General features: G+C 72.2%; 52 protein-coding genes (1 of these 52 running past the window's edge). 28 read left to right on the top strand and 24 right to left on the bottom strand.

Annotated features, from left to right (window positions below; genetic code table 11):
- A protein-coding gene (locus ACZ63E_RS29855) for a CehA/McbA family metallohydrolase (protein ID WP_465339436.1) crosses the window boundary here: on the bottom strand, nt 1-61 show its 5' end (the start). Its footprint begins 1457 nt before the window's first position; 61 of the gene's 1518 nt are visible here — the first part of the coding sequence; it begins with the start codon at nt 59-61; its stop codon lies beyond the left edge, outside the window.
- A 76-nt stretch (nt 62-137) separates the two neighbouring features.
- Nucleotides 138-464, bottom strand: coding sequence for a hypothetical protein (locus ACZ63E_RS29850; protein ID WP_465339435.1), 327 nt, complete (start codon nt 462-464; stop codon nt 138-140).
- A 92-nt stretch (nt 465-556) separates the two neighbouring features.
- Between ACZ63E_RS29850 and ACZ63E_RS29845 the strand changes: the two genes are divergently transcribed.
- From ACZ63E_RS29845 to ACZ63E_RS29830, 4 genes are all read left to right on the top strand, one after another.
- Entirely contained in the window at nt 557-1882 is a 1326-nt protein-coding gene (locus ACZ63E_RS29845) for a hypothetical protein (RefSeq protein WP_465339434.1), read from the top strand.
- 147 nt (nt 1883-2029) lie between these two features.
- Complete coding sequence (locus tag ACZ63E_RS29840; protein ID WP_465339433.1) at nt 2030-3646, top strand: DUF6345 domain-containing protein; 1617 nt, start codon at nt 2030-2032, stop codon at nt 3644-3646.
- Between the two features lie 189 nt (nt 3647-3835).
- A complete protein-coding gene (locus ACZ63E_RS29835) occupies nt 3836-4075 on the top strand; it encodes a hypothetical protein (protein WP_465339431.1) in 240 nt (79 codons plus the stop codon).
- Nucleotides 4076-4338: 263 nt separating this feature from the next.
- Nucleotides 4339-9810, top strand: a complete 5472-nt coding sequence (locus ACZ63E_RS29830) for an ATP-binding protein (protein WP_465339430.1) — start codon at nt 4339-4341, stop codon at nt 9808-9810.
- 39 nt (nt 9811-9849) lie between these two features.
- Here the strand turns inward: ACZ63E_RS29830 and ACZ63E_RS29825 are convergent, their stop codons facing one another.
- From ACZ63E_RS29825 to folP, 3 genes are all read right to left on the bottom strand, one after another.
- Nucleotides 9850-10350 (bottom strand): DUF6630 family protein, encoded by a 501-nt coding sequence (locus tag ACZ63E_RS29825; RefSeq protein WP_465339429.1) that lies wholly within the window; start codon nt 10348-10350, stop codon nt 9850-9852.
- Nucleotides 10347-11045: a dihydrofolate reductase family protein gene (locus tag ACZ63E_RS29820; RefSeq protein WP_465339471.1), complete on the bottom strand. Its 699-nt coding sequence runs from the start codon at nt 11043-11045 to the stop codon at nt 10347-10349. Before ACZ63E_RS29820 ends, ACZ63E_RS29825 begins: the two co-directional genes overlap by 4 nt.
- A 68-nt stretch (nt 11046-11113) precedes the next feature.
- Nucleotides 11114-11977, bottom strand: coding sequence for a dihydropteroate synthase (gene folP / locus ACZ63E_RS29815; RefSeq protein WP_465339470.1), 864 nt, complete (start codon nt 11975-11977; stop codon nt 11114-11116).
- Nucleotides 11978-12179: 202 nt separating this feature from the next.
- Between folP and ACZ63E_RS29810 the strand changes: the two genes are divergently transcribed.
- Nucleotides 12180-13499 (top strand): M14 family zinc carboxypeptidase, encoded by a 1320-nt coding sequence (locus ACZ63E_RS29810; protein ID WP_465312181.1) that lies wholly within the window; start codon nt 12180-12182, stop codon nt 13497-13499.
- Nucleotide 13500: 1 nt separating this feature from the next.
- Here the strand turns inward: ACZ63E_RS29810 and ACZ63E_RS29805 are convergent, their stop codons facing one another.
- From ACZ63E_RS29805 to ACZ63E_RS29795, 3 genes are all read right to left on the bottom strand, one after another.
- Nucleotides 13501-14532 carry a class I SAM-dependent methyltransferase gene (locus tag ACZ63E_RS29805; RefSeq protein ID WP_465339428.1) on the bottom strand — a complete coding sequence of 344 codons (1032 nt, stop codon included), beginning with the start codon at nt 14530-14532 and terminating at the stop codon, nt 13501-13503.
- Between the two features lie 59 nt (nt 14533-14591).
- A complete protein-coding gene (locus ACZ63E_RS29800) occupies nt 14592-15443 on the bottom strand; it encodes a PadR family transcriptional regulator (protein ID WP_465339426.1) in 852 nt (283 codons plus the stop codon).
- Nucleotides 15444-15699: 256 nt separating this feature from the next.
- A complete protein-coding gene (locus ACZ63E_RS29795) occupies nt 15700-16602 on the bottom strand; it encodes a LysR family transcriptional regulator (RefSeq protein WP_465339425.1) in 903 nt (300 codons plus the stop codon).
- A 71-nt stretch (nt 16603-16673) separates the two neighbouring features.
- On the opposite strand from ACZ63E_RS29795, the gene ACZ63E_RS29790 reads away from it, so the two are divergent.
- Nucleotides 16674-17648: a YeiH family protein gene (locus ACZ63E_RS29790; RefSeq protein ID WP_465339424.1), complete on the top strand. Its 975-nt coding sequence runs from the start codon at nt 16674-16676 to the stop codon at nt 17646-17648.
- Nucleotides 17649-17766: 118 nt separating this feature from the next.
- On the top strand, nt 17767-19263 hold the full coding sequence (locus ACZ63E_RS29785) for a sialidase family protein (RefSeq protein WP_465339422.1): 1497 nt from the start codon (nt 17767-17769) through the stop codon (nt 19261-19263).
- Between the two features lie 85 nt (nt 19264-19348).
- Here ACZ63E_RS29785 and ACZ63E_RS29780 read toward each other — a convergent pair whose 3' ends face one another.
- Nucleotides 19349-19963, bottom strand: a complete 615-nt coding sequence (locus ACZ63E_RS29780) for an MmpS family transport accessory protein (RefSeq protein WP_465339421.1) — start codon at nt 19961-19963, stop codon at nt 19349-19351.
- 169 nt (nt 19964-20132) lie between these two features.
- On the opposite strand from ACZ63E_RS29780, the gene ACZ63E_RS29775 reads away from it, so the two are divergent.
- Genes ACZ63E_RS29775 through ACZ63E_RS29765 form a run of 3 tightly spaced genes read left to right on the top strand, consistent with a single transcriptional unit; the run spans nt 20133 to nt 24010 of the window.
- Nucleotides 20133-21332 (top strand): sensor histidine kinase, encoded by a 1200-nt coding sequence (locus ACZ63E_RS29775; protein ID WP_465339420.1) that lies wholly within the window; start codon nt 20133-20135, stop codon nt 21330-21332.
- 9 nt (nt 21333-21341) lie between these two features.
- Nucleotides 21342-22001, top strand: coding sequence for a response regulator transcription factor (locus ACZ63E_RS29770; RefSeq protein ID WP_465312189.1), 660 nt, complete (start codon nt 21342-21344; stop codon nt 21999-22001).
- 29 nt (nt 22002-22030) lie between these two features.
- A complete protein-coding gene (locus ACZ63E_RS29765; protein WP_465339419.1) occupies nt 22031-24010 on the top strand; it encodes a tetratricopeptide repeat protein in 1980 nt (659 codons plus the stop codon).
- 1 nt (nt 24011) lies between these two features.
- Here the strand turns inward: ACZ63E_RS29765 and ACZ63E_RS29760 are convergent, their stop codons facing one another.
- From ACZ63E_RS29760 to ACZ63E_RS29750, 3 genes are all read right to left on the bottom strand, one after another.
- The gene (locus ACZ63E_RS29760; protein WP_465339418.1) at nt 24012-25307 is read right to left on the bottom strand and encodes an MFS transporter; all 1296 of its coding nucleotides are present in this window, start codon (nt 25305-25307) and stop codon (nt 24012-24014) included.
- A gap of 80 nt (nt 25308-25387) precedes the next feature.
- A complete protein-coding gene (locus ACZ63E_RS29755; protein WP_465312192.1) occupies nt 25388-25894 on the bottom strand; it encodes a flavodoxin domain-containing protein in 507 nt (168 codons plus the stop codon).
- A gap of 94 nt (nt 25895-25988) precedes the next feature.
- On the bottom strand, nt 25989-27134 hold the full coding sequence (locus ACZ63E_RS29750; RefSeq protein WP_465312354.1) for a nitric oxide synthase oxygenase: 1146 nt from the start codon (nt 27132-27134) through the stop codon (nt 25989-25991).
- A gap of 84 nt (nt 27135-27218) precedes the next feature.
- Here ACZ63E_RS29750 and ACZ63E_RS29745 point away from each other — a divergent pair, with 84 nt between their 5' ends.
- The 3 genes from ACZ63E_RS29745 to ACZ63E_RS29735 all read left to right on the top strand — a co-directional run bounded on the left by ACZ63E_RS29745 (nt 27219) and on the right by ACZ63E_RS29735 (nt 28934).
- On the top strand, nt 27219-27575 hold the full coding sequence (locus ACZ63E_RS29745; protein WP_465339417.1) for a hypothetical protein: 357 nt from the start codon (nt 27219-27221) through the stop codon (nt 27573-27575).
- Nucleotides 27572-28594 (top strand): CobW family GTP-binding protein, encoded by a 1023-nt coding sequence (locus tag ACZ63E_RS29740; RefSeq protein ID WP_465339416.1) that lies wholly within the window; start codon nt 27572-27574, stop codon nt 28592-28594. Before ACZ63E_RS29745 ends, ACZ63E_RS29740 begins: the two co-directional genes overlap by 4 nt.
- Nucleotides 28595-28673: 79 nt before the next feature.
- Nucleotides 28674-28934: a hypothetical protein gene (locus ACZ63E_RS29735; RefSeq protein WP_465339415.1), complete on the top strand. Its 261-nt coding sequence runs from the start codon at nt 28674-28676 to the stop codon at nt 28932-28934.
- Here the strand turns inward: ACZ63E_RS29735 and ACZ63E_RS29730 are convergent.
- The 3 genes from ACZ63E_RS29730 to ACZ63E_RS29720 are packed head-to-tail and all read right to left on the bottom strand — an operon-like array spanning nt 28911 to nt 31454.
- A complete protein-coding gene (locus ACZ63E_RS29730; protein WP_465339414.1) occupies nt 28911-29372 on the bottom strand; it encodes a GNAT family N-acetyltransferase in 462 nt (153 codons plus the stop codon). The two genes, ACZ63E_RS29735 and ACZ63E_RS29730, sit on opposite strands and share 24 nt — an antisense overlap.
- A 1-nt stretch (nt 29373) precedes the next feature.
- On the bottom strand, nt 29374-30378 hold the full coding sequence (gene ligD, locus ACZ63E_RS29725) for a non-homologous end-joining DNA ligase (RefSeq protein ID WP_465339413.1): 1005 nt from the start codon (nt 30376-30378) through the stop codon (nt 29374-29376).
- Nucleotides 30375-31454, bottom strand: coding sequence for an ATP-dependent DNA ligase (locus ACZ63E_RS29720; RefSeq protein WP_465339412.1), 1080 nt, complete (start codon nt 31452-31454; stop codon nt 30375-30377). Before ACZ63E_RS29720 ends, ligD begins: the two co-directional genes overlap by 4 nt.
- A gap of 54 nt (nt 31455-31508) precedes the next feature.
- Between ACZ63E_RS29720 and ACZ63E_RS29715 the strand changes: the two genes are divergently transcribed.
- Genes ACZ63E_RS29715 through ACZ63E_RS29705 form a run of 3 tightly spaced genes read left to right on the top strand, consistent with a single transcriptional unit; the run spans nt 31509 to nt 33090 of the window.
- Nucleotides 31509-32015, top strand: coding sequence for a DinB family protein (locus ACZ63E_RS29715; RefSeq protein WP_465339411.1), 507 nt, complete (start codon nt 31509-31511; stop codon nt 32013-32015).
- Nucleotides 32015-32938: a prenyltransferase/squalene oxidase repeat-containing protein gene (locus ACZ63E_RS29710; protein WP_465339410.1), complete on the top strand. Its 924-nt coding sequence runs from the start codon at nt 32015-32017 to the stop codon at nt 32936-32938. The genes ACZ63E_RS29715 and ACZ63E_RS29710 overlap by 1 nt, the downstream gene beginning before the upstream one ends.
- Nucleotides 32923-33090 (top strand): hypothetical protein, encoded by a 168-nt coding sequence (locus ACZ63E_RS29705; protein ID WP_465339409.1) that lies wholly within the window; start codon nt 32923-32925, stop codon nt 33088-33090. The genes ACZ63E_RS29710 and ACZ63E_RS29705 overlap by 16 nt, the downstream gene beginning before the upstream one ends.
- Here the strand turns inward: ACZ63E_RS29705 and ACZ63E_RS29700 are convergent.
- Complete coding sequence (locus ACZ63E_RS29700; protein ID WP_465339408.1) at nt 33087-34247, bottom strand: DUF1015 family protein; 1161 nt, start codon at nt 34245-34247, stop codon at nt 33087-33089. The genes ACZ63E_RS29705 and ACZ63E_RS29700 overlap by 4 nt on opposite strands.
- A 125-nt stretch (nt 34248-34372) precedes the next feature.
- Between ACZ63E_RS29700 and ACZ63E_RS29695 the strand changes: the two genes are divergently transcribed.
- The gene (locus tag ACZ63E_RS29695; RefSeq protein WP_465339407.1) at nt 34373-35890 is read left to right on the top strand and encodes an MDR family MFS transporter; all 1518 of its coding nucleotides are present in this window, start codon (nt 34373-34375) and stop codon (nt 35888-35890) included.
- A 5-nt stretch (nt 35891-35895) separates the two neighbouring features.
- Here the strand turns inward: ACZ63E_RS29695 and ACZ63E_RS29690 are convergent, their stop codons facing one another.
- Both ACZ63E_RS29690 and ACZ63E_RS29685 read right to left on the bottom strand, forming a co-directional pair.
- Nucleotides 35896-36777 carry a TIGR03854 family LLM class F420-dependent oxidoreductase gene (locus tag ACZ63E_RS29690; protein WP_465339406.1) on the bottom strand — a complete coding sequence of 294 codons (882 nt, stop codon included), beginning with the start codon at nt 36775-36777 and terminating at the stop codon, nt 35896-35898.
- Nucleotides 36778-36837: 60 nt separating this feature from the next.
- A complete protein-coding gene (locus ACZ63E_RS29685; protein WP_465312210.1) occupies nt 36838-37275 on the bottom strand; it encodes a MarR family winged helix-turn-helix transcriptional regulator in 438 nt (145 codons plus the stop codon).
- A 70-nt stretch (nt 37276-37345) separates the two neighbouring features.
- Between ACZ63E_RS29685 and ACZ63E_RS29680 the strand changes: the two genes are divergently transcribed.
- The 3 genes from ACZ63E_RS29680 to ACZ63E_RS29670 are packed head-to-tail and all read left to right on the top strand — an operon-like array spanning nt 37346 to nt 39280.
- A complete protein-coding gene (locus ACZ63E_RS29680) occupies nt 37346-37738 on the top strand; it encodes a DUF5313 domain-containing protein (protein WP_465339405.1) in 393 nt (130 codons plus the stop codon).
- 16 nt (nt 37739-37754) lie between these two features.
- Nucleotides 37755-38696 carry an RluA family pseudouridine synthase gene (locus tag ACZ63E_RS29675; protein ID WP_465339404.1) on the top strand — a complete coding sequence of 314 codons (942 nt, stop codon included), beginning with the start codon at nt 37755-37757 and terminating at the stop codon, nt 38694-38696.
- Nucleotides 38693-39280, top strand: coding sequence for a cadmium resistance transporter (locus ACZ63E_RS29670; protein WP_465339403.1), 588 nt, complete (start codon nt 38693-38695; stop codon nt 39278-39280). The genes ACZ63E_RS29675 and ACZ63E_RS29670 overlap by 4 nt, the downstream gene beginning before the upstream one ends.
- A gap of 23 nt (nt 39281-39303) precedes the next feature.
- Here ACZ63E_RS29670 and ACZ63E_RS29665 read toward each other — a convergent pair whose 3' ends face one another.
- Entirely contained in the window at nt 39304-39882 is a 579-nt protein-coding gene (locus tag ACZ63E_RS29665) for a hypothetical protein (protein WP_465339469.1), read from the bottom strand.
- A 239-nt stretch (nt 39883-40121) separates the two neighbouring features.
- On the opposite strand from ACZ63E_RS29665, the gene ACZ63E_RS29660 reads away from it, so the two are divergent.
- From ACZ63E_RS29660 to ACZ63E_RS29650, 3 genes are all read left to right on the top strand, one after another.
- Nucleotides 40122-40697, top strand: coding sequence for a dihydrofolate reductase family protein (locus ACZ63E_RS29660; RefSeq protein WP_465312214.1), 576 nt, complete (start codon nt 40122-40124; stop codon nt 40695-40697).
- 37 nt (nt 40698-40734) lie between these two features.
- A complete protein-coding gene (locus ACZ63E_RS29655; protein ID WP_395922712.1) occupies nt 40735-41361 on the top strand; it encodes an alpha-ketoglutarate-dependent dioxygenase AlkB in 627 nt (208 codons plus the stop codon).
- A gap of 177 nt (nt 41362-41538) precedes the next feature.
- On the top strand, nt 41539-42495 hold the full coding sequence (locus tag ACZ63E_RS29650; protein WP_465339402.1) for a DUF1152 domain-containing protein: 957 nt from the start codon (nt 41539-41541) through the stop codon (nt 42493-42495).
- A gap of 3 nt (nt 42496-42498) precedes the next feature.
- Here the strand turns inward: ACZ63E_RS29650 and ACZ63E_RS29645 are convergent, their stop codons facing one another.
- Both ACZ63E_RS29645 and ACZ63E_RS29640 read right to left on the bottom strand, forming a co-directional pair.
- A complete protein-coding gene (locus ACZ63E_RS29645) occupies nt 42499-43776 on the bottom strand; it encodes a cytochrome P450 (RefSeq protein WP_465339401.1) in 1278 nt (425 codons plus the stop codon).
- 52 nt (nt 43777-43828) lie between these two features.
- Nucleotides 43829-45490 carry a peptide-N4-asparagine amidase gene (locus tag ACZ63E_RS29640; RefSeq protein ID WP_465339400.1) on the bottom strand — a complete coding sequence of 554 codons (1662 nt, stop codon included), beginning with the start codon at nt 45488-45490 and terminating at the stop codon, nt 43829-43831.
- Nucleotides 45491-45601: 111 nt separating this feature from the next.
- Here ACZ63E_RS29640 and ACZ63E_RS29635 point away from each other — a divergent pair, with 111 nt between their 5' ends.
- Nucleotides 45602-48676, top strand: a complete 3075-nt coding sequence (locus tag ACZ63E_RS29635) for an ATP-binding protein (protein WP_465339399.1) — start codon at nt 45602-45604, stop codon at nt 48674-48676.
- Nucleotides 48677-48706: 30 nt separating this feature from the next.
- Nucleotides 48707-49366, top strand: coding sequence for an 8-oxoguanine DNA glycosylase OGG fold protein (locus ACZ63E_RS29630; protein ID WP_465339398.1), 660 nt, complete (start codon nt 48707-48709; stop codon nt 49364-49366).
- Here ACZ63E_RS29630 and ACZ63E_RS29625 read toward each other — a convergent pair.
- Genes ACZ63E_RS29625 through ACZ63E_RS29615 form a run of 3 tightly spaced genes read right to left on the bottom strand, consistent with a single transcriptional unit; the run spans nt 49351 to nt 51718 of the window.
- On the bottom strand, nt 49351-50196 hold the full coding sequence (locus ACZ63E_RS29625) for an ABC transporter permease (RefSeq protein ID WP_465339397.1): 846 nt from the start codon (nt 50194-50196) through the stop codon (nt 49351-49353). The two genes, ACZ63E_RS29630 and ACZ63E_RS29625, sit on opposite strands and share 16 nt — an antisense overlap.
- Nucleotides 50193-51170 (bottom strand): ATP-binding cassette domain-containing protein, encoded by a 978-nt coding sequence (locus ACZ63E_RS29620; protein ID WP_465339396.1) that lies wholly within the window; start codon nt 51168-51170, stop codon nt 50193-50195. The genes ACZ63E_RS29625 and ACZ63E_RS29620 overlap by 4 nt, the downstream gene beginning before the upstream one ends.
- An 11-nt stretch (nt 51171-51181) precedes the next feature.
- The gene (locus ACZ63E_RS29615) at nt 51182-51718 is read right to left on the bottom strand and encodes an NADPH-dependent FMN reductase (protein ID WP_465339395.1); all 537 of its coding nucleotides are present in this window, start codon (nt 51716-51718) and stop codon (nt 51182-51184) included.
- Between the two features lie 112 nt (nt 51719-51830).
- Between ACZ63E_RS29615 and ACZ63E_RS29610 the strand changes: the two genes are divergently transcribed.
- From ACZ63E_RS29610 to ACZ63E_RS29600, 3 genes are all read left to right on the top strand, one after another.
- Nucleotides 51831-52826, top strand: coding sequence for a LacI family DNA-binding transcriptional regulator (locus ACZ63E_RS29610; RefSeq protein ID WP_465339394.1), 996 nt, complete (start codon nt 51831-51833; stop codon nt 52824-52826).
- 6 nt (nt 52827-52832) lie between these two features.
- Complete coding sequence (locus ACZ63E_RS29605; protein ID WP_465339393.1) at nt 52833-54902, top strand: golvesin C-terminal-like domain-containing protein; 2070 nt, start codon at nt 52833-52835, stop codon at nt 54900-54902.
- 69 nt (nt 54903-54971) lie between these two features.
- Nucleotides 54972-56168: an MFS transporter gene (locus tag ACZ63E_RS29600; protein ID WP_465339468.1), complete on the top strand. Its 1197-nt coding sequence runs from the start codon at nt 54972-54974 to the stop codon at nt 56166-56168.
- Nucleotides 56169-56311 lie beyond the last annotated feature (143 nt).

The following is a 56311-nucleotide window of genomic DNA, read 5'->3' as shown; positions in this document are numbered from 1 at the left end:
CGGCCGCCGCGACCCCGCTCGCGCGCAGCAGCGCGCGCCGGCTCAAGTCCCCAGAACTCATGCGTACCTCCGCATCGAAAGACGCCCCGGACGCTAGGGGAGCAACGCGAACGCCGACAAGAACCGGTGGTGAACATTCACCGTCCGGCGCGCTTGGCCAGGATCTTCGCGAGGGCCACGACCGTGACGGCGGCGGCCAGCCCGAGCCGCGTGACGTCGAGGGCGGGCACCCACGCCACGGTGCCGTCCCGCACGACGAACGCCCCGGCGGGCCGGGCGAGCACCCCGAACCCGGCGCCCTCCCGCAGCGGCGCCGCGCCGGTGTCCCCGCCGCCGCCCCCGCCCCCGCCGAACACCGCGGCGGCCGGGATCACGACGGCCCCGTCGCGCTCCACGGGTTCGCCGTAGACCAGTTTCGCGGTGAACAGGTCCCGCGCGTTCGACGCCAGCTGCCCGAGTTTCATGCCGCCATCATGGCGGCAAATCCGGTTGCGGCGCGGCGGAACGTCCGCGATCCTGCGGTGTTCCGCACCGGGCGGGACGTTCGGAGCACACGATGACCCCGTCACTGCGCGGCCTGGCCGCCAACCCGGCGCTGCCCGCGCCCCTGCTGGACCGCCTGGTCACCACGGCGGACGACGACCTGGGCCCGATCCTCGCCCGCCGCGAAGACCTGACCGCGGCCCAGGCGCGGGTCCTGGCCGGGCGCTGCGGCGCGGGTGTCCTGTACCCGCTGCTGGACCGAGGCCTGCTCACCCCGGCCGACGTGTCTTCCGACGACCCCTGGGCCGGGCTCGCGGTGCTCACGCACCCGGACGCGGACCCGGCCTGGTTCGATCGCCTCGCCCGCGACCCCGACCCGGTGATCCGCTGCGAGCTGAGCGCCCGGTTCCCGCTCCCCGAGCCGATCGTGGACCTCTTGGCCGCGGATCCGGACCTCGACGTCGTCACCTCCGTCGCCCGGTGCCAGCCGGTCACCGCCCGCCTGGCCGCCGACTCCCGTCCCGAAGTCCGCCTGGCCCTCGCGGCGAACGAGCAGTCACCCCCGGAACTGCTGCTCAGCCTCCTGCGCGAAGCCGATTCCTGTCGGTGGTCCCCGGTAGCATGGAAACCGGGGGCGGCGCCCGAGAACCTCCACCACACTCTCGCGGGCAACCCGGCCACACCCCCGCACGCCCTCCCCGCCGACGGCGACGACCTCACCCGCTGGAAGCTGGCGTCCCGCACCGACCTCACCGCCGAGGTCTACGCGAAGCTCGCCGAGGACGACCTGCCGGGCGCCCGGCGGGACCTCGCGAGCAACCCTGCCGCCGTGGCGTTCCTGCCGCGGCTGCTCACCCGAGACACCAGCCGCGAGATGAAACGCGCCGCCGCCCTCAACCCGCGGATCCCGCTCCCCCTGCTCACCGAACTCGCGCCCGCGACGAAGATCGGGCTGCTGGTGCCCCGCGTCGCCACCGCGACCGAGGCGGAACTACGCGAACTCGCCGAATCCCCGGCGGCTCAGGTCCGGCGTCTGGCCGCGGCGAGCCCGGACCTGCCACCCGACCTCCTCGACCGCTTCGCCGAAGACCCCGACGCCGGGGTCGCCCGGCTCGTCGCGCTCAACCCGGACCTGACCCCGGCCCAGCTGCGCGCCCTCGCCCGCCACGGGACGACGGTCTCCGCGCGGATCGGGGCGAACCCGCGGTGCCCGGCTGACCTCGCCCGCGCTCTCCTCCCGGGCGCGCCGGTGAAAGCCCTGCGGGTGCTCGCCGGCCACCCGGGCCTGCGCCCGGAGTCCATTGTGGATCTTCTGGGCCACGCGGACGACCGGGTGGTCACCGCCGCCGCTGCCAACCCGGCGCTCCCGGTCGCCGTCATGTCCACTTCGACCGGATAGGCCGGGAAAAACGGAAAAGGTTCACGGAATCGGTGCAGCGCTGAAAAAATTGCGCTGAAGGTGTGGCAAAAAGATGTATCCGGCGGTTTTCCCGGTTTCGGCGGTTAGCGTCACAGCGCTCGAGAAAGCCGGATCCGGGGAGGAACCATGGCACTGCTCAAGAACGGCGCGGTCACCGCACCGCCGGGTGCGCCCGCCGCCGCACACCCACTGACCTCGGGAGATCCCTTCGGGGCCACCGGGGTGACCGCCGAGCGCGGCGCGAACCGGTACGGCGTCTGCTCCATCGAGGACTTCCCGGCCGGAATCAACGACCTCACCTACACCCACGACGACGCGGGCGGTTTCTACAATTACGTCAAGCAGTTCACCGCGCCGAACTTCTGGTACCAGGACGGCGGCGTGCTCTCGTGGATCTACGGCGAGCAGTACGACGACTGGCAGGGCACGTACGGCTTCGACGCGTGTGTCGCCGAGTACCACTCCGGCCACGGCACGATGGACGGCAACGGCGTGTTCTGGATGCCGATGGGCGGCACCTGGGGCGGCACCGCCTGGGCGGGCTCGAACGACATGCGCCTCGGCAACGAGGTCGCGCGCTACCTCTTCTTCTCCACCTGCCTCTCGCTGCGCATCGGCGACGGCAACAGCCCGATCCGCACGTGGGACGCGGCGAACCTCGGGCTGCGGATGATCTTCGGCTTCGAAACGACCAGCGTCGACAACCCGAACTACGGCGCGTTCTTCTTCAGCAAGTGGAACGGCAACGGCCACAAGTTCAGCAAGGCGTGGCTGGACGCGTCGTGGGACATCGACCACCACCAGGCGCCGTCGGCCGTGGCGTGCGGGGCGACGCAGGCCGAGGCACAGGACCGGCTCTGGAACGAGGGCACCTTCAACACCGCCGCCGCGTCCAAGAACTGGTGGTGGTGGACCTGGTACGACGCCGCCAAGAGCATCCGGGCGCCCAAGCTGGAGCTGCCGGCGTCGCCGCAGACGGCCCGGTTCGCGCCGCAGCGGATGTCGACGGCGAAGCTGACCGAGCTGGCCGGGCACTACGGCGTCCGGCTCGGCGGCGGCGAGGCCGAAGCCGCGCTCGGCTCGCACGGGGTCGTGCTGGGCGACGGCCAGGGCGGGCCGCGGCTGACCGTCGACCACCGCGGGGTCCGCGAGATCACCTTCGCCGAGGTGGACGGCACCGGCCGGGACGCGCCGAGCGCCGCCGAAGCGGTCCGGATCGCCCAGGACGCCGTCGAGACGTTCGGCCTGGCCGACCGGGTCGACCTGGTCGCGGACAAGGTGCGCCACCAGTACCACGCGGGCGGCACGGCCTCGGAGGTCGCCGACCCGCGGGTGCGCGAGACGCACGTCGTGTTCACGCAGCTGGTCGACGGCCACCCGGTCGTCACGCCCGGCCTCGGCGAGGTCCGGGTCGGCATCGACGGCGCGGGCACGGTGACCACGATCGTCGACGCCACCCGCGAGGTCGAGCGGCTCACCGAGAGCGCGCCCGCGGCCGCCCGCGGCGAGACCCACCGGCCGTCCACTGTGGACGAGGCGCTGGACGTCCCGCTGCAGCGGCTGCTGCGCCGGCTCTCCGCCGGGGGCCGGGTGCCCGCCGAGGTCCGCACGATCGAGGACTCGACGGCCGTCGGCTACTCGCTGCGCGGGGACGACGGCGCCCAGGTGGCCCGCCGGACCGTCGAGGTGGACTGCGGCGAGGGGCTCGCGAAGCGCTACGTCCTGGAGGCGCCGCTGCGCTGACGCGCCGCACGGGCCCGGGCGGGCCGGCACCTCGTCGGGGGGTGCCGGCCCGCCTCTCGTCCGGCGCGGACGGCGTCGACGGCGTCCGGCACGAATTTTTCGCCCTCCGCGTGTGAACACGGTGTATCCGGGGCATTAACCACGCACACCTGTGTGCCGAGGGGTGTACGTGACCGAGGGGAGACCGCGATGACCTTCGACTTCGTCAGCCGCTGGCTGGGCCGGCACCACGAACGCCCCGGCGTGACCGTCGACCTCTCCTGCGGCGGGCGCGTCACGCTGCAGGAAATCGACGGCAGGCCGGTGCTGGCCGTCACCACCGCGCCCGGTCCGGACGGCCGCTGCAGCGTCGCCGCCGTCCCCCTGTCGGAGGCCGAACGCCGCGAACTCGGCCAGGTCCTCGAGTCCGACGTCCTGCTGGCGTCCTGACACTTCTCCCGACTGGCTGTTTCCCTAGCCGCCGTCACCGTAGGCTGCGCGTGTGCTTTGTGGCATGCCTCGCGAGAAACAGCGTCCCGCCAGTGTGGCGCGGGTCGCTTTTTGTGGGGTTCCCACAACACAACCGCCCCGGCATGCGCCATGCCGGACATTGGTCTACCCGGCGGTAATCCAGCAGGGTGTAGGCAGGTGCAGGCGACGCCCCAGGACAGGTGCGTCGCCTTCTGCGCGTGGGTACTTGGGAGGCTCAGCCGGTGTTCAGTCGTGTCGCCATCGTCAACCGCGGAGAGGCCGCGATGCGGCTCATCCACGCCGTCCGGGATCTGTCGGCGGAAACCGGGACGCGGATCGAGACGGTCGCCCTCTACACCGACGCCGACCGCACGGCCACGTTCGTCCGTGAGGCGGACCTGGCCTACGACCTCGGCCCGGCGTCCGCCCGGCCGTACCTCGACCTCGCCAAGCTGGAGCGGGCGCTCGTCGAGACGAAGGCCGACGCCGCGTGGGTCGGCTGGGGCTTCGTCGCCGAGGATCCGGCCTTCGCCGAGCTGTGCGAGAAGGTCGGTGTCACCTTCGTCGGGCCGAGCGCGGACGCGATGCGCAAGCTCGGCGACAAGATCGGCGCGAAGCTGATCGCCGAAGAGGTCGGCGTGCCGGTCGCGCCGTGGAGCCGCGGCGAGGTCGCCACCCTCGAAGACGCCCTGCGCGCCGGCGACGAGATCGGCTACCCGCTGATGCTCAAGGCCACCGCGGGCGGCGGCGGGCGCGGCATCCGCATGGTCGCCTCCGGCGAGGACCTCGCCGACGCCTACGAGCGCACCAGCCAGGAGGCGCTGCGCGCGTTCGGCTCCGGTGTCGTGTTCCTGGAGCGCCTGGTCACCGGCGCGCGGCACGTCGAGGTCCAGGTGATCTCCGACGGCGCGACGGCGTGGGCGCTCGGCGTCCGCGACTGCTCGGTGCAGCGGCGCAACCAGAAGATCATCGAAGAGTCCGCGTCCCCGGTCCTCGGCCCGGCGCAGACGGCCGAGCTGAAGGCCTCGGCCGAGCGGCTCGCCGTCAAGGTCGGCTACCGCGGCGCCTGCACCGTCGAGTTCCTCTACCACCCGGGCGAGAAGCTGTTCGCCTTCCTCGAGGTCAACACCCGCCTGCAGGTCGAGCACCCGATCACCGAGATCACCACCGGCACCGACCTGGTCAAGCTGCAGCTGCACGTCGCCGGCGGCGGCAAGCTCGAAGGCGACCAGCCGGGCGAGAGCGGCCACGCCGTCGAGGCGCGCCTCAACGCCGAGGACCCCGACCGCGACTTCGCCCCCTCCCCCGGCCGCATCGCGCGGCTGGCGCTGCCCGCCGGCCCCGGCATCCGGGTCGACACCGGCGTCAGCGAAGGCGACACCATCCCCGCCGACTTCGACTCGATGATCGCCAAGATCATCGCCTACGGCCGCGACCGCGACGAGGCGCTCGCCCGCCTCCGCCGCGCGATGGCCGAGACGGTCGTGATCATCGAGGGCGGCGCGACCAACAAGAGCTTCGTGCTCGACCTGCTCGACCAGCCCGAGGTGATCGACGCCAGCGCCGACACCGGCTGGATCGACCGGGTCCGCGCCGAAGGCCGCCTGGTCACCCACCGGCACTCCGCGATCGCGCTCGCCGCGGCCGCCATCGAGGCCTACCAGGACGAGGAAGAGGTCTCCGTCCAGCGGCTGCTGGCCACCGCGCACGGCGGGCGCCCGCAGGTGCAGCACGAGACCGGCCGCCCGCTCGACCTCAAGCTGCGCGGGGTCGGCTACCGCGTGAGCGTGGCCAGGGCCGGGCGCAGCCGGTTCCGCGTCGGCATCTCCGCCGGCGGCTCGGACGTGCACCACGCCGACGTCGAGATCAGCCGGTTCGACGCCCACAGCGGCCAGATCCACGTCAACGGCCGCCGGTTCCGGCTCGTGTCGGCCACCCACGGCCCGATCCACCTCGTCGAGGTCGACGGCGTCACCCACCGCGTCAGCCGCGACGAGGGCGGCGTCGTCCGCTCCCCCGCGCCCGCGCTGGTGGTCGCCACACCGCTGTCCGTCGGCGACGAGGTCGAGGCGAACGCGCCGATCCTCGTGCTGGAGAGCATGAAGATGGAGACGGTGCTGCGCGCGCCGTTCCGCGCCCGGGTCCGCGAGTGCCCGGTGTCGGTCGGCAGCCAGGTGGAGACCGGGGCGCCGCTGATGCGCCTCGAGCCGCTGGCCGATGGCGCCGAGGAAGAGGCCGCCGACAGCGGCGAGACCGTCGAGATCGACCTGCCGGCTGCGCCGCCGGAGGTCTCGGCCGCCGAGCGCGTCGACCGCGGCCGGCAGGACCTGCGGAGCCTGCTGCTCGGCTTCGACGTCGACCCGGCCGAGCGCAAGCGCCTCCTCGTGGCTTACGGGGAAGCCCGGGCCGAGCTGGGCAACCGGCCGGTCGAGGGCGAGCTGGAGCTGCTCACCGTCTTCGCCGACCTGTCCGAGCTGAGCCGCAACACCCCGGGCGGCGAGCTCGACACCGAGCCCGACAGCTCGGTGCACAGCGCCCGCGAGTTCTTCCACAGCTACCTGCAGAGCCTCGACGTCGAGCGCGCCGGGGTCACCGAAGGCTTCCAGGCGAAGCTGCGCCGCGTGCTCGGGCACTACGGTGTCACCGACCTCGACCGCACCCCGGAGCTGGAGGCCGCGGTCTTCCGGATCTTCCTGGCCCAGCAGCGGATGGCGGCCGACATCGCCGTCGTCTCCGAGCTGCTGCGGCAGTGGCTGACCGGGGCGCCGCCGGCGGAGTCGCTCAGCGAGCGCGCCGGCCTGACCCTGGAGCACCTGGTCGAGGCGACGCAGGTGCGGTTCCCCGCGGTGTCCGACCTGGCGCGCGGGGTGGTCTTCCGCTGGTTCGCCCAGCCGCTGCTGCGCCGTCACCGCGCCGAGGTCTACGCCGCCGTCCGCACCGAGCTGCGCTACCTCGACCGGAACCCGGACGCGCCGGACCGCGCCGAGCGGATCCAGGCCATGATCACCGGCTCGGAGCCGCTGGTCCGGCTGATCGGCCAGCGGATCGGCCGCGCGGGCTGCGACCACGCGCCGCTGCTGGAGGTGCTGACCCGCCGCTACTACGGCAACCGGCGGCTCTCCGACGTCGTGGTGCGCGACGTCGCGGGCCACCGCTGGCTGACCGCCCGGCTGAACCGCCCGGACGGCGTGCTGCCGCTGGTCACGACCGCCGTCGACATCGCCGACCTGCCCGCCGCGCTGGGCGCGCTGGGCGAGCTTGCCACCGACGGGGTCGTCGCCGACCTGTACCTGCGCTGGGAGGACCAGCCCGACGCGGACGCGACCGCGGCCCGGCTCGAGGCGCTGCTGGCCGAGCACCCGCTGCCGGCGGAGGTGCACCGGGTCGTCGTCACCGTGGCCGGCACCGGCGGCGCCGTGATGCACCACCACTTCACGTTCCTGCGCGACGGCGCGGGCTTCGCGGAAGACCGGCTGATCCGCGGCCTGCACCCGCAGATCGCGCAGCGGCTGCAGCTGGAGCGGCTGCGCGAGTTCGACCTCACCCGGCTGCCGTCGGCGGACGAGGAGATCTACCTGTTCAAGGCGGCCGCCAAGAGCAACCCGGCCGACGAGCGGCTGATCGCGATGGGCCAGGTCCGCGACCTGACGCCGCTGCGCGAGGCCGACGGCCGGCTGGTCGCGCTGCCCGCGCTCGAGGACGCGGTCACCGCCTGCCTCGACGCGATCCGCAACATCCAGGCGCAGCGGCCGCAGAACAAGCGCTACGACACCAACCGGATCATGATGTACGTCTGGCCGCAGACGGAGCTGACCACCGACGAGCTGAACACGCTCGTCCAGCGCATCCGGCCGACGTCGGTCGGCGCGGGCCTGGAGGAGGTCCAGTTCCTGGGCCGGCGGCGCACCGAGGCGGGCAAGCTGACCGAGCTCGCCGTCCGGATCACCCTCGACCCCGGCAACGGCGCGCGGCTGCACGTCGGGCCGCCGTCGACCGAGCCGGTCCGGCCGCTGGACGAGTACCGCCTGAAGGTGCAGCGCGCGGCGCGGCGGGGCAACGTCTACCCGTACGAGCTGACCGAGCTGCTCGCCGGCCCGGAGGGCTCGTTCGTCGAGCACGACTTCGACGGCACGGCCGAGCTGGTCCCGGTCGACCGGCCGAAGGGCAAGAACACCGCGGCGATCGTCGCCGGCGTCGTCACGACGGTGACCGAGCGGCACCCTGAGGGCGTCACGCGGGTCGTGCTGCTCGGCGACCCGACGAAGTCGCTGGGCGCGCTGTCCGAGCCGGAGTGCTCGCGCGTCATCGCGGCGCTCGACCTGGCCGAGCGGATGCGGGTGCCGCTCGAGTGGTTCGCGCTGTCCTCGGGCGCGCGGATCTCGATGTCCTCGGGCACCGAGAACATGGACTGGGTCGGCGCGGCGCTCAAGCGGATCGTCACGTTCACCCAGGACGGCGGCGAGATCAACATCGTCGTCAACGGGATCAACGTCGGCGCCCAGCCGTACTGGAACGCCGAAGCCACGATGCTCATGCACACCAAGGGCATCCTGGTCATGACGCCGGACTCGGCGATGGTGCTGACCGGCAAGCAGGCGCTGGACTTCTCCGGTGGCGTGTCGGCCGAAGACAACTTCGGCATCGGCGGTTACGACCGCGTGATGGGCCCGAACGGCCAGGCGCAGTACTGGGCGCCGAACCTGCCGGCCGCCCGCGACGTGCTGATGGCCCACTACGACCACACCTACGTCGTGCCGGGCGAGACCGGGCCGCGCAAGACGGCCACCAACGACCCCGCCACCCGCGACGTCTCGTCGTACCCGCACGCGATCGTCGGCAGCGACTTCACGACCGTCGGCGAGATCTTCTCGGCCGAGCACAACCCGGACCGCAAGAAGCCGTTCGACATCCGCACGGTGATGCGCGCGCTGTCCGACCAGGACCTCCCGGTGCTGGAGCGCTGGGCGGGCATGGCCGACGCCGAGACCTCGGCGGTGCAGGACGTGCACATCGGCGGCCGCCCGGTCTGCCTGGTGGGCATCGAGTCGCGTTCGGTGCCGCGCCGCGGCTTCCCGCCCACCGACGGCCCGGACACCTACACCGCGGGCACGCTGTTCCCGCGGTCGTCGAAGAAGACGGCGCGGGCGATCAACGCGGCGTCGGGCAACCGGCCGCTGGTGGTGCTGGCGAACCTGTCCGGGTTCGACGGCTCGCCGGAGTCGCTGCGCAAGCTGCAGCTGGAGTACGGCGCGGAGATCGGCCGGGCGATCGTCAACTTCGAGGGCCCGATCGTGTTCACCGTGATTTCGCGGTACCACGGCGGCGCGTTCGTCGTGTTCTCCAAGACGCTCAACCCGAACATGACGGTGCTGGCGCTGGAAGGCTCGTTCGCCTCGGTGCTGGGTGGCGCGCCCGCGGCGGCGGTGGTGTTCGCCGGCGAGGTGAACAACCGCACGGCGAACGACCCGCGGGTGACCGAGCTGCAGGCGCAGGTCTCGACGGCCGCCGGCGCCGAGCGGGCCGCGCTCAACGCCCGCGTCGCCGAGGTCCAGTCGTCGGTCCGCGCGGAGAAGGTGAACGAAGTGGCCGCGGAGTTCGACCGGGTGCACAGCATCCAGCGCGCGGTCGAGGTCGGTTCGGTGGACGCGATCATCAGCGCGGCCGAGCTGCGGCCGCGGATCATCGAGGCCATCGAGCACGGCCTGAAGCGCTAGGGAGTTCCGGGGCCGGTCACCGCGGTGGCCGGCCCCGGCTCATGCCCCGAGAACGGCGGCTTCGAACCCGGCCGCCGTCGCCAACCCGCCCAGCTCACCGGCCCGCGCAGCCGGCAGCAGGACCAGCGGGTAGCAGTCGGACTCGATGTCGAGGACGGCGAGCGCGGTGCCGTGGCCGGCCAGCCGGTCCCCCGCCGTTTCGAGGAACTCGTATGTCGGCAGGTCCGACTCCGCGAGCCCCGCCCAGGCCTCGTCCGACGGCGGCGCGGACCGCAGGGTCCGCAGGCGGCCGACGATCTCGTCCGCCGCCTCCTTCCAGTCCACCTCGGCCAGCAGGCCGTGGTCGTCGAGCGCGTCCACCAGCGCGATCCAGGCCAGGCCCGGGAACGGCTCGTCGATGCCGCGGTCTTCGAGCCGGTCGGCGTGCTCGGCGACGTAGGCGTCCGGGTCGTCGTGCGCGGCCGCGGCGCGCTCACCGACCTGCGGGAGGTCCGGGGCCAGCAGGGCGGCCACGGCGACCAGGGCGGCACGAGCGCTCATCGGGGCACCAGGTATCGGGTCAGGAGGCTCGCGCCATCGGTCAGGACGGTGGCCAGGTCGAGCTCCACCGGGTCGAAAAGGCCGCCCATCGCGGCCCGGTCGGCCGTGCCGGCCACCAGGAACGGCGCGACGGTCAGCCGGAACTCGTCGACCAGGCCCGCTTCGGCCAGCGACCCGAACAACCGCGGGCCACCTTCGCAGTCGATCCGCCGGAGGCCCCGCTCGGTCAGGGCGGCCACGGCGACGTCGAGCGCCACCGCGTCGTCACCCGCGACGATCACGTCGGCGCCCGCCTCCGCCCAGGCGTCACGCAGGCCACTGGGGGCCCGTTCGCAGGTGATGACGATCGTCGGCACCGCGGCCCGCGTGAGCACCGGCGCGTCCGGCGGCAGGGCGCGGCCCGTGGTGACGACGGCGATCGGCGGGATCGGCTCGAGCCCGTGCCGGCGGCGCCGGTCCGCGGTCTCCGGGTCCGGGTGGACGCCGTCGAACTCCTCGATCACCGCGGTCCCGGCGCCGAGCAGGACCACGTCGGCGAGGTCGCTGCCCAGCTTGAAGACGACCCGGTCGGGCTCGGTGGACAGCGGGCGCGACCGGCCGGCGACCGTGATCGCGCCGTCGGTGCTCGACACGAAGTTGACGACCAGCCACTTCGCGACGTCGGGGAAGCGGTAGAGGGTTTCGAGGTCTTCCATGCCGAGTTCGCGGGTGTGCTCCGGCGGCCAGATCTGGCGGATCGGCGGGATCTGCGGGGCCGGCGGGTTCACAGCCACCGCACGGCGTTCTTGGGCGGGCGGGTGCCCACGATGCTCGCGATCATCTCGGTCACGTGCCGCGTCTCGCGGACCTGGTGCGCCCGGAACATCGCGGCGCCCTGCGCGGCCGCGTGCGCGGTGGCGGCGAGGGTGCCGGTGACGCGGTCGTCCATGCCGACGTCGAGCGTCTCGCCGACCACCCCCTTGTTGGACAGCGCCATCAGCACCGGCCAGCCGGTGGCGACCAGCTTGTCGACGTTCCGCAGGATGGTCAGCGACTGGTAGGTGTTCTTCGAGAAGTCGATGCAGGGGTCGATCATCACGCCCCCGCGCGGCACGCCCTTCGCGACCGCCCGTTCGGCCAGCTCCGTGGTGTCCTGCACGACCGACGCGACGACGTCGTCGTACTGCGGCTTCACCGGGTCGGTGCGCGGGTCGAGGCCGTCGACGTGCGCGCAGATGTAGCCGGCGCCGTGCTCGGCCGCGACGTCGAGGATCTCCGGCTCGTAGGCGGCCCAGTTGTCGTTGATCAGGTCGGCGCCGGCCCGGCACACCGCGTCGGCGACCTCGGCGCGGTAGGTGTCGACGCTGATGACGACGTCCGGGAAGTGCTCGCGGGCCCACTCGACGGTCGGGACCACCCGGGCGATCTCCTCGGCGACGGTGACCTCGGGGCCCGGGCTGGCCGGCACGCCGCCGATGTCGATCACCGCGGCGCCGTCCTCGAGCGCCTTGCGGATGGCGGCGTGCGCACGCTCCTCCAGGTACGTCACCCCGTTGTCGTAGAACGAGTCCGGGGTCCGGTTGACGATCGCCATCACCAGCGCGTGGTCGCTGGTGAGGCGTTTGCCCCGGAAGACGAGATCGTGGATCGGCAAGCGGCACCCCCGGACGAAGATCGGATCTGACCGCTTCCGAGCATAGTGAGGGCGGCGGCGCGGGGCCGGGCGCGACCGGTTTCGCGACTTTCGGGGGTATGGCGGTTTTGTCCGCGCCGACACACTGTGCGTGCCGGTCCGGTGACCGAGAGCCCCGGGCCGAACCTCCATCCGTGCGTCCGTGAGGAGCTCCCCGATGGCGTCAAGGTCCCTGTCCCGGCTCGCCCTGGCGGCCACCGGGGTCGTGCTGTCCGCCCTGCTCGGCGGCACCGCGGCCGCGCAGCCCGCCGACACCCCCGTGTTCTGGCGCGTCCCCGCCACCGCCGCGCAGGCGCAGGCGCTGACCGCGGCCGGGTTCGACGTCGAGGAGGGCGACGCGGGCGCCGCGCTCGTCGTCGGCGGCCAGGCCGTCGCGAACCGGCTGCGGGCGCTGGGCTACCGGCCGTCGTTCTTTGACACCGTCTACAAAGAACTGCCCGCGCAGGCGAACTCCCTGGCGGCCGACACCTTCTACGGCGGGTACCGCACCGTCACCGCGCACGAGAACCACCTGACGGCCGTCGCCGCCGCGCACCCCGACCTGGCCACGAAGTACACGATCGGCCAGTCGTGGAAGAAGACCAAGGGCCAGGGCGGGCACGACGTCCAGGCCATCTGCCTGACCAAGAAGCAGACCGGCGACTGCACGCTCTCGACGACGTCGAAGAAGCCGAAGTTCTTCCTGATGGCCCAGATCCACGCGCGTGAGCTCTCCACCGGCGAGCTCGCCTGGCGCTGGATCGACTACCTCGCCGACGGCTACGCCACCGACGCCACCGCGAAGTCCATCTTGGACACCACCGAGGTCTGGGTGGTGCCGATCTCGAACCCGGACGGCGTCGACATCGTCGCCTCCGGCGGGAACTCGCCGAAGCTGCAGCGCAAGAACGCCAACAACACCCGCGGCGGCTGCACCGGCACGAACATCGGCATCGACCTCAACCGGAACTCGACGTTCAAGTGGGGCGGCGACTCCAACTCCGCCTGCTCCGAGACCTACCAGGGCGTGAGCGCCGGCTCCGAGCCGGAGACGCAGGCGCTGGAGAAGCTGGCCCGCGCGATCTTCCCGGACCAGCGCGGCACTGGGAACAACGACCCGGCGCCGTCGACGGCCAAGGGCACGATGATCACGCTGCACAGCTACGGCAACGACATCATCATCCCGTGGGGCTTCACACAGGCCACCTCGCCGAACGACGCGCAGTACCGCAAGCTGGGCGCGAAGTATGCCGCGTCCAACGGCTACCTCGTCGGCACCAACGAGGAGACCGTCGGCTACGACACGAGCGGCACCACCGACGACTTCACCTACGGCGAGCTCGGTGTCGCCAGCGTGACGTTCGAGGTCGGCGGCTCGAGCGGCACCTGCGGCGGCTTCCTGCCGCGCTACACCTGCGTGGACAGCACTTTCTGGCCGAAGAACAAGGGCGCGCTCGTCACGGCCGCGAAGGCCGCGGCGGCGCCGTACCAGCAGTGATTCAGGGCCGGCACGCGTAGATGCAGTTCTGCGGACGCGGGGACGCCAGCACGTCGACGTGCCGGAACCCCGCGTCCGCCAGCATTTCCCTTGCTGTTTCGGTGCCCCACATCGCACCGAGCGCGGCGCCGCCCTCGGCCAGCGACGTCGTCGTGCAGTACATCAGGCTGATCGAGTAGCACAGCGCGGCCAGCGGGTTGCCGACGTTCTTGCCGACGTGGCTGGAGAAGTTGGTGTCCACCATGAAGAACAGGCCGTCGTCCTTCAGCGCACCACGGATCCGGTGCAGCACGACGTCGGGGCGGTCCTGGTCGTGGATGGCGTCGAAGGCGGTGATGACGTCGAAGTCGCCGGCCAGCTCCGCGGCGTCCCCGACGGCGAACTCGGCGTTCGCCAGCCCGGCGTTCGTCTCCCGCGCCTGCTCGACGACGCGGGGAACGATGTCCAGCCCGGTGAACCGCGACGCGGGAAAGGCGCGGGCGGCGACGGAGACGGCGTGCCCGGTGCCGCACCCGAGGTCGAGCACCCGCGCGCCGGCGGTGAGCCGCTCGGTGAGCCCGGGGACGGCGCCGAAGAAGCCGTCCACGAGGTGCTCGCGGTAGATGTGCCGCCAGCTGTCGCCGGTCCGGGCGCCGAGCGCTTCGAGGTGCGGCCCGTAGGCCGAGCGCGGGACGCCGCCGCCGTCGGCGAAGCAGCGTTCGAGGTCGGGCAGGATGCCGGTGAAGGCCGACAGCGTCAGCAGGGACGGCATCAGGTTGGCCGCGGTCTCGCCGAGCAGGAACTTCGCGTGCTCCGGCGGGAAGGTGTATTCCCCCGCGGCGTGGGTGAAGACGCCACCGGTGACCATGGCGCCCAGCCACTCGCGGACGTACCGCTCCTCGAGCCCGGCCCGCTCGGCCAGCCCGGCACTGGTGGCGGGGCCACGCGCCGCGGCGGCGAGCAGCCCGGTGCGGTGGCCGAGGCCGATGAGCATGGTGAGCGCGCTGCCGGTCATGGTGGCCGTCAGGTGCGCCGCGAAGTCCTTCTCTTCCATGCGGCCCGAGCGTACCCCTCGAGGCGGACCGTCCACATCGGACGGTCCGCTCCCGGTGGTCAGGCTTCTTCGTCCTCGAGCCCGGCGTCGGCCAGAACGGCGTAAACGCGGCGTCGCGCGTCGGCGAGGATCTTCTTCACCTCGGCGACCTGCGTCTCGTTGCCGCTGTACCCGACCTGCGCGGCCGCCCCGGAGAGCTCCCCGAGCGCGTGCCAAAGGGCGGCGAACCGGTCGGCCCCGGGCTCTTCCTCGGGCTCCTCCCAGAGGGCGGCGAACTCGGCTTCCCGCCCGGCGACGTGTTCCCGCCCGGCATCGGTCAGCTCGGCAACCCGGCGGCCGCCGGTTTCGGCGGTGTGGACGAGGCCTTCGTCTTCCAGCTGCTGCAGGATCGGGTAGACGGATCCCGGGCTCGGCCGCCACCGGTCGTGCGTCCGGCGACGGATTTCTTGCATGAGCTGGTAGCCGTGCATCGGCTCCTCGGCAAGAAGAGCCAGCACGGCGGGACGCACGGGCCGCGCGGCGGGCCGTCCGCCGCGGAACTCTTTCACCCGCTGCCAGGGGCCACCGCCGCCCCAGCCGCCGGGGCCGCCGAAGGAGCCGGGGCCGCCGGGAAAGCCGGGGAAACCACCGGGGACGCCTGGTGCGCCCGGTGGCTGCGGCGGGTGGGGCGGGTGGGGCGGGAAGCCGCCGCGGGCCAGGTCGGGGGCGCCGTCCCAGTCTTCGTGGCCGGGGAGGTGGTCGTGAGCGGGATGGCCGTGGCCGGAGTGGTCGTGGCCGCCCTGCCTGAGGTCCGGGCGCCCGCCCGGGTGGAACCCGCGCCCTCCAGCGTGCCCCGGGTGACCGTGGCCGGGCCCGCCGAACGGCCCGGCGCCCCCGAACCCGCCGAACATCCGCCCTGCTCCAGCGCTCATTTCCATGCCTGCCTCCTCGGTAGTTCGTATCGCCGACACTTCGACGATATATCGCCGTTGGATCGCCCGCAAGGTAGGCCAGGCGGCCGCCGCCCCAGATCGCGGCACCGGCCCCGATCGGAGTGCTCGGCGCCTGAGCACACCTCAAGCCGCGCCGCAGCAGCACCTCAGCCGACCGAACCGGCCACCACCCCGCAGCACACCCCAGGCAACCCCGGCTCCTCCATCAGCCCGGCCGCCGCCGCAGCTCCACCCCTCAACCCGTCCCCGACTTCACCGCCAACGCCAGCAACTCCGCCGCCGGGCCCGCCAACCTTCTCCCCGCCGGCCACACCGCCCGCAGCACCCGCCCCAGCTCGACCCCCTCCACCGCCACCGGCGCCAGCCGCCGGCCCGCGACCTCCCGCACCACGTCGAGATCACTGATCACCGCCGGCCCCGCGCCGGAAATCACCGCGTTCCGCACCGCCGAAGCCGATCCCAGCTCCAGCAACGGCTTCACCGGCCCGGCCCCCGCCCGCCGCAACGCCGCCTCCACCGTCTCCCGGGTCCCCGATCCCGGCTCCCGCACCACCAGCGGTGTCGCCGCCAGCTCGGCCGCCGTCAGCGGGCGGCGGCGGCGCGCCCACGGGTGGCCGGGCGGGACCACGACCACCAGACGGTCCGTCGCCACCCGGCGGGTCGCCAGCCCCGGCCACGGGCCCGGCGACTCGACGAACCCCAGGTCCACGCGCCCGCCCAAGACGAGCTCCGCGACGTGCTCGGAGTTCACCACCTCGAGCCCGACGTAGGTGTCCGGCCCGGTGCGCTTCACCTCGCCGATCCACGCCGGGACGAAGTGCTCGGCGAGCGTCATGCTCGCCGCCACCCTCAGCTGGGCGCCGCGCTGGGTGCGGAGGGCCTCCGCGCCGGTGCGCAGTCCGTCCACTTCGGCCAGTACGCGGTGCGCCCAGCCCGCGATCACCCGGCCGTCCGGGGTCAGTGCCGAGCCGCGGCGGGTGCGGTCCACCAGGGACAGTCCCAACTGTCTCTCCAAAGTGGACAACCGTTTGCTCGCCGACGGCTGGGCGATGCCGAGCGCGCCGGCCGCCTGGCCGATGCTGCCGAGGTCGTCGACGAGCACCAGCAGGCGCAGGGAGTCCAGATCCGGTCCGGTCATAGCCTCACTCTATGACCTGAGCACCACTCACCGGCTACCGGAAGCGGCCGCGGGCGGCGACGCTGGGCAGCATGGCACTCACGACGGCAAACCCGGTCCTCCCCGGCCTCGCGATCACCGGGCTCGGCGTCGTCGCGGCCTACACCCTCAGCTCGGCCTGGCCGGTGCTCGGCGCGCTCACCGTCGCCGTTGTGCTGGGCATCGTCGTCGGCAGCACACCGGTACTGACCGACGACCTCCGGAAAGCCGTCTCGCGTGTCACAAAACGCCTGCTGCGCGCGGGGGTCGTGCTGCTCGGGCTCCAGCTGGCGATCCCCACGGTCCTCGCGCTCGGCCCCGGCACGCTCGCCGCCGTGGTCCTGACCGTCGCGGTCACCTTCCTCGGCACCCTCGGGCTCGGCCGGCTGGTCCACGTGCCGCGCGGGCTCGCCCTGCTGGTCGCCACCGGGTTCTCGATCTGCGGCGCGTCGGCGATCGCGGCGATGGAGGGCGTCGTCGAGCGGGACGACGAAGACGTCGCCACGGCCGTCGCGCTCGTCACCTGCTACGGCAGCCTGACCCTCGGCGCGCTCCCCTTGCTCGCCCACTGGATCGGCCTGGACGCGGCCCGGACCGGCAGCTGGGCCGGGATCTCGGTGCACGAGGTCGCGCAGGTCGTCGCGGCGGCCGAGCCCGCGGGCGCCGCCGCGGTCACGATCGCCGTGGTCGTGAAGCTGAGCCGCGTGGTGCTGCTCGCCCCGGTGGTCGCGATCGTCGGCGCCACCGAACGCACGCGCCGCGGCGGGTCGGCGCCGCTCGTGCCGCTGTTCGTGCTCGGGTTCCTCGCGCTGGTCGCGGTCCGCAGCACCGGGCTCGTCCCGGCGTTCGCGCTCGACGTCGCCAAGACCGCGTCGACACTCCTGCTCGCCGGCGCGCTGTTCGGGCTCGGCTGCGCGGTCCGGCTCGGCCCGCTGCTGCGCGGCGGCGGCCGAGCGCTTCTCCTGGGTCTCCTGTCCACGCTTCTGGTGCTGGCGACGGGGTTCGGGACGCTCGCCGCGTTCACCTGATGTTTCCCTCCCCGATAGGGATAAAGGACGTTATACGCGCGTTTATACAGCTCTTGTACGGGTCCGGTCGACGCTACCGCCGAGACGTAGGACGTAGAACGAGCCACAGGGAGAACCCGTGAACATCACCCGGATCACCAGAGGCCTGCTGGCCGGGCTGCTGGGGTGCGCCGCCCTCGCCGTCCCGGCGGCCGTCGGCGCCGCCACCGCGCAGGCCGACGTGGCCAGCACGCTGGTGTTCACCAAGAACACCGAGGGCCACGACTGCTACCGCATCCCCACCATCGTGAAGGCCAACGACGGCGCGCTGCTCGCGTTCGCCGAAGGCCGCAACGCCGGCGCCAGTGTGTGCAACGACCTGGGCGCCATCGACCTCGTGCTGAAACGCTCGACCGACGGCGGCAAGACCTGGAGCGCGCTGCAGACCGTCATCAAGGCCAACGGCGACACGAAGGGCAACCCGGCGCCGATCGTCATCCCGGGCAGCAACCGCGTGGTGCTGCTCTCGACCATGCAGTGCTACACCAACCCCGCCTGCGGCCGGATCCCGCGGGTGTCGATCAGCGAGGACAACGGGAAGACGTGGGGCGCGCCGAAGGTGCTGACCTCGGAGCTCGGCTTCACGAGCGCACCCGGCTGGCTGGCCACCGGGCCGTCGCACGGGATCGTGCTCACGCGCGGCGAGCACAAGGGCAGGCTCGTGGCCGGGGTGAGCTGGACGACCGGCGGAAAGGACACCGGCGCGCTGGTCTACAGCGACGACAACGGCTCGACCTGGCACCGCGGGGCAACCGACACGCCGACGACGACCGCGATGAACCCGCAGGAGATCAGCGTCACCGAGCTGAAGGACGGCCGGGTCTACGCCGCCGCCCGCAACCAGGCCAACGACGGTGACAAGTGCCTCGCCGACGGCACCCGCAACCGCGCCTTCGCGATCAGCTCGGACGGCGGGGAGACCTTCAGCTCGAAGTTCGCCTTCGCCACCGACCTCGTCGCCCCGACCGTCGAGGGTTCGACGGCCCGGATGAGCGCCACCGACACCGGCGGCAAGTACAACCGGATCCTGTTCGCGGCACCGTCCACTTGCGACCGTCGCAAGCAGCTGCGGGTCCACTCGTCCTTCGACGAGGGCGCCAACTGGACCGGCACCGCCGACAGCCTGCTCGTCTGGGGCCAGGACGCGGCCTACTCGGACATGGTGCAGCTTTCCCAGTCTTCGGCCGGTGTGCTGTTCGAAGCCGGGCCCGAGCTGCACGCCAACGACTCGATCCGGTACGCCACGGTCAGCGACACCGCCCTCGGCGCCCCGGCCTGCGGTGCCGGCTTCGGCGTCATCGACTCGAAGCCGCTCGGCACCGCAGGCACGGTTTACCTTTCCTACAACGCGAGCAACGGCCAGAACTGTGTCACCACGATGAAAAGCACCTCCTCGGGTACGGCCACGGCGACCTCGGCCTACCTGGAGGTCAAGGGCGCGGCGCGGCAGACGGATTCCGGTTCGTTCTCCTGGTTCGCCGGCCCGCTCAAGGCGGCCGCGGCGGACAAGTGCGTCAAGTGGGGCGGCGCGACCGGCGGCGCCGCCTTCGACAGCGAGTTCGAGCACTGCGGCTGAGCCGCGGGTGGGACCCGCCCCCTGGCCGGGTCCCACCCCCGAATTTCCGTGCCGTCCGGCCCCCTCGCCCGGACGGCACGGGGCTTCAGAACCCGGCGCAGTCCGCCTTCGCCGACGGTCCCGACGCGGTCGCCGTCTTCGTCTGCTTGCCGTCGACGACGACCTTGCAGGTGACAGAGCCGCCGTCGGCGCCGGTGGTCGCGGCGAACTGGGCGCCCTCGAGGAACCCCGTCGCCTCGACCGTCTTCGTCCACGGCACCGCGGCGCCGAGCTCGGTGTTGACCAGGATCGTGTGGTCGCCGAAGGTGCTGTAGTCGACGTCGGCGGCCTTGGCCGCGCCGCTCACCTCGTAGACGATGGTGTGGTGCTGGGTCGCCTGGTCCTGGACGTCGCCGATCGCCTTCCCGATGACGACCACCCACAGGACGCTCACCACCAGGCCGAGCACCGACACGACCACGCCGGCGATCGCGAGCCCCCGGTTGGTGGCCTTCCCGGCCCGCGCTCTGGCCACGCCGACCGCGGACAGGACCAGGCCGAGCACCACGAGGGGCCAGGCGGCCACGCCGACGAACGGGATCGGCGAGAGCACCAGTCCCAGCAGGCCGAGGACGAACCCCGCCGTGCCGAGGCCGTTGCGCGGGGGCGCCTGCCGGGACTGGGGCGCCGGATACTGCTGAAGCGGGATCTGGTCGGTCATCGGGGTGTCCTTTCGCCTCTGCTTGACGACGAGCAGGAAACCAGCGGCGCGGCCGGCCCCGCGTCGTCCGGAGGCCTCGCCCCGGGTACGACGAAAGTCGTCACCCGCGGCCGGGTGAACCAGCGGAACGGCTGACGGACGCGCGGCGGCGGCCTCGTACTCTTGCCCCATGGAACGGTCCGTGCTGCGCGTGGTGAGCACCGTGTTCGCGGTCATCGCGTGCGTGGTCGTCGGCTTCGGCTACATGGCGCTGGACATCAGCCTGCCGGACTCCGACGAGCTGCGGCCGTCGGTGGGGGCGATCCTCGGCTGGCTCCTGGGGGTCGGCGCGACGGTCCTGCTCGTCTGGCGCCACCGCTGGCCGCTGGTCGTCACCGGCGTCGCGATCGTGCCCCCGCTGCTGCTGCGGGCGGACGCCCTGCCCGCGCTGATCGCCCTCGCCGCGCTCACGACCCGGTTCACCGGCTGGCGGCGGTGGGGCGCGACGGCGCTCGTCTTCGCCGCGACCGTCATGGCGGTGTGGCGCGACGTCGACCGCCCCGCCGACATGTCGCTGGCCGGGATGTGGGTTTCGGCCGCGCCGGCGGGTGCCAAGCTGGCGGGCATCCTGATCACCGCGGCGGTGTTCACCGCCGTCCCGCTGACCTTGGGGCTCGTGCGCCACAACATCGCCGAGACGCGCCGCCGGATCGTCGAGAACGACGTGATGCGCGACCAGGTGGCGCGGCGCGAGGAGCAGGCCCGGATCGCCCGCGAGATGCACGACGTCCTCGGGCACCGGCTGTCGCTGCTGTCCCTGCAGGCGGGCGCGCTCGAGGTCACCTCCGGGACGTCACCCGGCACGGCGGAGGCGGCCAAGACCGTGCGGACGACCGCCCGGCAGTCGCTCGACGACCTGCGGCACGTGATCGGCGCGCTGCGCGGCGCCGGCTTCGGCGACCGGCCGGCCGGCGGGCCCGCCGAGCCGCCCCAGCCGACCCTGGCCGCCATCCCCGACCTGGTCGACGGCGCCCGCAAGGCCGGGCTCACCGTCAACGTGACGATCCTGCTCGACCAGGCGTCGGCGGCCCCGGCGCCGCTCGGCACGGCCGCCTACCGGATCCTGCAGGAAGCGCTCACCAACGTGCTCCGGCACGCGCCGGGCGCGCCCGCCGAGGTCGCCGTCCGCGGCGGGCCGGGCACGGGCCTGCTGCTGGAGGTCGCCAACCCCCTGCCGCCGCACCCGGTGCCCTCACCCGGTTCGGGCACCGGCCTGACCGGGGTCAACGAGCGGGTCTCCCTGCTCGGCGGCACCCTCTCGGCGGGCCCGGTCGACGACCGGACGTTCGTCCTGCAGGCCTGGCTGCCCTGGGCGGCGCCCGCGCCCTAGCATGGGCGGGTGAGCGTGCGCGTACTGCTCGTCGACGACGACCCGCTGGTCCGCACCGGGCTGTCCATGATCCTCGGCAGCACCCCCGACCTGGCGGTGGTCGGCGAAGCGGGCGACGGCGACGAGGCGGTCGAGCAGGTCGCCCGGCACGCGCCGGACGTGGTGATCATGGACATCCGGATGCGCCGTATGAACGGCCTCGCGGCGACGGCGGCGGTGCTGGCCCAGCCGCGGCCGCCGAAGGTCCTGATCCTCACGACGTTCGACCTCGACGAGTACGTGTTCGAGGCCCTGGCGGCGGGCGCGAGCGGGTTCCTCCTCAAGGAGGGGTCACCGCAGGAGATCATCGAGGGCGTCCGGGTGGTGGCCGGCGGCGACGCGATGCTGTCCCCGCGCACGACGAAGCAGCTGATCGGCCAGTTCGTGGCGTCCCGCGCCAACCCGCGCCGCACGCGGGCGCTGGGCAAGCTGGAGCTGCTGAGCGACCGCGAACGCCAGATCGTCACGGCGGTCGCCCAGGGCAAGCCGAACGCCGACATCGCGGCGGAGCTGTTCCTCAGCGAGGCGACGGTGAAGACGCACATCACGCGGACGTTCGCGAAGCTCGACGTCAGCAACCGGGTCCAGTTGACGATCTTCGCCTACGAGGCCGGGCTCGTCTCGCCGTGAGGTGGTTTCGGCGTGGGGTTGCCGTCCTGGTGCCGGTCGTCATCGTGGTGGCACTGCAGCTGGGGTGGCTGAGCTGGCTGGTGGCGGACGGCGGTCCCGTGCGACGGACGGTCGAGGCGTTGAGCTGGGTCGCGGCGCTCGCAGGGGTCGTCTTCTGGGTGGTGGACTCGCGGAGGCAGCGCACGGTGCCTGCTGAAGCCGAGCGCAGCGTCCACGTGGGCCGCGCGCTCAATCTTGTCGGTGACCGCTTGCCGAAGGTCGCCGACGTGCCTCTGCTGGCGTTGCGGGTCAAGCGGGCCGTGGACACGTTCCGCAGCGAAGACCTCCCCCGGTACGTCGCGCGTGATCGCGACGAGGACTTGGAGTGGGCGATCGCGAGCGGCGGTCTGGTCCTGCTGCACGGCCGGGCGGCGGCGGGCAAGAGCCGGGCGGCCGCGGAAGCGTTGCGCCGCCTGCGTCCGGATCACGACCTGCTGGTGCCGGTCGACGGGCCGGCGTTGCGGAAGATCGTCGAGTCCTCGGAGCCGCTCACCGACACGGTGGTGTGGCTCGACGACCTGGAGCGTTTCCTGGTCCCGGGCGGCCTCGATGTGGGGCTGCTGCAGCGAATGGGCCCATCGGCGTGCGTGGTGGCCACGATCCGCGACAACGAGCTGGCCGCCCATCGAACCCTGGACGGCGCGATCAACCAGGCGGCGGCCGACGTGATCGCGTCGATCCCGCCGAGCCATCTGGTGATGATCAAGCAGCATTTGACACCGGCGGAGTCGGCCCGGGCGGCCGAGGCCCACGACCCGCGCATCGGCCGGGCGTTGACGGCTTCCGAGGGGTTCGCGGAGTATTTGGCGGCGGGGACGCCGATGATGCAGCGCTGGTCCGTGGGCGACAGCCCGCTGTTCTACGTCGGGCAGGCATTGATCAGCGCGGCGGTCGACTGCCGGCGGGCGGGGTATCCGGATTCCCTGCCCCGGGAGGTGCTGGCCGAGCTGTACCGCGGTTATCTGTCGGTCCCGTGGCGGGAGCGGGGTGACCTTCCCTCGGTGGAGGAAGGTCTGGAGTGGGCGGCACGGCCGGTGCTGGGGGCGAGTTCGTGTCTGCAGCCGCGGGCGAACGGGACGTTCCTGGCTTCGGACTACCTGCTCGACCGGGCCCAGGAAGGCGACAGCCCACTCGGCGACGCACCGGTTCTTGATCGCGTTTGGGATGCGTTGCTCTCACTCACTTCGGACCGGAATTTGGTCGCGATCGGCTCGGCCGCCTACCGAGCCAAGCGGTTCGAGGTGGCGGAACGGTTCCTCCGGCGCGCCGGAAACGACGCGCTGACCCTGAGAGCCATCACCATGGTCGAGATGGGACGCCTCGCCGAGGTCAAGGAGATGTTTCGAGAAGCTGCACAAGCCGGTGACCGCGAAACCTTGCTCCCGATCGCCGTGGCGCTTGCACTCAGCGGAAACTTCGAGGACATCCTCGTTGCTGCGCGTCGGGCGATCGAGAAATCTCGACTGATGACATTCCAGACACTCGCCCCGACTCTGGCCACCCGACCGGCAGACCTCTATGCCCTGGCGATCTTCGCCATCGACCAAGGTGATGTAGACATGATCATCGCGGCCGCAACAGCGGTCGAGAGAAAGCTCAACGTCGAGCAACTGGGTAGCATCGCTCATCACACGGTCGAGAGCGACCGCCCTTCCGTTGTCACGGCGGTGCTCATCGTCTTGAAGCCGGACTCCATGCTAATCGCCGCGCTTCTCAAGCACGCTGCGCGCAGCAGCAAGGAAGAGAGTCTGGCGGCTATAGCCCGCTGGCTGGAAAGTTCCGACCGGTTCCGAGAGCTCGCCGACTTCGGCGTGGCCGCAGTCAACACCGAGAACCTCGATGCTCTCCGCACCTTCGCCACCTACCTCATCGGCACGAACAGACCTGAGGCTGTCCACGAGCTGCTCCGGTACGCCACCAAAACAGGTCACACCCGAGCATCCGAGTTGCTGAAGACCTTCAAGCAGTAACTCACTTCGCTCCCGCCGGCGCCGTACTCACCGCCGACTCCCCGAACCGAATCCCCTTAGCCTCCTTCCCGATCGCCGTCAAAACGGCCACCGCCACCAACCCCGGCGCCACCGTCCACACGAGAGCCGACGTGTACCCGTGCGACTCCGCGATCGCCTGCTGGATCGGCAGGTTCAACGCAGCCAGCAAGTTCCCCAGCTGATATGTCACCCCAGGGTAGAACCCGCGGATCGCATCAGGAGACATCTCCGTCAGATGGGCCGGGATCACACCCCACGCGCCCTGGACCATGATCTGCATCAGGAACGAGCCCAGCGCCAGCATGCCCGCGCCGTGGTCGATTGCGAAGATCGGGATCACCGGGAGGCCCAGCACCGCCGCCAGCACGATCGTGCGGCGGCGGCCGAAACGCTCCGACAGCGTGCCGAACGTCAGGCCGCCGATGATCGCGCCGACGTTGTACAGCACCGCTATCCACGTGCTCGTCGATGCACTGAGGCCCGCGCCGCCGTTGTCGTGGGCCTTCAGGAAGCTCGGGTAGACGTCCTGCGTGCCGTGGCTCATCCAGTTGAACGCCGTCATCAGCAGGATCAGGTAACCGAACCGGCGGATCACCTTCCCGTTCAGCAGCACGTCCTTCACCGACGTGCGCGTCACGCGCAGCTTCTCGCGCGTGGTCTCCCAGACCTCCGACTCGCGCACGCGCGCGCGGATCAGCAGGCTGATCAGCGCCGGGAAGATGCTCAGCACGAAGATCCAGCGCCATTCGAGGTTCAGCGCCGAGTGGAACAGCAGGTAGGCGAGCGCGGCCAGCAGGTACCCGATCGAATACCCGACCTGCAGCAGGCCCGAGAAGAACCCGCGCCGCGCGACCGGGATCTTCTCCATCGCCAGCGCCGCGCCCAGCCCCCACTCACCACCCATGCCGATGCCGTAGACGAACCGCAGCACCAGCAGCACGGTGAAGTTCGGCGCGAACGCGCACAGCAGGCCGGCCACCGAGTACAGCAGGACGTCGGCCATCAGCGGGATCCGCCGGCCCACCCGGTCGGCCCACAGACCGAACAGGAGCGCGCCCACCGGGCGCATCACCAGGGTGGCCGTCGTGATGAACGCCAGCTGCGTCGCCGTCGCGCCGAACGACTTGTCCTTGGCGATGTCGGCCAGGACGAACACCACGAGGAAGTAGTCGAACGAGTCCATGCTCCAACCGAGCAGCGCCGCGAGGAACGCGTTGCGCTGATCCGATGTAAGCGCTTTCTTGGCCGGTTCCGCCGCCGCCTGCCGATCCGTCACGTTTGCCCCGTCCCGTCGGTTCCTCACCGGAAGACTTCAGGCACGGTGTAGCACTCACCACCCCGCGCGGGCAAGAGCCCTCAGAGCGTGACGCGGGTGCGGACCCGGCGCCCGACGTCGCGCGCCCAGGCCTTGATCCGGTCCCAGTCGCGGAAGTCGCCCGCGCGCCGCCCCGACGCCATCAGGCGCGGGACCAGCCCGCGCACGGTCGCCGGGTCGAGCTTGCCGCCGAACGTCGCGGTGCGCTCGGCGTCGATGCGCGCGGCCAGCAGCGCCACGTTCGCCGGGAGGCTGACCTGGTGGGTCGCCGCGCCCGGGCCGCACGGTCCGCTGTGGAACAGCCACACCGGCCGTTCGGCGAGCTCCCGCGCGTTGCGCTCCAGCAGCCGGACGGCTTCCGGGCGCCACCGGTGGTAGTACAGGGCGCTGCCGACGATGACCGCGGCGTAGTGGTCCACGGTGGCCACGTCGGCGGCGTCGCGCACGTCCACGGTCAGGCCGGTTTCGCCGAGCTCGGCGGCGATCACCTCGGCGATCTGCCGGGTTCCGCCGTGGCGCCCGGCGTAGGCGACGAGGACTGCCTGCATGGGTCCATTGTCGGCCTTTCCGCGCCGGGCTGCGCCGTGGGCCGGTCACGATCCGCCGAACGGGCGCTCCCATGCTGCTCTGCGTGCGTGTACGTCACCCAGCGGATCCCTCCGGGGGCAGGAACGCCGGCCGGGCCGCGGGGTCGGGCTCGTCGTAGTAGCGGTGGAACACCGCGGTCTGGCCACTGGACAGCGGTGGCACGATCCAGCTCCAGTCGGCCGGGCACCCGCGCCCGGCCCGCTCCTCGCGCTCCAGGTGGGACAGGAACCGCCGCGACTCGGTGTGGTGGTCGGCCATCGTGACGCCGGCGGCGTCGAAGGAGTGCTGCACCGCCAGGGTCAGCTCGACGAGCGCCCGGTCGCGCCACAGCGTGCGCTCCGAGCCGGTCTCCAGGCCCATCAGCTCGGCGATGACCGGCAGCAGGTCGTACCGCTGCTCGTCGGCCAGGTTGCGGGCGCCGATCTCGGTGCCGAGGTACCAGCCGTTGAACGGCGCGGCGGGGTAGGTGACACCGCCGATGTCCAGCGGCATGTCGCTGATCGCGGGCACGGCGTGCCAGCGCAGGCCCAGCCCGGCGAACCAGCGGTGGTCGGGGTGGGTCAGCGGCACCTCGAGCACCGCGTCGGCGGGGAGCGTGAACAGCCGCGGCTCGCCGGGGACCGCTTCGACCAGCAACGGGAGGACGTCGAAGGAGCCTCTTCGCTCCGGTGGCCGCCAGCCAAGTCTTCGCACGCGCTCGGTGAACTCGGTGTAGCGCGGGTCGCCGAGGACCGAACCGTCTTCGAGGCGGTACCCGGCGTAACGGATCAGCTGCTCGTTGTGGATGCGCGGGCCCGGCACGGCCGGGGTGTCCGGCGCGAAGACGGTGATGGTCGGGCGGATCCGGCCGCTGCGGGTGGCCTGGCGGAGGTGCGCGACGCATTCGCCGGCGATCGCGGCGGGGTCGGTGACCCGGCGCCGGTCGCGGATCCGCAGGCTGTTCCAGTACAGCCGGCCGATGCACCGGGCCGAGTTGCGCCACGCGACGCGCGCGCCGTACGCCAGCTCGGCCGGGGTGTGGCGGTAGGTGCCGGTTTCGGCGATTTCCGCACGGACCTCCGTCAGCCGCGTTTCGAAGCGGGCTCCCTCTTCGGCGGCGCCTTCGGCGAACATCCGGTCGAGGAATTCCTCCGCTTCCGCGGAATTGACGGACTGCTCCCCCGAGACACGCTGGGGGCACAGCGACAGCGGGACCGTCACCCGCTCGGGTGTAACCGTCACCGCACTCCCCCACTCTCCGGAATCGTGATCTGCATCCCGACGGAAAGGTTCACCGTTCCTCCGATGGTCACCGACAACGCCGACGGCCGGAAGTCGCTGCACAGCAGCACCTCCGGCCAGGCCGCGGAGGATACTCCCCGTTCCGCCGAACGCAATCCACCGGACGTGAACAGCTTCCGGACGATCACGGAACTCCGTCTTCAGCAGCGGAAACATCGCGAAAATAACTGCTACCAAGCGTTATCCGGACATATCTCTGCGCATTTTCCGTCAATCGATCACGCGCTCGGCGCAAACGCACGTGATCCTTTCCCGCGGGAATGCTTTCGTCTGTTCGTGGGTTTTCGCCGGACGGCCTTTCACCGGAGCGGCCACCCGTGTATCAGCGCGCGCGAGCGCGACGTTAGAGTCGCTGGGTGAGCCGGATTCCCGTGGTCCTCGTCGCCGGGTTCCTCGGCGCGGGCAAGACGACGCTGCTCAACCACCTGCTCGCGAACCGCGAAGGCGCGCGGGTCGGCGTGGTGGTCAACGACTTCGGCAGCGTGAACGTCGACGCGCTCGCGGTCGCCGGGCAGGTCGACACCATGGTTTCGCTCGGCAACGGGTGCCTGTGCTGCGCCGTCGACGCCAGCGGGCTGGACGCGATGCTGGGCCGGTTGTCGTCGGCCGAGGCGGGCATCGACGTGATCGTGGTCGAGGCCAGCGGCATCGCCGAGCCCCGCGACCTGATCCGGCTGATGATCGCGAGCGAGAACCCGGACATCCGCTACGGCGGGCTGGCCGAGGTGGTCGACGCGGCCGAGTTCGAGACCGCACGCGAGCGTCACCCCGAGCTGGCCGACCACCTGCGGCTGGCCGACGTCGTGGTGCTGAACAAGGCCGACCGGGTGGGCGCCGAGGCGCTGGCGAAGCTGACGGCGACGGTCGAGGAGCTCGCGCCGGGCCGCCCGGTGCTGGTCACCGACCACGGCCGCGTCGACCCGCGGCTGTTCTTCGACCCCGAGCCCCGCGGCGACCGCATCGGCCAGCTGTCGTTCGACGACCTGCGCGAGGACGACGACCACGACCACTCGCAGCACCTGCACGCGGCTTATCAGTCGGTCACGTTCACCGCGGAGACGCCGCTGGCGCCGCGGGCGTTCGTCGAGTTCCTCGAGCGCCGCCCGGCCGGGTTGTACCGGATGAAGGGCCAGGCCGACTTCGGCCCGACCGGGCCTCGCGCGCGCTTCCACCTGCACACCGTCGGCGGGTTCGTGCAGCTCGAGCGTTCGGCGTGGCCGCCGCGAGCCCCGCGGCGCACGGAGCTGGTCCTGATCGGCGCGGGGATCGACACGGACGCGGTGCTGGCCGAGCTGGGTAGATGCCTGGCGCCGGACCCGGAAGTGGTGGACGAACGCGGCTTGCTGCACATCCTCCGCTACCTGCCCGAAGAGGCCTGACGGCGCCGCGGCGACCGCCGCCACGCCGAAGATCGGGAAATGCTCCTTCCCCTCACCACCTCGACGGAGACTGGCCGCCATGACGACCACCGAGGTGAGCGCACCACGCTGGTACCTGGTCGGCGTGCTGCCCGAAGACGTTCCGCTGGCCCACCTGATGACCCGCTCCGGCGACCTCCGCTACCGGCGCTCGGCCTGCGGTGAGCGGGAGTCGCGCAGCTGGAAGCCGGTCGACCTGACCGCTTCCGAGCTCGCGCCGTGCCCCGCGTGTGTCGCCACCCTCGGTGGCACGACCGCCGAGGACGATCTCGGGCAGCTAGCGCTCAACCTCGAGCTTTAACACCTTCTCGTAACACACCGCCTCCGGATCGGCTTCGTACGGCGGGAAGTTCGACACGCGCCGGTAGCCCGCGCGCTCGTAGAGGCGCATCACCTCGGGCTGGCGCACCGCCGTCTCCAGGCGGATGCGGCGGGCGCCGTGGCGGCGGGCCAGCCGCTCCGACTCCGCCACCAGCGCGCCCGACAGGTCGGTGCCGCGCGCGTCCGGTGCGACGAACATCCGCTTCAGCTCGTACAGGCCCGGCTCGACCGGTTCGACCGCGCAGCAGCCGATCGCCCGCTCGCCGTCGCGGGCCAGCAGGTACCGGCTCTCGGGGTCCAGCGGCCGCGGCCGGGCGTCCGGGGGCAGGTTGTGGACGACCACCAGCTCGGCTGTCATCGCGGTCATCAGCGCCAGCAGCAACCCGTCGTCGGCCGGGCATTCGGCGACCGTGGGCACGTCAGGCCTTCTTCGCCCGGCTCGGCGCGACCCGCGGCGGCTCGTTCGGCATCTTCGGGTACACCGGCGGCCACGGCGCGTCCATCAGCCCGTTCGCCAGGTCCGCTTCGGACATCTCCAGCAGCGGCGCGATCGACTGCGGCCGCTCCCCCGCCCCGGCCCACGGATCGCCCCGCCCGGCGACGCGGGCCGGCACCGTGCTCAGCGTGAAGGCGCCGGGCTCGACGGTGTCCAGCTCGTCCCACCCGATCGGCGTCGACACCTGGCCGCCGATCCGCGGCCGCACGCACCACGCGCCGAACACCGTCTTGTGCGGCGCGTTCTGGTTGAAGTCGACGAACACCCGCGAGCCGCGTTCTTCCTTCCACCACTGCGCCGTGATCTTCGAGGGATGCCGCCGTTCCAAGGCCCGCGCCAACGCGACGGCCGCAGCCCGCACCTGAAAGCCGTCCCAGCGCGGCTCGAGCATCACGTAAAGGTGCAACCCACGCGAACCGGACGTCTTCAGATGGCCCTCGATGCCGAGCTCGGCCAGGAACTCCCGGGTCAGCACCGCGGCCTCGCGCAGCTCGTCGAACCCGATCCCCGGTGACGGGTCGAGGTCGACACGCAGCTCGTCGGTGACCTCGGGGGTGTCCGCGAGGTACGGCCAGACGTGGAACCCGAGACAGCCCAAGTTCACCGCCCACAGGATGTGCGCGAGGTCCTTCGCGACGAGCGCGTCACTCGTCGTGCCGTTCGGTGTCGAGACCACCGTGGTGCTCAGCCACGACGGCGCGCCTTTCGGGACGCGCTTCTGGAACCAGTTCTTGCCGCCGGCGCCGTCCGGGTAGCGCTCCAGCAGCAGCGGGCGCCCGCCGAGGCGCGCCAGCAGCGGCCCGGCGACCGCGCGGTAGTACTCGACGAGGTCGAGCTTCGTCTCGCCGCGCTCGGGGAAGTAGACCTTGCCGGGACTGCTGATCTTGACCTCGACACCGTCGACGTCGAGCAGCACGGCTTCGCTCATCTCGCCTCCCCGAACAGCTTGGCCAGCTCGGCCGGCGGCGCCTCGTCGAGCTGGGCGTACGTGCAGGACTCCGGCGTGCGGTCGGGCCGGAACCGCACCAGCCGCCCGCCGTGCCGGAACCGGCCGCCCTGCAGGTGCTCGTAGCGGACCTCCGCCACCCATTCGGGGCGCACGGGCTCCCACGAGAGGTCCTTCTGCGGCGCCCACCGGCTGTTCGCGCCCGGCTGACGGCCAGGCGTCGGCTCGTACTCGGCCCACGACCGCCACGGGTGGTTCTCGAGCGCGTTCTCCCGCAGCGGCGCCAGCTCGTCGACCAGCTCGGCCCGCCGCGCCTTGGTGAAGCTGCTCGCGACGCCGACGTGGTGGAGCACGCCTTCGTCGTCGAACAGGCCCAGCAGCAGCGAGCCGACGCCCACACCGTCCTTGTGCCAGCGGAACCCGGTGACGACGCAGTCGGCCGTGCGCTCGTGCTTGATCTTCAGCATGACGCGCTTGTCCTGCTCGTACGGCAGGTCGGCGGGCTTGGCCATGACCCCGTCGAAGCCCGCGCCCTCGAACCGGGTGAACCAGTCCTCGGCCTGCGCCGGATCCTCGCTCAGCGGGGTCAAGTGGACGCGCTGCAGCCCTTCGGCGTCGGTGGTCAGCACGCTCTCCAGCTGCCGGCGCCGTTCGCGGAAGGGCTCGTTCGTCAGGTCGGTGTCGCCGAGCGCGAGCAGGTCGAAGGCGACGAAGCTGGCCGGCGTCTCCTCGGCGAGCTTGCGCACGCGTGACGCGGCCGGGTGCAGCCGCAGCTGCAGCACCTCGAAGTCGAGGCCCGCCGGGGTGACGAGGACGATCTCGCCGTCGACCACACAGCGCGGCGGCAGCACGGCGGCGAGCAGCTCCACCAGCTCCGGGAAGTAGCGGGTGAGCGGCCGGTCGTTGCGGGAGCCGAGCTCGATCTCGTCGCCGTCGCGGAACACGATGCAGCGGAAGCCGTCCCACTTGGGCTCGTAGAGCAGCCCCGGGTCACGGGGCACCTCGTGCACGGCTTTCGCGAGCATCGGCCGCACGGGCGGCATCACGGGCAGGTCCACGCGGCGATCCTAATTGACCCCACCGACATTTCCGGGCGTGATACACACTCTTCCGTGACCACCGAACGCCCCGAACCGCCGCTGGTCGGGGGCGAGCGCGAAATGCTGCGCACGTTCCTCGACTTCCACCGCGCCACCCTCGCCATGAAGTGCGACGGACTGTCCGACGAGGACCTGCGCCGCGCGTCCAGCCCGCCCTCGACCCTGTCGCTGCTGGGTCTCGTGCGGCACATGGCCGAAGTCGAGCGCACCTGGTTCCGGCGGGTGATCAACGCCGAGGACGTCCCCCTGCGGTGGTCACCCGAAGGGGACTTCCAGGCCGCCTACGACGCGAGCTCGTCGACGCGCGCGGAGGCGTTCGAGGCGTGGCAGACCGAGGTCGAGCAGTCGCGCAAGATCGAGGAGTCGGCCGAGTCCCTCGACGTCACCGGCTACCAGCCGCGCTGGGGCGAGGACGTCTCGCTGCGGCTGGTGATGCTGCACATGATCCACGAGTACGCACGGCACAACGGCCACGCCGACTTCCTCCGCGAGGCCATCGACGGCGTCACGGGGGCCTGATGGACGTGCTCGCCTGGCTGCGCGACTCCGACCCGGCCCTGCGCTGGCAGGTCGAGCGCGACCTGCTGGGCGAGCCGTCATCGGTCTGGGAGGCGACCCGCGCGCGAGTCGCCTCGGAAGGCTTCGGCGCCCGGCTGCTGGCGCACCAGGATCCCGACGGCCAGTGGGCGGGCGGCGCGTTCTTCCCGGCGGGCTTCCGCGGGGACGAGCCCCAGCCCTGGACGGCCACGACCTGGTCGCTCAACTCCCTGCGTGAGTGGGGTCTCGACGCGTCGGTGCTCGGCGACACGGCTGCCCGGCTGGCCGAGCACAGCCGCTGGGAGTACGACGACCTGCCGTACTGGGGCGGCGAGGTCGACTGCTGCATCAACGCGTGGACCCTCATGAACGGGCTCTGGCTCGGCGCGGACGTCGAAGGCATCGCCGAGTGGTTCGTCGAGCACCGCCTGCCCGACGGCGGCTGGAACTGCGAATGGGTCGAGGGCTCGACGCGGTCCTCGGTCCACTCGACCCTGAACTCCCTCAAAGGCCTCCTCGCCTGGGAATCGGCCACCGGCGGCTCGCCCGCCACCCGGGCCGCCCGGCTGGCGGGTGAGGAGTACCTGCTGGAGCGACGGCTCCTGCGGCGGCTCTCGACGGGCGAGCCGGTCGTGGCGGACGTGGGTGAGTTCTCGTCCCCGATCCGCTGGCGGTTCACCGCGCTGAACGCGGCCGGCTACTTCCGCGCCGCGGACCGGCCCGACCCGCGCCTGGCGGAGGCAATCGAGCTGGTCCGCGCGGCCCGGCAGCCGGACGGCACCTGGCTGCAGGCCGCCGCCGACCCCGGCCGCGTGTGGTTCGACGTCGACGTCCCCGCCGGCGAGCCGTCGAAGTGGCTGACGCTGTTCGCCACCCGGGTCCTGAACTGGTGGGACGCGGCCTAGCGGCTGTCGTTCGCGACGCAGCGGCGTGGCGGATCGACCACGGCACCGGCGGCGGCGCGGTGTGGGACTTCCTGCGCGAAACGCGCGTGACGTTCCTGGACGCGGCCCCCGCCGAGATCGACCGTCTCGGCGGCTCGCCCGGCACCGGCTAAAGCGCCGCCAGCACCAGGCCGCTGCGCGGTTTCGGCGTGAAGTACGTGGCTTTCCGCGGCATCCGGCGGCCCGCCGCGTGCACCGCGAGGACGTCGGCGTAGCGCACCGGCGCGAGCTGGACCACCGCGTCCGCGTCCGGCGGCGCCGGGCGGCCGGCGGGCAGCGGGCGGACGCACGGCCCGTCCGGATCCAGCCCGAGCGCCTCGGCGAACAGGACCCGCTCGACGACCTCGTGATCGATCACCGGCTGCGGCCCCGCCAGCGACGGCAGCGGGACCCGCAGCACCGCCGGGCCCGCCCGCACCACGACCTCGCCGGGGACCGGGACCGCGTGCTCGTCGTAGCGGACGTCCAGGCCGGCCTCGCACCAGCGCGACACCAGCTCCTCCGGGCCGAGGCCGGTGCCGGTGAGGACGCGGTGGATCGCGCCGATCCGCAGCCGCGGGCCCGCGGTGACCAGGGCGAGCAGCGCGCCGTGCCCGGCCGCCGTGGCCGCGGCAACGCGGTGGTTGCCGTCGGCTACCAGCAGGTCGGCGCCGGCGACCGCGGCCAGCAGCCGCTCCTGCAGCGGCCCGGCGGGCACCACCCACAGCTCGTGCCGCCGCCCGGCCGCGTCCGAAGTGGACAGATCGGGCAGGCCGAGCCCGGCGAACGCCCGGTCGACCTCGTCGGTCAGCCGCTCGCCGCCGGCCGCGGGGACCAGCAGCGCGGCGCTGGTCGCGCAGCCGAGCCCGGCCAGCACGGCGGCCCGCTCGGCGACGACGTCCGGGTAGACGTCCTCGGTGTGCCGGACCCGCGCGGCGCCGTCGTCGGTCACCGCGGCCGGGTCGACCAGGCAGAGCAGGCCGAGCGCGACGCCGTCGGGCCCGTCGATCCGGCAGGGCGCGACGAACTCGCGCACCGGCCGGTAGTACCGCTTGCGGAGCCGTTCGAGCACCGCGCGGGCGACCGGGACCGCCTCGGCCAGGCCGAGCCCGCGCGCCAGCGCCGCGGGGGTGCGGGCCGGGTGCTGCACCGCCAGCAGGCTGTCCGCGGCGCCGGGCGCGGCGAGGGCAGCGACCACGCGCTCGGGCTCGGCGAACTCGTCGACGTCGGGGCCGGGCACGGTGTCGCGGACCACCCAGCCCTGGCCGATCGGCCGGATCCAGTTGCTCATCCGATCCATCTTCCGCGAAGACGACTGTGACCGAAATTCGCTGGGGTGCGGCGTCGGCCGGTGGAATGCTTAGGACTGCAAAGTAGTTGACCCCGGTCATGACCGTCCCGAGGAGCGCACCGCCGATGACGACACCCGCCGCCACCAGCGTGAAGGGGGTCGGCTTCCGGTCCGAACGCGGCCCCGTGCTGATCGCGGTCATGCTCAGCACCGCGCTGGTCGCGCTGGACAGCACGATCATCGCGACCGCCGTGCCCTCGGTGGTCCGCGACCTCGGCGGGTTTTCGCAGTTCCCGTGGCTGTTCTCGATCTACCTGCTCACCCAGGCCGTGACGGTGCCGCTCTACGGCAAGTTCGCCGACGTGCTCGGCCGCCGTCCGGTGATGTTCTTCGGCATCGCGGCGTTCCTCGTCGGCTCGGTGCTGTGCGGCGCCGCGTGGAGCATGCCGGTGCTGATCGCGGCGCGCGCCGTGCAGGGCATCGGGGCGGGCGCGATCCAGCCGATGTCGATGACGGTGATCGGGGACCTCTACACGGTCGAAGAACGCGCCCGGGTGCAGGGATACGTCGCGAGCGTATGGGGCATCGCGTCGGTGATCGGCCCGACGCTCGGCGGCGTCTTCGCCGAATACCTGGACTGGCGCTGGATCTTCTTCATCAACCTGCCGCTGGGCGCGATCGCCGTGCTGATGCTGCTCCGGAACTTCGCCGAGCGGGTCGAGCGCAAGCCGCACAAGGTCGACTACCTGGGCGCGGGGCTGCTCACCGCCGGCTGTTCGCTGGTGATCCTGGGCCTGCTCGAAGGCGGCGTCGCGTGGGGCTGGGGGTCGCTGCCGAGCGTCGCGATTTTCGTCGCGGGCGCGGCGCTGCTCGTCGGGTTCGTCTTCGTGGAGAAGCACGCGGTCGAGCCGGTGCTGCCGCTGTGGGTGTTCACCCGCCGGGTCCTGGTGGGCGGCAACCTGGTGGCGGTGGTGGTGGGCGCGGTCCTGATGGGGCTGACGTCGTACCTGCCGACGTATGCGCAGGGAGTCCTCGGCGCGGGCGCGCTGGTGGCGGGCTTCGCGGTGGCCGCGCTGACGGTCGGCTGGCCGCTGTCGGCCTCCTTGGCGGGCAAGATCTACCTGCGCATCGGCTTCCGCGACACGGCCCTGATCGGCAGCGCGTTCATCATCGCGGGCGGCGTCCTGGTGGCAATGCTGGACGCGGGTTCGTCGATCTGGTCGGCGGCGCTGGCGGCGTTCGTCCTGGGTGTCGGCCTCGGCCTGTCCTCGAGCCCGACGCTGGTGGCGGTCCAGTCGGTGGTCGGCTGGGACCGCCGCGGCGTGGTGACGGGCACGAACCTGTTCAGCCGTTCCTTGGGCAGCGCGGTGGGTGCGGCCGTCTTCGGCGCGATCGCGAACGCGACGTTGGCTTCGCGCTTCGCGTCACCGCCAGCCGAGGTGGCGGGCCACCTGCCGCCGTCCGTGGACGCGACGAGTCTGGTGTTGAGCGGGCATACGGACAATTCGCCGGTGGCCGTGTTCGTGCGCGGCGCGTTGGCGGATGCGACGCACTACGTGTTTGTCGGGTTGGCTGCTGTGGCCGTGCTTTCCGTGGTGGCTCTGCTGCTGATGCCGCGGAAGACGGAACAGCTGGAGTTCTGAGCGTCCTAGTTCTGCAGCGGCAGCAGCTCCGCCTGGAAGTTCTCCAGGAACCCCTCGAAGTCCCCGTGCCCCGGCCGGATCACGAACTTCGACAACCCCGCCTCCATGTGCTGCTCCACCAGCCGCCGGGCCTCCGGCCAGCTTGTTGCCACCAGGTCCTCCACCCGCGCGCCCGGGCTGCGGCGGGCCGCCACCGCCGCCAGCTCCGCCGGCATGCCCTTGTCCACCACCGCCAGGCTGAGCCCGAAGTGGTCCTCCTCGATCTCGCGGCCCGCCTCCGCCGCGGCCGTCTGGATCGCGATCCGCGCGTCGCGGGCCTGGGACGGTGTGTGGAAGCTGCCGAGCCAGCCGTCCGCCAGACGGCCGGCGCGGCGCAGGGCCGCCGGGGCCGTTCCGCCCAGCCAGACGTCCAGGCGCTTCTGCGGGCGCGGGCCGAGGCGGACGCCGGACACCTGGAAGAACTCGCCGTCGAACGAGACCTCTTCCTTCTCCAGCAGCAGCCGCAGGAGGGTCAGGGACTCGTCGAACACCTCGGCGCGGCGGCCGTCCGGCACCGGGAACAGGGCGTGCTCGGCCGGGTGGGCCGGGCGGAGCCCGAACACCGGCAGCACCCGCTTCGGCGCGAGGCCGGCCAGCGTCAGGAGCTGCTTGGCGACCAGCACCGGGTGCCGGCCGGGCAGGATCGCCACGCCGGTGCCGACCTTGAGGTTCTCCGTCGTCGCCAGCGCGTGCGTCATCCCGATCATCGGGTCGACCTCCGGCGAGTAGACCAGCTCGGACAGCCACAGCGAGTCGACGCCGGCCTCCTCCAGCCGCCGCGCCAGCCCGGCGAACTCCGCGGGCCCGGTCCCCGTCGCGGGTGCGACGCCCAGCCTGATCTTCAGCACACTGCCCCCAACGAGTCGATGTCCATCACCAACGCTCGGCGAGCCCTGGCATTCCGCCGCTCAGGCCGTCGCCGCGATGACGCGCCCCAGCGCCGCGTGCAGGTCCTCCAGCTCACTGAGCTCCATCCCGAGCTTTTCGACGACTTTGTACGGGATCTTCTCCGCCTCGGCCCGCAGCGCACGTCCCTTCGCGGTCAGCTCGACAGTCAGCTGACGCTCGTCCTCGCGGCTCCGGGCACGCGTGACGTAACCCAGCGCCTCCAGCCGCTTGAGCAGCGGGGACAGCGTTGCCGGCTCGTGCCTCAGCGACGCGCCGAGGTCCTTCACCGACCGCGGCGACCGCTCCCACAGCGCGAGCATCACCAGGTACTGCGGATGGGTGAGCCCGTGCGGCTCCAGCAGCGGCCGGTAGATCGCGATCACGCTGCGCGAAGCGACGGACAGGGCGAAACACACCTGACGGTCGAGCTTCAGCGGGTCCTCACCCAGGTCGATCATGCCCCGATCCTACCGTGTCACTCGTCGCACTAATGATTAGTGCACTAAGTATTAGTGTACTGTCGCTCTCATGGAACGACCTGGTGTGCTTCGCTGGTTCGGCTACGCAGTCGGCGCACGGCTGCCTGAGCGCTACTCGGAGTGGGTCCTGCACGACGCGACGTCGAAACACTGGCGCGCCCGCCACGTCCTGCGCAGCTCGGTCGGCATCGCGCCGCTGTGCCTGGCGTGGCTGCTGGTACCCGGCTCGCTCTGGCTGCGCCTGGGGCTGGTGGTCATGGCGTCCCTGGTCGCGTACTTCTACTCGTGCGCGTACATGGAGGAGAGCATCGAGCACCGGCTCGGCCGGCACGGCTTCCCGCACCAGACGGGCCGCCGCGTCCGCGCCGAGGCCGCCGCGGTGGCCAACGCCGAGGTGAACGCCCGGTACATCGCGCGCTACCGGACGTCGCCGGAGGGTTAGCTACAGTCGGGGCACGATGAGACGCAAGCTCCGGCCGCCGATCCCGCCCCGCCACGGGCTCGAGCCCGCCCGGCTGAAGATGCCCGCCGAGGGTGAGTGGCCGACCCTGCTCGCGCACCTCGTCGAGCGGCTGCCGCGCGTCGCGCCCGAGCGCATCGAAGAGATGCTGCGCGAGGAGCGCATCCACGGCGCCGACGGCCCGCTCGGCGTCGACACGCCCTTCGAGCCGGACTCCTTCATCTGGTTCCACCGCGACCTGCCCGACGAGGTCCCGGTGCCGTTCGCCCTCGACGTGGTGCACCGCGACGAGCACCTGCTGGTCGTCGACAAGCCGCACTTCCTGGCGACGATCCCGCGCGGGCGGCACATCCTCGAGACGGCGCTCGTGCGGCTGCGGCGCGAGCTCGACCTCCCGCACCTGTCCCCCGCGCACCGGCTCGACCGGGTCACCGCCGGCGTCGTGATGTTCGTGATCACGCCGGAGCTGCGCGGCAAGTACCAGACGCTGTTCCGGGACCGGAAGGTGCACAAGGAGTACGAGGCGATCGCGCCGTACGACCCCGCGCTGGTGCTGCCCACGACCGTGCGCAGCCGGATCGTCAAGGAGCGCGGCGTGCTCGCGGCGCAGGAGGTGCCGGGCCCGCCGAACGCCGAGACGCACGTCGAGCTCGCCGAGCACCGCGACGGGCTGGGCCGTTACCGGCTGCGGCCCGCGACCGGCCGGACGCACCAGCTGCGGGTGCACCTCAGCGGCCTCGGCGTCCCGATCCTCGGCGACGACTTCTACCCGGAAGTGCGCGAGAAGCCTCTCGACGACTTCACGAAACCCCTGCAGCTGCTGGCGAAGGTCCTCGCGTTCGACGACCCGCTGACCGGGCTCCCCCGCCGCTTCACCAGCAGGCTGCGCCTGTCCGCCTGGGACGACCTCGACGCCTGGACGGCCGGCCGGAGTTCGTGAACCCGGCCGTCCTCGGCCAGGCCGTCGGGCTGTTCGCCGTCACCAACATCGACGACGTCCTCGTGCTGGCGCTGTTCTTCGCCCAAGGAGCCGGCGCGACCCGCGCCATCGCGCTCGGCCAGTACCTCGGGTTCACGGCCATCCTCGCCGTCGCGGTCGCCGCGGCGTTCGGGGCCACCTTCCTGCCCGAGAGCGCTGTCCCCTATCTCGGGCTGCTGCCCCTCGCGCTCGGGATCAAGGCCGCCGTCCAGGCGTGGCGCCGTCGCGGCAACTCCGGCGACGAGCGGACGGCCAAGCGCGGAGGCCCGAAGTTCTTCGAGGTCGCGGTCGTCACCTTCGCCAACGGAGGGGACAACATCGGCGTCTACGTGCCGGTCTTCGCCACCGCCGGCCTCGGTGGCATGGCCGTCTATGTGGTCGTGTTCCTGGTTCTGCTCGCGGTGTGGATCGCGGCGGGCCGCCACTTCGCCACCCGGCCGGTGATCGCCGCGGCCCTGTCCCGCTGGGGACACGTCCTGCTCCCGATCGTCCTGGTCGGCATCGGCGTGCTCATCCTGGTCGAGGGCGGCGCTTTCGGGCTGTAGCCACCCTCGACCAGGGCGAGCTCCTACTTGTGCCAGAACTTCACGCCGCTCCACGTCACCGTGATCGGTCCGGCGCCGCTGGCCGTGCGGTAGCTGCCGAACTTGTCGTAGTAACTGCCGCTCGGGCTCGAGATCGTCTGCTTCAGCGAGCCGTTGATGTACACCTTGTGCGAGCTGCCGACCTGGTTGATCGTGTTCACCCGCACCGAGGTGCCGACCGTCGCGCCGCTGCCGAGCGTCGCTCCGCCTTCCACCGCGTACATGCGGCCGCCGTTCTCGACCGCCAGCAGGAAGTACGGGCCGGCGCCCGAGCCGTCCCGGAACGTCTGCTTGAGACTGATCCGGGAGCCGGACATGCTGGTGATCTTGAACGAGCCCTCGAACTGGTGGGTCCCGCCGGTGTAGGTGTTGTACCGGCGTTCCGCGCGCTGCTCGCCGCTCGCCGTGGAGCACGTGAGCTTGAAGGTGAGGCCGGAGACCTGGCCGCACCCCTTCTGCTGCGTCGAGAACCCCGGCGAGTCCGAAACCCACGGGCCCGTCCCGACCTGGGCGCCCGCCGCCGGGGCGAGCACCACCAGTGCCGCCGCGACCGCCGTGAGCACGCCCGCTCCGCGAAGTCTGCGCACCGTCGACCTCCTGTGTCACTCGAGGCGGCGGTGCCCGGACACAGGTTCAGACCTTTGTCCGGCGTGCGCCTGACTGTACGAGTCCGCGCAGCCGCGGACAAGACCCACTTCCGGCGGCCGCACCCCGTCCGAAGTTTCCGCGCGGCGTTGTCGAATCCGCGGGCCGCCGTTCGACACACTGGTGAAAGCACGCAAGATCACCCGAGGAGCACCGCATGCGCACCCTGATCTCCACCTCGTTCGTCTCGCTCGACGGCGTTGTCGAAGGCCCCGGCGGCGAGCCCGGCTACCGCAACTCCGGCTGGACCTTCAAGGACATCGAGTTCGACCCGGCCGCCTACGCGATGAAGGGCACCGAGCAGGAGGAGGCCACCGCGCTGCTGCTGGGCCGGGTCAGCTACCAGGCGTTCGCGCCGGTGTGGCCGGGCATGACGGTGGAGTTCGCGGGCTACAACGCGATGCCGAAGTACGTCGTGTCGACCACGCTGCAGGACTCCGACCTGGTGACGAACTGGGGCGAGACGACCATCCTCCGCTCGCTGGACGACGTCGCCGCGCTCAAGGAGACCGAGGGCGGGCCGATCATCGTCAACGGCAGCGCGACCCTGAACCGCGCCCTCGCCGACGCCGGCCTGGTCGACCGGTACCACCTGCTGGTCTTCCCCGTCCTGCTCGGCGCGGGCAAGCGGCTGTTCAGCGACGCCGACAAGGACAAGCAGAACCTGAAGGTCGTCGACAGCGAGTCCTACGGCAACGGGATCCAGAAGCTCGTCTACGACGTCGTCCACTGAGTAGAACAGGTGTTCGATCTTGGTGTAGGGTGAGCCCATGAACCCGGGTCTCCAGTCCTCGCTGTTCGACGCTCAGGGCTCGATCTCGCTGCGCCCGCTCGCGCCCGAGCGGACCGACCTCGGCTCGGGCGCGTGGGTCGACATCCAGCCCGGCTGGCTCGAGGGCGCCGACGAGCTGTTCGCGGCGCTGGTCGAGGGTGTGCCGTGGCAGGCGGAGAAGCGCAAGATGTACGACCGCCTGGTGGCCGTGCCGCGGCTGCTCAGCTACTACCGCGAGAACGTGCCGCTCCCCCACCCCGCCTTGACGGCGGCGCGGGACGCGTTGAGCAAGCACTACCTGCGGGAGCTGCGCGAGCCGTTCCGCACGGCCGGGCTGTGCTACTACCGCGACGGCCGTGACAGCGTGGCCTGGCACGGCGACCGCATCGGCCGGGGCGCCCGCGAGGACACGATGATCGCGATCCTCTCCGTGGGCGCGGCGCGCACGCTCGCGCTGCGCCCCCGGGGCGGCGGCGGCAAGACCCTGGCCCGCCCCCTGGGCCACGGCGACCTGCTCGTGATGGGCGGCAGCTGCCAGCGCACGTGGGAGCACTCGATCCCGAAGACGGCCAAGCCGGTCGGGCCGCGGATCAGCGTCCAGTTCCGGCCGCGCGGGGTGAACTGAACCCGGATCTCGTGTGATTGCGGGCGGCTCTCGCGTGATTGAACCCGGAACTCGCGTGATCGCGGGCGGATCTCGCGTGACCGACTCCGGATCTCCGTGACCGAGTCCGGAACTCGCGTGACAGCAGGCGGAACTCGCGTCGCAAAAGGACTGGCGCTGCCTCCGTACGATGGCGAAGTGCACAATCTCGCCGAACCTCCGCTCTTCGCCCGTCTGCGGCCCGCGCGGCGGGTGCTGATCGCCGGGGCGGGGGGCGGTTTCGACGTCTACGCCGGGTTGCCGCTCGCGAGTGCGTTGCGCGCGCAGGGCAAAGAGGTGCACCTGGCCAACCTCGCCTTCAGCGACCTGAACCGGCTCGACCTCGACGACTGGCTCTCCCCCGGCCTCGCGCGGGTGCGGCCCGGCAGCGCCGGCGACGACGCGTACTTCCCGGAACGCACGCTCGCCCGGTGGCTCGAAACCCAGGGCTGGGAGCCGGTCGTCCACGCCTTCCCGCGCGTCGGCGTCCGGCCGGTGCGCGAGGCCTACCGGGAGCTCGCGACCCACCTCGGGCTGGACGCCGTCGTGCTCGTCGACGGCGGCACCGACATCCTCCTGCGCGGGGACGAAGCCGGGCTCGGCACTCCCGAAGAGGACATGACCAGCCTCGCCGCGGTGGCGGCGCTCGACGGCGTCGACCGCCTGGTCGTCAGCCTCGGTTTCGGCATCGACGCCTTCCACGGCGTCTGCCACGCGCACGTGCTCGAGAACCTCGCCGCGCTCGATCGCGAAGGCGGATATCTGGGCGCGCTGTCGATCCCGTCCGCTTCCCCGGAAGCCCACGCCTATCTGGACGCGGTCGCCCACGCGCAGCGCACGACCCCGGACCGGCCGAGCATCGTGCAGGGCCAGATCGCCGCGGCGCTGCGCGGCGAGTTCGGGAACGTCCAGTTCACCAGCCGCACCGCGGGCAGTGAGCTGTTCGTGAACCCGCTGATGGGCGTCTACTTCACGGCCGACCTCGCGCTCCTGGCCGCCGGCGTCGGCTACCTCGGTGAGCTCGCGGAGACGACCACCGCCGCCGAAGTCGCGCTTGTCATCGAGGCGCACCGTGACCGCGTCGAACGGCGGCCGCGGCGGGCCATCCCGCACTGAGGCTCAGTCGACGAGGACCGGCAGCTCGTCCAGACCGTACACAATGGACACCTTACGGAACGCAAGCTCTTCCGCCGGCACGGCGAGCCGCATGTTCGGGAACCGGCGCACCAGCGCCGGGTACGCCGTGCGCAGCTCCATCCGGGCCAGCTCCGCGCCGATGCAGCGGTGGATGCCGTAACTGAACGCGAGGTGTGACGTCGGTTCGCGCGCGGCGTCGAAACTCTCCATGTCCTTGCCCAGCTTGGGATCGCGGTCCGCGGCCGACAGCGACACCAGCACGATGTCCCCTTCGGAGATCTTCACCCCCGCGATCTCCATGTCCTCCTTGGCGAACCGCGGGAACGCCATCTGGACGACGGTCAGGTACCGCAGCAGCTCCTCGACGAACCGGTGCACGGACTGCTCGTCCCCGCGGACGGCGTCGAACGCCTTTTCGTCGCGCAGCAGCACCAGCGCGCCGAGGGCGAGCATGCTCGCGGTGGTCTCGAGGCCGCCGGTGAGCACACCGTCGGCGAGGCCGGCCAGCTCGCGGTCGGAGATCTCGTCGCCGTGCTCCTTGATCAGCATGCCGAGCAGGCCGTCACCGGGTTCTTCGCGTTGCTTCTTCACGATCTCGAGCAGGTACGTGAGCGACTCCGACATCGCGCCGAACGACGCGGTCGCGCCGCCGAAGAGGTCGAAGCGGGCGGTGCTCAGCCGCTGGAAGTCTTCGCGGTCTTCGTAGGACACACCGAGCAGTTCGCAGATGGTCAGCGACGGGATCGGCAGCGCGAAGGCCTGCCACAGGTCGACCGGGCCGTCGGTCTTGGCCATGGCGTCGAGCTGCTCGGCGACGATCTCGTCGATCCGCGGGGTCAGCCGGCCGAGCCGGCGCATCGTGAACTCCGGCGTGAGCAGCTTCCGCAGCCGGGTGTGCACCGGCGGGTCCGCGAAGCCGAGGCCGCCCGGGTTCTGGTCCTCGGTCACCCCGGCGTTGCCCACCAGGTTGGTGAAGTCGCTGGAGAAGCCGTTCGCCTTGCCGAGCACGGCTTTCGCTTCGTCGTAACCCGTGACCAACCAGGCGTTCATCCCGAACGGCAGGTCGAGCTTGCTGATCGGCGCCTCGGCCCGGGTCGTGCCCATCTCCGCGACCGGGTCCAGGCCGTCCCGCTTCAGCGGCAGCAGCGCCGAGTCGGGCAGGAGGGACGACATCTTTTCGAGGTCGAAGCCCTTTTTGGACTGCCGCGCGAGGTACCGGCGACCGACCCAGCCCAGGATCCGTGAGCGGAGACTCCCCATGCCTCCGACAGTACCGCACTAGCCCGATCGGGTGAGGCGAGCGAGACTGGGCTCACCCGCGCGGCGGCAGCTCCCGGTTCTCGGTGACCAGCCCGTGCTCGCTCGCGACGTAGTGGAAGTACGGCCGCCCGAGATCGTCCGCGCCGGTGTACAGCGTCTTCGACCGGCCGTCCGCCTCCGTGTTGACGCCGTTCGTGCGGGCCAGCACGCCGGACGCGCTCAGCCACTCCCGCGACGCCCACGCCGGGCACCAGCCGCGGCCGTCGCCGGTGAAGTCGGCCAGGATCTTCGTCATCTCGGCCGAGCCGGAGATGCGCAGGTTCTGGTCGTCGGTGACGTTCGCGGTGGCGTCCGTGGTGAGCGGGTAGGACCACGTGTGCCGGGCGGCGGAGCGCACCCGGCCGTCCACTGTGGACGTCGACGTCTGCTGCCCGGAGTCGGCCTGCACGACGTGCTGGGTGAAGCCGCCGCCGGTGACGTCGTCGCTGTTGCGGTAGTCGCGGGTGCGTTCGACCCGCGTGTAGACGCGCCCGGCGGAGGTGTCGACGTAGCCCGCCGTGACGTCGTCGCGCTTCGCCGTGACCGTCACGTTCACGCCGCCTTCGATGTCCTTCACGGCGGTCTTGCGCGCCGGCGCGGCGGCGACGTCGTGCTGGGTCAGCGCGCCGGACGTCCGCGCCGCGTGGTCGTCGGTGTAGAGCAGCAACGTCGGCACGACCGTCCACTCGCCGCCGATGTCCGGCACGGTGAACGACAGGTCGTGGGTCCCGCCGTCGACCAGGCGGCCGGCGAACGGCGTCACGTCGTAGGTCTCGGCGTGCAGGCTGAAGGTGTCGATCGCGACGATCGGGCGCCACAGCTGCGGCACGATCCCGCCGGAGTAGATGTGCGGGAAGGTGAACGCGCTCCCGGCGGACGTCCCGTCGATCGCGAAGTTCGCTTCGCGGTACGGCCCCTTGCCGCAGAGTCCCGCGGCCGGGTACTTGGCCGAGACGTCGTCGGGGACGTCGTCGAACCACTGCTCGTCACAGGCGTGACCTTCGAGCGTGACCTCGAGGTAGGCCCGGGTGATGTTGCGCGGCAGGTCCTTCGCGGTGAAGTGCACGGTGGGCGCGGCGGGTGTCGCGTCGGCGTGGCCGAACCCGGCGACGTGGTCGGCGGTGTCGGGTGCCGGGTGCTTCCGGTCCGCCTGGTAGTAGGTGAGCGTCACGGTCTGGGCGTAGACGCCGGTGTAGATCGGCGAGTTGAAGTTCTCGATGCCGCCGTGGAAGGGCTGCGGCGTGCGCAGCAGCGCCGCGTACGGCGTGAGGTCCTTGTCGAAGTGGTAGGTGATCGGGCGGGTGCCCTCGCCGCTGGGCTCCTCGGTGGTCCCCCACCAGACCTCGGTGGCGCCGATCTTCAGGTCGCCGATCCGGTCGTACTGGCGGCCGCTCACGGTCACCGTCTGGTCCATGACGACCTTCGCCCACGGGCCCGGGCAGGCCTTCGGCGGGGTGAGGGTGCCTTCGTAGAACTGCGGGGCGCCGTCGGCGGTGTTGGAGCGGAAGGCGTCCGCGAGCGTGACGGTGCAGTGCGGGGTGGCCGGCCGGGTGACCGCGGGCGCCGGTGTCACGGGATTGTCGGTGCTGCCCTCCACAATGGGCGCGGCCGAGGCGACCGCCCCGGCGAGCACCCACGTCAGCACCACGGACAGGACGATCGTGAAGATCCGCACCCGGACTCCTCCCAGCGGCAGGCACACCGCTGCGCAGCCTAGTGCGGTAATCGTGCGACGAACGGCGGGAAAGCGTGAGAGGCTCAGCCCCGGAATCGGGAGGAACCGGACATGACAGCCGCGCTCATCGGGCGGGCCCACCCCGCCGCCGCGCTGCAGGCCGAGCTCGACCGGGCCGTCGGGAGCCACGGCGGCCTCGTCCTGGTGACCGGCGAGGCCGGGATCGGCAAGACCACGCTCGTCACCGGGCTGGCCGACGACGCGCGCCGGCGTGGCGCGCTGGTGCTCGCCGGCGCCTGCTGGGACTCCGACAGCGCGCCGGGGTACTGGCCGTGGGTCCAGGTCGTGCGCGCGCTGCGGCGTGAGCTGCCGGAAGAGGAATGGGCGCGAGCCGACACCGCGACGCTGTCGGCGCTGCTCGGCGAGTCGGCGGGCGCGCCGGCCGAGGACGGCTTCCGGCTGCACGACGCCGTCACGACCGCGCTGGCCGCCGCGGCCCACGACCGCCCGGTCGTCGTGGTGCTCGACGACCTGCACTGGGCCGACGCGGCGTCGCTGCGGCTGCTGGAGTTCGCGGCGCGGCACACGTGGTTCGAGCGGCTGCTGCTCGTCGGCGCCTACCGCGACGTCGAGGTCGACGCGCCCGGGCACCCGCTGCGCGAGCTCGTCCTGCCGCTGGTGGCGAAGGCGACCACGGTGACGCTGACCGGGCTGGCGCCGGCCGAGGTGGCCGAGCTGATGAGCCGCACTGCGGGCGCCGAGCCGGACCCCGCGCTGGCCGCCGAGGTGCACCTGCGGACCGGCGGCAACCCGTTCTTCGTCGAGCAGACCGCGCGGCTGTGGCACAGCGGCAGCCCGGTGTCGGCCGTCGCGCCCGGAGTGCGGGACGCGTTGCAGCGGCGGCTTTCCCTGCTGCCGGCGCCGGTCACCCGGCTGCTGACCGACGCCGCGGTGCTCGGCCGGGAGTTCCACCGGCGGATCCTCGCCGCGCTGACCGCGACGCCGGCGCCGGAGATCGACCAGCTGCTGGCCCGCGCGGCCGCGGCGCGGCTGGTGACCACGCTCGGCGACGGCCGGTTCGCCTTCGCCCACGACCTGGTGCGGGAGTCGCGGTACGCCGAGCTGGAGCCGGCCGAGGTCCGGCGAAGACACGCCGCGGTGGTCCGCGCGCTCGACGCGTCACCCGAGCTGGTGCCGCTGGTGTTCGCGGCCGACCGCGCCCGCCACGCCTACCTCGCGGGTGCGGAGGTCGAGCCCGGCCGGGCGGCGGACCTGCTGGTGGCCGCAGCCCGCGACGCGAGCGCGCGGCTGGCGAGCGACGAGTCGATCGGCCACTACCGGCGGGCGCTGGAGCGGGCGGTCGCGCCGCGGCAGCGGGTCGTGATCGCGCTCGACCTCGGCACGATGCTCAGCCGCTGGGGTGAGGAAGAGCAGGCGTGGCAGTCGTTCGACGAGGCCGTCGAGCTGGTGCGCGAGCTCGACGACGACGCGCTGCTCGCCCGGGCCGCGCTCACGCTGTCGCGCACCGGCCCGAGCGGGCCACGGCTCGCGCTGACGTCGGAGCTGCTGCTGACGGCACACGAGCGGCTCGCGGGGAAGCCCGCCGAGCCGCTGTCGCTCGACCGCGTCACGCTGGAGCTCACCGCGCGGGCCGCGGTGCTGGCGCGGGACGGGCACGACGACCAGGAGCTGTCGTTCACGCTGTGGGCACGCCACGACCTGATCTGGGGGCCGGGCACCGCGCGGGAGCGGGAGCGGCTGACCGACGAGCTGGCCGTGCTGGCCCGGCGGACCGGCGACCGCGAGAACGAGTACTTCGCGTCGTCGCTGAAGTGGGTCGCGCTGCTGGAGCAGGGTGATCCGCGGTACCTCGAGCAGTACCGGGCGTTCCAGGCGCTGACTGCCGGGAGCGGCCTGCGCGGGGCCGAGTTCGCGGGCCTGCTCGACCGCAGCATCATCCGCGCGCTGCGTGGCCGGTTCGCCGAGGCGCACGCGGACCTGGCGCAGGTGGAGACGGCGTTCGGCCACGAGTTCGGGTACATGGTCGACCAGGTGCGCTGGAGCTTCCTGCTGCTGCAGGGCCGGTTCGACGACGTCGCGGCCCACGTGGCGCGGCTGGCGGCCGGCGACCACCCGCACCCGGAGCTGCTGGCGGCGCTGGCCGCGGCCCAGCGGGGTGACACGGCCGCGGCGCGTGAGGTGACGGGGCCGTTCTCGCGCGAGTTCGCGCCGATGTGGCTGCGGTGCCAGGCACAGGTGGCCGCGCTGACGGGCGACCGCGAGGCGTGCGAACGGCTCCTCGGCGAGCTGACGCCGTACTCCGGCGAGTGGCTGGTGGCGTTGTACGGCTGCGAGATCAGCGGCCCGGTCGACTTGTGGACGGGACTCTTGGAGGCGGCGCTCGGCCGCCGGGACGCGGCGATCGAGCACCTGACGGCGGCGGCCGCGTCGGCGGACCGGATGCGCATGCGCCCATGGGCGGCGGAGATCCGCAGCCGGCTCGCCACAGTTCTGGCCTCGCGCGGCGCCCCGGGCGACGCGGAGCGGGCTTCGGCACTGACGGCGGCGGTCCGGGCCGAGGCGGCGGAGCTGGAGATGCCACACCTGGCGGCCGCGGCTCCGGCGCGGGTTCCCCTGCCGGACAACGAGTTCCGCCGGATCGACGAGGTGTGGACGCTGCGGTTCGCGGGTCGTGAGGTGCGGGTGCCGGACACGAAAGGCTTGCGGGACCTGCAGATTCTCTTGAGCCGGCCGGGTTCGGAGGTGCCGGCGGTCCGTTTGCTGTCCCCGGAAGGCGGCGAAGCAGCGGTGGCGTCCCGCAGCCTCGGCGGCGACCCGATCCTGGACGAGACGGCGAAGGCGGCTTACCGCCGCAGACTCGATGACCTGGACTCACAGATCGACCAGGCCACCGACCGCGGGGAGGACTCCCGTGCGGCGGCGTTGGACCATGAGCGTGAGGCGCTGTTGAAGGAGCTGCGCACGGCGGCCGGTCTGGGTGGCCGCACCCGTCGGCTGGGGGATGAGGCGGAGCGGGCCCGGAAGGCTGTGACGGCTCGGATCCGCGACACGTTGCGCAAGCTGACGGAGCTGCATCCGGAGCTGGCGGAGCACCTCAAGGCGGCGGTGACGACTGGGGCGTCGTGTAGGTATGCGCCGGAGCCGGAGACCCGCTGGCGCCTGTAACGGTTTGGTGCGGCGGGCGACCCAGTCGCCATGACGATGACCGACCTGAGTGCCCTGCCGCTGCCGGCGTGGGTGGTTCCCACGGCTCCGCGCGCGGAGACTGTCGAGCAGCAGCCGATCCTCATCCCGGCGGAGTGGTGGCGTGACGAGCTCGGCAGCCGAGACCTGCCAGGCGATCCGCCGACCGGTCCGGCACTGACACGCGCCGACGTGTGGGCGCCGGCCGACGACGTGTTCACGGTGCTGTGGCGCACTTTGGCCTGGGGCTCCGGCTCGTACCTGCGGCAGAACATCCGCAGGCTGAACAGCATCGCCGCGGAGGTTGATGCCGCCCGGGCAGTGCTGACCGAAGCGGCAGAAGCGTCACGCGTGGACCCGGCGCGCGCCTTCGCACTCCTCCGCCCGGGACGGCACAACCGCTTCCGGTCCTTCGGGCCGTCCTTCTTCACGAAGTTTCTGTACTTCGCCGGAGGCGGCGCGCCGGACCATCCGTGTCTCATCCTCGACCGGGTGGTCGCGACCGCGTTGCACGAGCACTGCGGGTGGAAGTCACTGCACCGCTTCGGCCCGTGGCCGGCCGTGACCTACGAGCGGTACTGCGCCCTGCTCGCCCGCTGGGCCAAGGCCGGCGGCCACGCCCCCGACGAACTCGAGTTCGCCCTCTTCACCCACGATCACTTGCGGTTGTAGAGCCGCATGGTCAACGTGCCGAACACCGCGACCAGCAGCGCCGACGCCCCCAGCGTGATCAGCACCGCCGGCACGTCCCACGCTCCCGCCATCATCGAGCGCACCCCCGTCACCAGGTGCGAGATCGGGTTCACCTCCACGAACACCCGCAGCCAGCCGGGCATCGTCGTCGGGCTCACGTAGATGTTGGACAGGAACGTCAGCGGGAAGATCACCATCATGCTGACGCCCATCACCGACTTCTCCGAGCGCAGCAGCAACCCGAACATCGTCCACACCCACGAGAACGCGAACGAGAACACCATCAGCAGCGCCACGCCCGCGGCCACGCCGAGGAACCCGCCGCCCGGGCGGAAGCCCAGGACCAGCCCGACCAGCATGATCACCACCGACGCGATCAGGTACCGCAGCACGTCGCCGAGCAGGTAGCCGACCATCGCCGACGGGCGCCAGATCGGGAGGGTGCGGAAGCGGTCGAACACGCCCTTCTCGATGTCGGTGTTGACCGCTATCCCCGTGTACATCGTGATCATCACGACGCTGCTCGCGAGGATGCCGGGCAGGAAGAACTGCAGGTACTCCCCCGGCGAACCGGCCAGCGCGCCGCCGAAGAGGTAGGTGAACATCAGCGTCATCATGATCGGGAACGCCGTCACGTCGAACAGCTGCTCGGGCACGTGCTTGATCTTCAGCACCGCCCGCCAGCCGAACGTGAACGACGTCGAGAGCGGGCCCGGGCGGGGTGGGCGGTGGGTCGCGACGAGCACCGCGGCCAGGTCTTCGGCCTTCGGCGCGGCGAGTTCGGTCTCCTTGACTGCGGTGGCGCTCACGCTGCTTCCTCTCCGCTCGCGGTGTGGTCGGTCAGGGCCAGGAACACCTCGTCGAGGCTGGGCTGGCCGAGTGAGAACGTGTCGACGGTGATCCCGGCGGCGGCCAGCTCGGCCAGCGCGCGGGCGGACTGCTCGGCGGCGGCCGCCTCGCCGGCCGCCGCGGTGAGGCGGGCGGTCAGCGCGACCGGGTCGGGTTCGTGCTGGATCGCCGCGTCGACTACCCGGCCCAGCACGTCCGATGCGGCCTCGCGCTGGGCCGCGTCCCGCAGCCGCAGGTGGATCGCGCCCGCGCCGACCGACGCCTTCAGCTCGCCCTTGGTGCCTTCGGCGATCACGCGGCCGTGGTCGATCACCGCGATCCGGGACGCCAGCTGGTCGGCCTCGTCGAGGTACTGCGTGGTGAGCAGGACCGTGGTGCCCTGCGCGACGATCGCGCGGACGATGTCCCAGACCTGGTTGCGGCTGCGGGGATCCAGCCCGGTCGTGGGCTCGTCGAGGAACAGCAGGTCCGGGGTGTGCAGGATGCTCGCGGCGATGTCGATGCGCCGCCGCATCCCGCCCGAGTACTGCTTCACCTGCTTCGCCGCGGCTTCGGTGAGGCCGAACGCGGCGAGCAGCTGCGCCGCCCGGTCGCGCGCCGCGGCCCGGGGGTGGCCGAGCAGACGGCCCAGCAGCACCAGGTTTTCGCTGCCGGTCAGGTCTTCGTCCACCGACGCGTACTGCCCGGTGAGGCTGACCCGGCTGCGGACGGCGTCGGCGTCGCGGACGACGTCGTGGCCGAAGACCCTGGCCTCTCCGCCGTCCGGGCGGAGCAGGGTGGCGAGCATCCTGACGGTCGTGGTCTTGCCGGCGCCGTTGGGCCCGAGGACACCGTAGACGGTGCCGGCGGGCACCACGAGGTCGACACCGTCGACCGCCCGGGTGTTGCCGAAAACCTTGACCAGTCCGGAGGTTTCGATCGCGGGTGCGTTCATCTGCGGTCCTTTCACGCGCAGTAGGGGCGGGTCCGGCGGGCGTCGCGCAGTGCGAGCCCCCACCAGGTGAGCTCGTCGAGCAGCGCGGTCACGCACTCGTCGTCGAACGCCGGGGCGAGCAGGTCGAGGGCGACCGCGTCGCGCATCGTCACCGTGTGCAGCTCCAGGAAGACCTCCCGCAGCTGTTCGACGGCGTGGCGGCCGCGGGCGCGGTAGCCGTAGGAGACAAAACCGACCGGCTTCGCGTGCCATTCGTCGTAGGCGAAGTCGATCGCCTGCTTGAGCGGCCCGGGGAAGCTGCGGTTGTACTCGGGGGTGACGACGACGTACGCCTCCGCCCGGGCGATGCGCTCCCGGAACCGGCTCAGCGCCGGAGTCGGTTCTGCCGGGTAGCCCGCCGGGAGGCCGGCGTCGGCGAGGTCGAGGGGGTCGAGCGCGAGCCCCGGCCGGGCGGCGGCCGCGGCCGTGAACCACCGCCCGACGCGCCCGCCGGCCCGGCCTTCGCGGGTGCTGCCGACGAGCACCGTCACCCGCAGCGCGTCGTCCATGCCGTCCTCCCCTCGTCTCATGGGAAAGGCGCGAGACGCTCCGCCAGATCGAATCTGGCTGAAACGTTTCACCGCGCGTGATAGGCTCACGCCTTCTCTGCGAGGGGGTGCTTTGGTCGGCATCAAGGACGTCGCCAAGCGGGCCGGCGTCTCGATCGGCACGGTGTCCAATGTGGTCAACCGGCCGCACGTGGTCGCCGCGGCCACCCGCAACCGCGTGCTCTCGGTCATCGAGGAGCTCGGCTACGTCCGCGACGAGTCCGCCCGCCAGCTGCGCGCGGGCCGCAGCCGGATCATGGGCCTGCTCGTGCTCGATCTCGGCAACCCGTTCTTCGTCGACGTCGCCCGCGGCGCCGAGCAGGCCGCGCACGCCGAGGGCCTCAACGTCATCACGGCGAACAGCAGCCAGCGCTCCGACCTCGAGGCGTCCTACCTCGCGATGTTCGCCGAGCAGCGCGTCCGCGGAGTGCTGCTGAGCCCGGTCGCGACCACCGGCGAGGCCCTGCACGCGTTCCGCCGCAGCGGCACGCCGTACGTCCTGGTCGACCGCAAGGCGCCGGCGTCGGAAGCCAGCTCGGTGTCGGTCGACGACGTCGCGGGCGGCTCGCTGGCGGCCCGGCACCTGCTGGAGACCGGCCACCACCGGATCGCGTTTGTCAACGGGCCCGCGATCCTTGCCCAGTGCCGCGACCGCGAACAGGGCGTCCGCAGCGCGCTTTCCGGCTCGACGGCCGAGCTGACGGTGCTGGAGGCGATCGGCCTCGACGTCTCGTCGGGGCGCGACGCGGGAGCCCGCCTGCTGGGCACGAGCCCCCGGCCGACCGCGGTGTTCTGCGCGAACGACCTGCTGGCGCTCGGCGTGCTGCAGGCGATGGTCGGCGCGGGTGTCCGGGTTCCGGACGAGATGGCGATCGTCGGGTACGACGACATCGAGTTCGCGGGCGCGGCGGCGGTTCCCCTGACCTCGGTCCGCCAGCCGGCGAAGCGCCTCGGCCGCACGGCGGCGGAGCTGCTGCTGGCCGAGACGGCGGACACGAAGGCCGGGCACCAGGCCGTGGTGTTCACCCCCGAGCTGGTCGTCCGCGAGTCGACCCGGGTGCGCCGATAGTCCTTTGTGGACGGTCTTTGTACGTCGTGTGTACGCCGCGCGTCCAGACTCGTCGCCGGCAACCCGGCCGAGCGACAAGGACTTGGTGATGACCGCACACGACCTCCCCTCGATCCGCCGACGCACCTTCGTGCTCGGCCTGACCGGCGTGGTCCTCGGCGCTGCCGTCGCCGGCGCTCTCCCGGGACGGGCCGCGGCCGCGGGGTCCTTCACCGAGACGACCCTGTGGGACGCCGAAGCGGGCCCGCTCGCCTGTTACCACGTGCACGGGCCTGGCCGTCGGACTCCGGGTGGCGATCGCTGCTGCTGCGGCGCAGTGTCGACCGCGGGGCCACCTGGCAGACGTCGCGGACCCTCGTCGAGTCGGTGGGCGACGACGGCTGGGCCAACCCCACCTTCGTCGTCGACCGCCGGACCGCCAAGGTGTTCCTGTTCTACGGGTTCTCCCCCGCGAACAGCCCGCTCTACTACCTTTCCAGCACCGACGGCGGCGCGACCTGGTCGGCGCCGCGCACGCTGCCCGGCCTCTTCGACGGCTCCGCCTACGCCTGGACCTCGCACGGGCCCGGCCCGGGCCACGGCATCCAGCTGGCCGACGGGCGGCTGCTGCTCAACGTCATCCACCGCCGCGGCGGCAGCCCGATCCTGCGCGGGGTCTCGGTGATCTACAGCGACGACCACGGCGACACCTGGCACGCGGGCGGTGAGATCCCGGTGTCGCCCGACTTCCAGATCAACGAGGCGCGCCTGGTGCAGCGCCGCGACGGCACGGTCCTCGTCAACGGCCGGGACGCGGCAGGCGGCAGCCGCCACCGGATCGTCGTGGTGAGCGGCGACCGGGGCCTCACCTGGTCGACCCCGAAGCTGGACGGCGCGACCGGCAAGTTCAACGCCTGCGACGCCGGGCTGGTCCGCTACACCGGCGGGCCGGGCAGCGGCGAGGTCGACCGGCTGCTGTTCAGCCGGCCGGACGCCCCGGTGCGCCGGAACATGACCGTGTCGGTGAGCTACGACGAAGGCCATTCGTTCCGCTACAGCCGCGTCATCACCACGGCGCGGTCCTACTACTCCGACATCGCCCGGCTGTCCGACGGGACGATCGTGCTCGTCTACGGCCGCGACGGCGACGTCGCGAGCTACCCCCGCCGGGTCGTGGTCGCGCGGTTCGACCTGGACTGGCTCACCTCGGGCCGGGACAGCCTGGCGGCCGGGCCCGGCTACACCGAAAGCCGGACCGCGCTCGGCGCCGCGGCCACGGTGTCGGCGGGCACCCTCACGACCGTCAGCGACGCGGTCGCCCGCAGCGGGAAGCGGTCGGTCTGGATCCCGAAGGCGGTGGGCGACTTCGCCGAGTACGCCGTCGACGCGCCGCGCGCCGGGTCGTACGACCTCCTGCTGCGCCACTACCGGCCGGCCGACGGCGGCCTGGTCGAAGTGACGGTGAACGGGACCCGGCCCCGGCAGGCCTTCCTCGACCTGACCCGCGAGCGGGAGGACGGCTACGACGTCGCCCACCTCGGCACGCTCACCCTGCCGGCCGGGCGCAGCGTCGTCCGGTTCCGGCTCGCCGGAGCGGGCCGGGGCGGCGCCACGACCCTCTCGTTCGACGAGCTGAACCTCGTCACCGCGCGCGGCGCGGCCGACGTGCGCAACGAGGTCCTGGTCGACACCGACGACCTCGGCTACACCGAGTGGGCCGGCACCTGGAACGCGGCGACCGGCGTCGCGGGTTACTGGGGCAGCGGGTACAAGACCCACGCCGCGGGCGCCGGCGACAACGTCGTGCGGTTCCGGCTCGTCGTCCCCGACGACGGCCTCTACCAGATCCAGGCCGGCTACACCGCGGACCCGAACCGGGCGTCGAACGCGCCCTACTACGTCAAGCACGCCACGGGCACCAGCCTGGTCCGCGTCGACCAGCGTGTCGCCGGCGCCGCCGACGTCCGCAGCGGGCAGTGGGTCTCGCTGGGCACGTTCCGGCTGGCCGGCGGGCTCGCGGCGGGGACCACGGTGTCGCAGAGCGACGACGCCGACGGCTTTGTCATCGCGGACGCCATCCGGCTGATCCGCCAATGACCGGCTAAACCGGTTGGCGGCCTGTGAGATCCTGCCGATCATGGGGATGCGGGCGTGACGAGCAGATGGATGCGGCTGCAGGCCGTCGCGGTGTCCGGTTCCTCCGCCGAAGGCCTGATGCTGGCCGCGATCCCGCTGCTCGCGGTGTCGGTCACCACCGACCCGCGGGAGATCTCGCTGGTCAACGTCGCCGGGCAGGCGCCGTGGCTGCTGCTGTCGCTGTTCGCCGGGGTGCTCATCGACCGCGTGCGGCGGACGGCGGTGCTCGCCTGGGCCTACGCCGTGCAGGTCGGGGCGGCGCTGGTGCTGGGCGCCGTCGCCTCGGCCGAGGCGCTCAGCCTGCCCGTGCTGCTGGTCGTCGCGTTCGTGGTCACCTCGGCGCAGGTGCTCGGGGACGGCGCCAGCGGCGCGCTCGTGCCCGAGCTCGTCGAGCCGGACCGCCTCGCCCACGCCAACGCGCGCCTCACGGTGATCGACCGGGGTGTCGTGCAGTTCGTCGTGCCGCCGCTGACCGGCTTCCTGGTCGTCGTCACCGCGGGGGCTCCCGCGTGGCTCGCGGCGGCCTGCGCGCTGCTCGCCCTGCTCCTGACGCGGCGCATCCCGTCGGCGTCCGTGGTGGCTGCGCGCACCCATCCGCTGAAGGACCTCTCGGCCGGGCTGAGACACCTGGTCCGGACGCCGCTGCTGCGGGCGATCACGATGAACGTCGCGCTGGGGTCGTTCGCCGCCAGCGCCGGGAACTCGATGTTCGTGCTGTACGCGACGCAGATCCTGCACGTCGGCTCGGTGGGTTACGGGCTGCTGCTGGCCTGCCTGGCGGTCGGCTGGGTGGCGTCTTCGTTCGTGGTGCAGAAGATCGTCGACCGGCTCGGGTACTCGTGGTCGATGCGGTGGGCGCAGAGCCTCGGGGTGGTGGCGCCGCTGCTGCTGGCCGTGCTGCCGCCGTGGCCGCCGCTGATCGGGGTGGTGCTGGTGTTCTTGACCTCGACGGTGCTGGTCTGGAACGTCTGCTCGCAGTCGAGCCGCCAGCGCTTTACGCCGACGCCGTTGCTGGGCCGGGTGCTGACCAGCCACCGCGCGCTGGCCTGGGGGTTGACGCCGCTGGGCGCGTTGACCGGCGGCCTGGTCGCGGCGCACTGGAGCCTGCGCGGCGTCTGGCTGGTGGTGGCGGCGATCCAGGCGGTGAGCGCGGTGCTGGTATGGATCCAGCTGTCGCCGGAAGCGTTCCGCCGCACGGAACTTGCGACGGCCGAGACCGCGAGCTGACACACGGGAGGGGCCTTCCCCTGTCTCCGGAAAGGCCCCTGTGATGCCGGGCGGGGGGGGGGGGGGGGGGGGGGGGGGGGGGGGGGGGGGCGGAGGGATAACCGCCCCAGCGGAGGTGCGAACTATAGAACTCAACCCTGGTT

It is taken from the genome of Amycolatopsis sp. NPDC104819, assembly GCF_055583145.1.
The sequence above is the reverse complement of the archived record's forward strand: the minus strand, read 5'-3'. Positions and strand labels throughout refer to the sequence as shown.

What these genes read in the sequence shown, in the direction of transcription:
- ACZ63E_RS29790 (WP_465339424.1), top strand. Translation starts at nt 16,674, where the DNA reads ATGGCACTCACGACGGCAAACCCGGTCCTCCCCGGCCTCGCGATCACC.
- ACZ63E_RS29735 (WP_465339415.1), top strand. Translation starts at nt 28,674, where the DNA reads ATGACGACCACCGAGGTGAGCGCACCACGCTGGTACCTGGTCGGCGTG.
- ACZ63E_RS29600 (WP_465339468.1), top strand. Translation starts at nt 54,972, where the DNA reads ATGCGGCTGCAGGCCGTCGCGGTGTCCGGTTCCTCCGCCGAAGGCCTG.
- ACZ63E_RS29840 (WP_465339433.1), top strand. Translation starts at nt 2,030, where the DNA reads ATGGCACTGCTCAAGAACGGCGCGGTCACCGCACCGCCGGGTGCGCCC.
- ACZ63E_RS29645 (WP_465339401.1), bottom strand. Translation starts at nt 43,776, where the DNA reads ATGGGGAGTCTCCGCTCACGGATCCTGGGCTGGGTCGGTCGCCGGTAC.
- ACZ63E_RS29775 (WP_465339420.1), top strand. Translation starts at nt 20,133, where the DNA reads ATGGAACGGTCCGTGCTGCGCGTGGTGAGCACCGTGTTCGCGGTCATC.
- ACZ63E_RS29635 (WP_465339399.1), top strand. Translation starts at nt 45,602, where the DNA reads ATGACAGCCGCGCTCATCGGGCGGGCCCACCCCGCCGCCGCGCTGCAG.
- ACZ63E_RS29825 (WP_465339429.1), bottom strand. Translation starts at nt 10,350, where the DNA reads ATGAGCGCTCGTGCCGCCCTGGTCGCCGTGGCCGCCCTGCTGGCCCCG.
- ACZ63E_RS29845 (WP_465339434.1), top strand. Translation starts at nt 557, where the DNA reads ATGACCCCGTCACTGCGCGGCCTGGCCGCCAACCCGGCGCTGCCCGCG.
- ACZ63E_RS29755 (WP_465312192.1), bottom strand. Translation starts at nt 25,894, where the DNA reads ATGCAGGCAGTCCTCGTCGCCTACGCCGGGCGCCACGGCGGAACCCGG.
- ACZ63E_RS29700 (WP_465339408.1), bottom strand. Translation starts at nt 34,247, where the DNA reads ATGAGCAACTGGATCCGGCCGATCGGCCAGGGCTGGGTGGTCCGCGAC.
- ACZ63E_RS29835 (WP_465339431.1), top strand. Translation starts at nt 3,836, where the DNA reads ATGACCTTCGACTTCGTCAGCCGCTGGCTGGGCCGGCACCACGAACGC.
- ACZ63E_RS29630 (WP_465339398.1), top strand. Translation starts at nt 48,707, where the DNA reads ATGACGATGACCGACCTGAGTGCCCTGCCGCTGCCGGCGTGGGTGGTT.
- ACZ63E_RS29685 (WP_465312210.1), bottom strand. Translation starts at nt 37,275, where the DNA reads ATGATCGACCTGGGTGAGGACCCGCTGAAGCTCGACCGTCAGGTGTGT.
- ACZ63E_RS29810 (WP_465312181.1), top strand. Translation starts at nt 12,180, where the DNA reads ATGGCGTCAAGGTCCCTGTCCCGGCTCGCCCTGGCGGCCACCGGGGTC.
- ACZ63E_RS29695 (WP_465339407.1), top strand. Translation starts at nt 34,373, where the DNA reads ATGACGACACCCGCCGCCACCAGCGTGAAGGGGGTCGGCTTCCGGTCC.
- ACZ63E_RS29820 (WP_465339471.1), bottom strand. Translation starts at nt 11,045, where the DNA reads ATGGAAGACCTCGAAACCCTCTACCGCTTCCCCGACGTCGCGAAGTGG.
- ACZ63E_RS29710 (WP_465339410.1), top strand. Translation starts at nt 32,015, where the DNA reads ATGGACGTGCTCGCCTGGCTGCGCGACTCCGACCCGGCCCTGCGCTGG.
- ACZ63E_RS29680 (WP_465339405.1), top strand. Translation starts at nt 37,346, where the DNA reads ATGGAACGACCTGGTGTGCTTCGCTGGTTCGGCTACGCAGTCGGCGCA.
- ACZ63E_RS29800 (WP_465339426.1), bottom strand. Translation starts at nt 15,443, where the DNA reads ATGAGCGCTGGAGCAGGGCGGATGTTCGGCGGGTTCGGGGGCGCCGGG.
- ACZ63E_RS29655 (WP_395922712.1), top strand. Translation starts at nt 40,735, where the DNA reads ATGAACCCGGGTCTCCAGTCCTCGCTGTTCGACGCTCAGGGCTCGATC.
- ACZ63E_RS29620 (WP_465339396.1), bottom strand. Translation starts at nt 51,170, where the DNA reads ATGAACGCACCCGCGATCGAAACCTCCGGACTGGTCAAGGTTTTCGGC.
- ACZ63E_RS29675 (WP_465339404.1), top strand. Translation starts at nt 37,755, where the DNA reads ATGAGACGCAAGCTCCGGCCGCCGATCCCGCCCCGCCACGGGCTCGAG.
- ACZ63E_RS29780 (WP_465339421.1), bottom strand. Translation starts at nt 19,963, where the DNA reads ATGACCGACCAGATCCCGCTTCAGCAGTATCCGGCGCCCCAGTCCCGG.
- ACZ63E_RS29660 (WP_465312214.1), top strand. Translation starts at nt 40,122, where the DNA reads ATGCGCACCCTGATCTCCACCTCGTTCGTCTCGCTCGACGGCGTTGTC.
- ACZ63E_RS29850 (WP_465339435.1), bottom strand. Translation starts at nt 464, where the DNA reads ATGAAACTCGGGCAGCTGGCGTCGAACGCGCGGGACCTGTTCACCGCG.
- ligD (WP_465339413.1), bottom strand. Translation starts at nt 30,378, where the DNA reads ATGAGCGAAGCCGTGCTGCTCGACGTCGACGGTGTCGAGGTCAAGATC.
- ACZ63E_RS29745 (WP_465339417.1), top strand. Translation starts at nt 27,219, where the DNA reads ATGGTCACCGACAACGCCGACGGCCGGAAGTCGCTGCACAGCAGCACC.
- ACZ63E_RS29805 (WP_465339428.1), bottom strand. Translation starts at nt 14,532, where the DNA reads ATGGAAGAGAAGGACTTCGCGGCGCACCTGACGGCCACCATGACCGGC.
- ACZ63E_RS29795 (WP_465339425.1), bottom strand. Translation starts at nt 16,602, where the DNA reads ATGACCGGACCGGATCTGGACTCCCTGCGCCTGCTGGTGCTCGTCGAC.
- ACZ63E_RS29615 (WP_465339395.1), bottom strand. Translation starts at nt 51,718, where the DNA reads ATGGACGACGCGCTGCGGGTGACGGTGCTCGTCGGCAGCACCCGCGAA.